The sequence below is a fragment of the Providencia sp. AGC89 genome, assembly GCF_053543535.1.
Genome location: NZ_JBIXLP010000067.1, coordinates 1 through 57,671, shown reverse-complemented (window position 1 = coordinate 57,671; position 57,671 = coordinate 1). Strand labels below are relative to the sequence as shown.

38 protein-coding genes and 2 pseudogenes are annotated in these 57,671 nt (G+C 37.5%); 13 read left to right on the top strand and 27 right to left on the bottom strand.

The window, feature by feature from the left end:
• Nucleotides 1-23: 23 nt before the first annotated feature.
• From ACIPUA_RS13335 to ACIPUA_RS13295, 9 genes and pseudogenes are all read right to left on the bottom strand, one after another.
• A pseudogene (locus ACIPUA_RS13335) lies at nucleotides 24-1,630 on the bottom strand (GMC family oxidoreductase).
• A 379-nt stretch (nucleotides 1,631-2,009) separates the two neighbouring features.
• A complete protein-coding gene (locus tag ACIPUA_RS13330) occupies nucleotides 2,010-3,041 on the bottom strand; it encodes a methionine synthase (RefSeq protein ID WP_042843827.1) in 1,032 nt (343 codons plus the stop codon).
• Between the two features lie 28 nt (nucleotides 3,042-3,069).
• Nucleotides 3,070-4,047, bottom strand: coding sequence for a DUF1852 domain-containing protein (locus ACIPUA_RS13325; RefSeq protein WP_048607165.1), 978 nt, complete (start codon nucleotides 4,045-4,047; stop codon nucleotides 3,070-3,072).
• 794 nt (nucleotides 4,048-4,841) lie between these two features.
• Entirely contained in the window at nucleotides 4,842-6,416 is a 1,575-nt protein-coding gene (ahpF, locus tag ACIPUA_RS13320) for an alkyl hydroperoxide reductase subunit F (RefSeq protein ID WP_071548062.1), read from the bottom strand.
• Between the two features lie 113 nt (nucleotides 6,417-6,529).
• A complete protein-coding gene (ahpC, locus tag ACIPUA_RS13315) occupies nucleotides 6,530-7,093 on the bottom strand; it encodes an alkyl hydroperoxide reductase subunit C (RefSeq protein ID WP_042843832.1) in 564 nt (187 codons plus the stop codon).
• A 185-nt stretch (nucleotides 7,094-7,278) separates the two neighbouring features.
• On the bottom strand, nucleotides 7,279-8,403 hold the full coding sequence (locus ACIPUA_RS13310; RefSeq protein ID WP_162493717.1) for an ABC transporter permease: 1,125 nt from the start codon (nucleotides 8,401-8,403) through the stop codon (nucleotides 7,279-7,281).
• A gap of 4 nt (nucleotides 8,404-8,407) precedes the next feature.
• The gene (gene rbbA / locus ACIPUA_RS13305) at nucleotides 8,408-11,164 is read right to left on the bottom strand and encodes a ribosome-associated ATPase/putative transporter RbbA (protein WP_048607162.1); all 2,757 of its coding nucleotides are present in this window, start codon (nucleotides 11,162-11,164) and stop codon (nucleotides 8,408-8,410) included.
• The gene (locus ACIPUA_RS13300; protein ID WP_042843835.1) at nucleotides 11,161-12,231 is read right to left on the bottom strand and encodes an HlyD family secretion protein; all 1,071 of its coding nucleotides are present in this window, start codon (nucleotides 12,229-12,231) and stop codon (nucleotides 11,161-11,163) included. Before ACIPUA_RS13300 ends, rbbA begins: the two co-directional genes overlap by 4 nt.
• 399 nt (nucleotides 12,232-12,630) lie before the next feature.
• Nucleotides 12,631-13,107 (bottom strand): GNAT family N-acetyltransferase, encoded by a 477-nt coding sequence (locus ACIPUA_RS13295; protein ID WP_042843836.1) that lies wholly within the window; start codon nucleotides 13,105-13,107, stop codon nucleotides 12,631-12,633.
• A 414-nt stretch (nucleotides 13,108-13,521) separates the two neighbouring features.
• Between ACIPUA_RS13295 and ACIPUA_RS13290 the strand changes: the two genes are divergently transcribed.
• The 3 genes from ACIPUA_RS13290 (at nucleotide 13,522) to ACIPUA_RS13280 (ending at nucleotide 22,219) form a co-directional block, all read left to right on the top strand.
• Nucleotides 13,522-15,264 carry an ABC-F family ATP-binding cassette domain-containing protein gene (locus tag ACIPUA_RS13290; protein WP_042843837.1) on the top strand — a complete coding sequence of 581 codons (1,743 nt, stop codon included), beginning with the start codon at nucleotides 13,522-13,524 and terminating at the stop codon, nucleotides 15,262-15,264.
• Nucleotides 15,265-15,511: 247 nt separating this feature from the next.
• On the top strand, nucleotides 15,512-17,206 hold the full coding sequence (locus ACIPUA_RS13285; protein WP_449059771.1) for a hypothetical protein: 1,695 nt from the start codon (nucleotides 15,512-15,514) through the stop codon (nucleotides 17,204-17,206).
• Nucleotides 17,207-17,329: 123 nt separating this feature from the next.
• Nucleotides 17,330-22,219 (top strand): RHS repeat-associated core domain-containing protein, encoded by a 4,890-nt coding sequence (locus ACIPUA_RS13280; protein ID WP_449059770.1) that lies wholly within the window; start codon nucleotides 17,330-17,332, stop codon nucleotides 22,217-22,219.
• 188 nt (nucleotides 22,220-22,407) lie between these two features.
• Here the strand turns inward: ACIPUA_RS13280 and ACIPUA_RS13275 are convergent, their stop codons facing one another.
• From ACIPUA_RS13275 to ACIPUA_RS13255, 5 genes are all read right to left on the bottom strand, one after another.
• On the bottom strand, nucleotides 22,408-22,620 hold the full coding sequence (locus ACIPUA_RS13275; RefSeq protein WP_042843838.1) for a hypothetical protein: 213 nt from the start codon (nucleotides 22,618-22,620) through the stop codon (nucleotides 22,408-22,410).
• Nucleotides 22,613-23,164: a PadR family transcriptional regulator gene (locus ACIPUA_RS13270; protein ID WP_042843839.1), complete on the bottom strand. Its 552-nt coding sequence runs from the start codon at nucleotides 23,162-23,164 to the stop codon at nucleotides 22,613-22,615. The genes ACIPUA_RS13275 and ACIPUA_RS13270 overlap by 8 nt, the downstream gene beginning before the upstream one ends.
• Before the next feature lie 231 nt (nucleotides 23,165-23,395).
• Complete coding sequence (gene tyrP, locus ACIPUA_RS13265; protein WP_230232918.1) at nucleotides 23,396-24,544, bottom strand: tyrosine transporter TyrP; 1,149 nt, start codon at nucleotides 24,542-24,544, stop codon at nucleotides 23,396-23,398.
• Between the two features lie 81 nt (nucleotides 24,545-24,625).
• A complete protein-coding gene (locus ACIPUA_RS13260; RefSeq protein ID WP_042843841.1) occupies nucleotides 24,626-26,566 on the bottom strand; it encodes a pyridoxal phosphate-dependent decarboxylase family protein in 1,941 nt (646 codons plus the stop codon).
• 405 nt (nucleotides 26,567-26,971) lie between these two features.
• Nucleotides 26,972-27,982: an NAD(P)H-quinone oxidoreductase gene (locus tag ACIPUA_RS13255; protein WP_449059789.1), complete on the bottom strand. Its 1,011-nt coding sequence runs from the start codon at nucleotides 27,980-27,982 to the stop codon at nucleotides 26,972-26,974.
• Between the two features lie 365 nt (nucleotides 27,983-28,347).
• On the opposite strand from ACIPUA_RS13255, the gene ACIPUA_RS13250 reads away from it, so the two are divergent.
• Both ACIPUA_RS13250 and uspE read left to right on the top strand, forming a co-directional pair.
• Entirely contained in the window at nucleotides 28,348-29,103 is a 756-nt protein-coding gene (locus ACIPUA_RS13250; RefSeq protein WP_042843842.1) for an FNR family transcription factor, read from the top strand.
• Nucleotides 29,104-29,228: 125 nt separating this feature from the next.
• A complete protein-coding gene (gene uspE, locus ACIPUA_RS13245) occupies nucleotides 29,229-30,176 on the top strand; it encodes a universal stress protein UspE (RefSeq protein WP_042843843.1) in 948 nt (315 codons plus the stop codon).
• Nucleotides 30,177-30,461: 285 nt separating this feature from the next.
• Here the strand turns inward: uspE and ACIPUA_RS13240 are convergent, their stop codons facing one another.
• The 3 genes from ACIPUA_RS13240 to pntA form a co-directional block, all read right to left on the bottom strand.
• Nucleotides 30,462-31,475: a hypothetical protein gene (locus tag ACIPUA_RS13240; protein ID WP_042843844.1), complete on the bottom strand. Its 1,014-nt coding sequence runs from the start codon at nucleotides 31,473-31,475 to the stop codon at nucleotides 30,462-30,464.
• A 354-nt stretch (nucleotides 31,476-31,829) separates the two neighbouring features.
• Entirely contained in the window at nucleotides 31,830-33,218 is a 1,389-nt protein-coding gene (gene pntB, locus ACIPUA_RS13235) for a Re/Si-specific NAD(P)(+) transhydrogenase subunit beta (protein ID WP_042844348.1), read from the bottom strand.
• Between the two features lie 13 nt (nucleotides 33,219-33,231).
• Nucleotides 33,232-34,761 (bottom strand): Re/Si-specific NAD(P)(+) transhydrogenase subunit alpha, encoded by a 1,530-nt coding sequence (gene pntA, locus ACIPUA_RS13230; protein ID WP_048607149.1) that lies wholly within the window; start codon nucleotides 34,759-34,761, stop codon nucleotides 33,232-33,234.
• A gap of 385 nt (nucleotides 34,762-35,146) precedes the next feature.
• On the opposite strand from pntA, the gene ydgH reads away from it, so the two are divergent.
• Complete coding sequence (ydgH, locus tag ACIPUA_RS13225) at nucleotides 35,147-36,097, top strand: DUF1471 family protein YdgH (protein WP_042843846.1); 951 nt, start codon at nucleotides 35,147-35,149, stop codon at nucleotides 36,095-36,097.
• A 363-nt stretch (nucleotides 36,098-36,460) separates the two neighbouring features.
• The gene (locus ACIPUA_RS13220; RefSeq protein ID WP_395346592.1) at nucleotides 36,461-37,801 is read left to right on the top strand and encodes an amino acid permease; all 1,341 of its coding nucleotides are present in this window, start codon (nucleotides 36,461-36,463) and stop codon (nucleotides 37,799-37,801) included.
• A gap of 294 nt (nucleotides 37,802-38,095) precedes the next feature.
• On the opposite strand, the gene hrpA is transcribed toward ACIPUA_RS13220, so the two are convergent.
• Nucleotides 38,096-41,998 carry an ATP-dependent RNA helicase HrpA gene (gene hrpA / locus ACIPUA_RS13215; RefSeq protein WP_048607147.1) on the bottom strand — a complete coding sequence of 1,301 codons (3,903 nt, stop codon included), beginning with the start codon at nucleotides 41,996-41,998 and terminating at the stop codon, nucleotides 38,096-38,098.
• A 206-nt stretch (nucleotides 41,999-42,204) separates the two neighbouring features.
• On the opposite strand from hrpA, the gene ACIPUA_RS13210 reads away from it, so the two are divergent.
• Nucleotides 42,205-42,804 (top strand): FMN-dependent NADH-azoreductase, encoded by a 600-nt coding sequence (locus ACIPUA_RS13210; protein WP_042843850.1) that lies wholly within the window; start codon nucleotides 42,205-42,207, stop codon nucleotides 42,802-42,804.
• A gap of 64 nt (nucleotides 42,805-42,868) precedes the next feature.
• Here ACIPUA_RS13210 and ACIPUA_RS13205 read toward each other — a convergent pair whose 3' ends face one another.
• From ACIPUA_RS13205 to ACIPUA_RS13195, 3 genes are read right to left on the bottom strand one after another with little or no spacing between them, the layout of a single operon-like run.
• Entirely contained in the window at nucleotides 42,869-43,198 is a 330-nt protein-coding gene (locus ACIPUA_RS13205; RefSeq protein ID WP_042843851.1) for a YdbL family protein, read from the bottom strand.
• Nucleotides 43,195-43,407, bottom strand: coding sequence for a YnbE family lipoprotein (locus ACIPUA_RS13200; RefSeq protein WP_042843852.1), 213 nt, complete (start codon nucleotides 43,405-43,407; stop codon nucleotides 43,195-43,197). The genes ACIPUA_RS13205 and ACIPUA_RS13200 overlap by 4 nt, the downstream gene beginning before the upstream one ends.
• A gap of 11 nt (nucleotides 43,408-43,418) precedes the next feature.
• On the bottom strand, nucleotides 43,419-46,016 hold the full coding sequence (locus tag ACIPUA_RS13195; RefSeq protein WP_048607145.1) for a YdbH family protein: 2,598 nt from the start codon (nucleotides 46,014-46,016) through the stop codon (nucleotides 43,419-43,421).
• A gap of 233 nt (nucleotides 46,017-46,249) precedes the next feature.
• Between ACIPUA_RS13195 and ACIPUA_RS13190 the strand changes: the two genes are divergently transcribed.
• The gene (locus tag ACIPUA_RS13190) at nucleotides 46,250-47,248 is read left to right on the top strand and encodes a 2-hydroxyacid dehydrogenase (RefSeq protein WP_042843854.1); all 999 of its coding nucleotides are present in this window, start codon (nucleotides 46,250-46,252) and stop codon (nucleotides 47,246-47,248) included.
• A 15-nt stretch (nucleotides 47,249-47,263) separates the two neighbouring features.
• On the top strand, nucleotides 47,264-47,701 hold the full coding sequence (locus ACIPUA_RS13185; protein ID WP_042843855.1) for an META domain-containing protein: 438 nt from the start codon (nucleotides 47,264-47,266) through the stop codon (nucleotides 47,699-47,701).
• Nucleotides 47,702-47,784: 83 nt separating this feature from the next.
• Here ACIPUA_RS13185 and grxB read toward each other — a convergent pair whose 3' ends face one another.
• Nucleotides 47,785-48,423 carry a glutaredoxin 2 gene (grxB, locus tag ACIPUA_RS13180; protein WP_449059769.1) on the bottom strand — a complete coding sequence of 213 codons (639 nt, stop codon included), beginning with the start codon at nucleotides 48,421-48,423 and terminating at the stop codon, nucleotides 47,785-47,787.
• Nucleotides 48,424-48,612: 189 nt separating this feature from the next.
• On the opposite strand from grxB, the gene ACIPUA_RS13175 reads away from it, so the two are divergent.
• The gene (locus tag ACIPUA_RS13175) at nucleotides 48,613-49,212 is read left to right on the top strand and encodes a DJ-1/PfpI family protein (RefSeq protein ID WP_449059768.1); all 600 of its coding nucleotides are present in this window, start codon (nucleotides 48,613-48,615) and stop codon (nucleotides 49,210-49,212) included.
• 517 nt (nucleotides 49,213-49,729) lie between these two features.
• Complete coding sequence (locus ACIPUA_RS13170; protein WP_042843858.1) at nucleotides 49,730-50,041, top strand: helix-turn-helix domain-containing protein; 312 nt, start codon at nucleotides 49,730-49,732, stop codon at nucleotides 50,039-50,041.
• A 224-nt stretch (nucleotides 50,042-50,265) separates the two neighbouring features.
• Here the strand turns inward: ACIPUA_RS13170 and ACIPUA_RS13165 are convergent, their stop codons facing one another.
• From ACIPUA_RS13165 to ACIPUA_RS13145, 5 genes are all read right to left on the bottom strand, one after another.
• Nucleotides 50,266-51,261, bottom strand: coding sequence for a fimbrial protein (locus ACIPUA_RS13165; RefSeq protein WP_042843859.1), 996 nt, complete (start codon nucleotides 51,259-51,261; stop codon nucleotides 50,266-50,268).
• On the bottom strand, nucleotides 51,252-53,735 hold the full coding sequence (locus ACIPUA_RS13160) for a fimbria/pilus outer membrane usher protein (RefSeq protein WP_181469257.1): 2,484 nt from the start codon (nucleotides 53,733-53,735) through the stop codon (nucleotides 51,252-51,254). Before ACIPUA_RS13160 ends, ACIPUA_RS13165 begins: the two co-directional genes overlap by 10 nt.
• A gap of 9 nt (nucleotides 53,736-53,744) precedes the next feature.
• Nucleotides 53,745-54,446, bottom strand: a complete 702-nt coding sequence (locus ACIPUA_RS13155) for a fimbrial biogenesis chaperone (protein WP_048607139.1) — start codon at nucleotides 54,444-54,446, stop codon at nucleotides 53,745-53,747.
• Nucleotides 54,447-54,565: 119 nt separating this feature from the next.
• Nucleotides 54,566-55,186: a fimbrial protein gene (locus tag ACIPUA_RS13150; RefSeq protein WP_036957782.1), complete on the bottom strand. Its 621-nt coding sequence runs from the start codon at nucleotides 55,184-55,186 to the stop codon at nucleotides 54,566-54,568.
• Between the two features lie 1,587 nt (nucleotides 55,187-56,773).
• Nucleotides 56,774-57,013, bottom strand: coding sequence for a putative hemolysin (locus tag ACIPUA_RS13145; RefSeq protein WP_042843863.1), 240 nt, complete (start codon nucleotides 57,011-57,013; stop codon nucleotides 56,774-56,776).
• Between the two features lie 258 nt (nucleotides 57,014-57,271).
• On the opposite strand from ACIPUA_RS13145, the pseudogene ACIPUA_RS13140 reads away from it, so the two are divergent.
• Nucleotides 57,272-57,671: pseudogene (locus ACIPUA_RS13140) on the top strand (transposase); the annotation flags it as partial.

The following is a 57,671-nucleotide window of genomic DNA, read 5'->3' as shown; positions in this document are numbered from 1 at the left end:
AGCAGACATAACAATAATAAAATTTATTTTCTATCCTCAATAATCATTGCTGCTGCACGCTCTGCAATCATTATCGTTGGCGCATTCGTATTACCACTTGGGATCTCTGGTATGACAGAGCAATCCACCACCCGTAAATTCTTAATACCATGAACCCTTAAACGTAAATCTGTTACCGAATTTGTTGTTTCTGTTCCCATGCGGCAAGTTCCCACGGGGTGATAAACCGTTTTACAAAAATTACGGACAAACTCTTCTAACTGCCGTTCATCATCATATACCGCCGCAGGAGGCATCAAAATATCTTTGCTTACCGCTTGCAATGACGGTGAATTGAGCACTTCTAAACCAAATTTAACTGCTCGTTTGCAACCTTCCATATCTTCAGGCGAAGCAAGATAGTTTGCATGAATTTTTAACGGGCGAGAGGGTCACGACTACGCAGTAAAACTTCACCACGGGATTTGGGTTGAAGATACCCCACTTTCAATGTAAAACCGTGAGTCGCTGGTAATGGCTCACCAGGAACATCATCCCAGCTATCCAATATAGGAAGAAAATGGATTTGTACATCAGGGCGCCCTTGGTTACAACTGTCTTTAAACGCAGCACCTTCTAATACATTAGAGGCTAATAGCCCACTACGAAAAACCATCCATTCCAGTCCATGTTTAATCGCATTTAGCCCTTGGTCCGCACCAAATAAGCTAATTGGTTGTTTGGTTGTCACGTTAATTGACATATGCAAATGGTCATGAAAATTTTTGCCAACAGGCAGATTTGCAACGGTATCAATACCCAGACTGGAAAGATGTTCTTCTGGCCCAATGCCTGACAACATCAATAGTTTTGCTGACCCCATCGCGCCTGAACAAATAAGAACTTCATTTGTTGCAAACGCTTCTATTTCATGTCCACTTTTCCCTTGATAAGCAACACCAACAGCACAGCCATTACGGATAATAATGCGGTTAACTTGTGCATTCAGTTTTAGCGTGAGTTTTTCGCTATTTTCCACCGATTTTAAATATGTTTTTGAAGTGCTTGCTCTTTCACCATTGTGGGTTGTAGTTTGGTAAAAACCAGTACCCTGCTGGCTTTCCCCATTGAGGTCATTAACATAAGGTAATCCGTGTTCTTGTGACGCACGAATAAATGCCATCGATAGTGGGTGCCGGTACCTGTTCTCACTCACAGGGAGAGGCCCTTCGGTTCCATGATACTCACCTGTCAGGCTTTCGTTACGTTCCGCTTTTTTAAACCACGGGAGCACATCATCGTAACCCCAACCTTCGCAACCATAATTTTGAGCCCAATTATCGTAATCTTGTTTTTGGCCGCGGATATAAATCATGCCATTTACAGAGCTACTTCCCCCAAGAACTTTCCCTTGAGCAATCTGCATTTTACGGTTGTTCGCATGAGCTTCCGGTTCGGTTTCGTAAGGCCAGCTTTTTTGTGCAATAATTTTAGCCACGCCTGCTGGCATACGAATAAACATGTGGTTATCACTTCCTCCAGCTTCGAGAAGTAATACCCTAGCTTGAATGTTCTGAATCAATCGGGCAGCAAGAACACATCCCGCAGAGCCCGCACCGACAATAATATAGTCATATTTTTCTGTATTCATTTCCGATCCACCACCCAAAAGATTAACAATGCATTCCCATTAATTTAACAATAGCGCTTTTGATTTGTTAATGTATGAATAATATTTAGTTAATGTGATTTAAATCAAAAATAATTTCCTACTTTAACTATTTAAAGGGATATTAATTAGTGGCTATATATGGTGTTTTTTACGGATGAATTGACGGTAAATTGACGATAACCAAAACGTCATTAACCCTTTATTAATAGGTTAACATTTAATTAGTCATCCAACGGTGATAGGGAAGAAATGTCATTTAACTCTAATTGTATTAAAGAAGCTTCTTATAGGTAAGAAGCTTCTTTAACATGTGATGATAAGAAATAAACCTATTACAAAACTAGGGGATTTAGCGCAACTACTTCGTTGAAAGCTCTCTACGGATGATTTCTGCTCCGGCACTTAACGCATTGAGTTTACCGCTAGCCACTTGACGAGATAATGGAGCCATACCACAGTTTGTCGAAGGGTAAAGTTTATCTGCATCAACAAACTCAAGGGCTTTACGTAATGTGTTCGCAACCTCTTCAGGGGTTTCTATCGTATTTGTTGCCACATCAATGGCCCCTACCATCACTTTTTTACCACGGATCAGTTCGATCAAATCCATAGGAACACGTGAGTTATGACACTCTAAAGAAATGATGTCGATATTCGAAGTTTGCAGTTTAGGAAATGCTTCTTCATACTGCCGCCACTCTGTTCCCAACGATTTTTTCCAATCTGTGTTGGCTTTAATGCCATAGCCATAGCAGATATGAACAGCAGTTTCACATTTTAGCCCTTCAATAGCTCTTTCTAATGCCGCTATTCCCCAATCATTAACTTCATCAAAGAAAACATTAAAAGCGGGTTCATCAAACTGGATAATATCAACCCCTGCCGCCTCAAGCTCTTTTGCTTCTTGATTGAGGATTTTAGCAAATTCCCAAGCCAGTTTTTCACGACTTTTATAGTGGTTATCGTACAGCGTGTCGATCATCGTCATCGGGCCTGGCAGAGCCCATTTAATCGGTTGGTTAGTTAACTGACGTAAAAATTTGGCATCTTCCACAAAGACAGGTTTTTGGCGCGCAACGGCACCAACAACGGTAGGAACACTTGCCTCATAACGGTCACGAATTTTAACCACCTGACGTTTCTCAAAATCAACGCCGCTAAGGTGTTCAATAAATGTCGTCACAAAATGCTGGCGTGTTTGCTCACCATCGCTAACAATATCAATCCCTGCCCGTAGCTGATCGTCCAAAGATAAACGAAGCGCGTCTTGTTTTCCCTCAATTAATTCATCATTCTGTAATTTCCAAGGAGACCAAAGTTTCTCCGGTTCAGCAAGCCATGAAGGTTTCGGTAAGCTACCTGCAGTGGATGTTGGTAATAATATTTTCATAATAATTGACCTTAAATTTTTAAATTAATCAAAGCACGCAGTTAGCAGACCATTGCTCTAGAATATGTTTGTAGGGTTCAATAAAGTGTTCTTCGGTATATTTCCCCTGCTCAATAGCCAGTCGGCTACGTTCTTCGCGGTCATAAACAATTTTTGTTAATGAATAATCTTGGTTCGTCAAACTCGGTTGATAGCATTGCCCTGCGACAGAGTTCGCATTATAAATTTCAGGGCGATAAATTTTCTGGAATGTTTCCATCGTGCTGATTGTGCCAATCAACTCAATATTGCTGTAATCATTCAGCAAATCCCCCGTAAAATAAAAGGCCAACGGTGCAACACTATTTTTCGGCATGAAATAGCGAACCTGTAATCCCATTTTTTTAAAATATTTATCCGTTAATGAGCTACCATTTTGCTGATATTCTATCCCTAATACCGGGTGTTGATTTCCTGTACGGTGGTAAATGTCTTTATTTGATACACTTAAACATATCACTGGCGCCTTGTTAAAGCGCGCTTTATACTCATTTGAATTTACAAAATATTTAAAGATGTTCCCATGCAAATCACCAAAATTTTCGGGAAGGCTAAAGTTTGTTTGGTTTTTATTATGGTCTAGCAATAGAACACTGAAATCATAGTCACGGACATAAGACGAAAAGTTATTTCCGACAAGTCCTTCTATCTTTTTACCCGTTTTTTTATCGATAATATTAGTTCTTAGTATTTCAATAACAGGAAAAGTATTGGCACTTTTTTCAACGCTCATCTCTACCGAAATAATTTCAATTTCGATTGAATAACGGTCACTTTTTGGGTTATCCCAATACGCTAGTGTATTAAAACGATTATTCATCATCACCAGCGTGTTACGTAAATTTTCTTGACGGTTTTCCCCTCTCGCTAAATTAGCAAAGTTGGTCGTAATGCGAGTATTTTCCGAAGGGTTATAATTCTCGTCGAAAACACTGCTTTTAATCTTAAAGGTAAAATCTTTATTCATCGTGTTTGTTGCATCCTAAGCGCCAAGATGGAAACGGAGCCTCGCTTTTAAAATCACGTTTCCATTTATCAATATTTATGTTGCCAATAAGTTAATGATTTTGAATAACCTAATTTATGCCAGAGCCGATGAATGAGTTAAAGCGACTTAATTTCATTTGGAACATGAGTTATCTTCATGATCAAAAGATCAGCATATAAAGACTGGAATATAAAGTGTTAATCGTGGTATCCAGAAAATGATTAGCTTTTGATTTTGTTGATAATTAATATCTAAGAACTGCTCCACATTTATAACATTTATTTTGATAAGAAACTTTATAATGTCGGAAGATAACCCCTTTTCCAGCGAGGTAATATCAAATTTTGCCATACCTCTTTGTAATTTTAACCATCACGACACCTTTAGTAGAACGCTCGCCTTTGAAGATTTATCTACCTCTACGTGATGATAATGATGATGGGTCACAATTCTCTGGTGTGATCTACTGCTGAAATGACGAAAACTTCGATGTGTGTGATGAAGCTATAAAATATCATCATCAATAATTTTCTCGGTGCTGTTGTTCGAAACTCTATCTTTTGTTGAAAATACCTCATTTGTTAAGCAAATATAAATTTAGTTAAACAATTGATTTAAATGGATTTAGTCAATGGTTGATGTCCACAAGTTGTCCACACTTGAACACTTTTAGGCACTTTTGAGCCTTTTTTGTACAGATTATGCACAAAAAAAAGGCACTCGCCCCCGAGTGCCTTTTGACTACAACTCACTGAATATAAAGTAAATTACACCTATTCAGCGGTTCTGGTACTTGTGCGGATTAGGTAATCAAATGCGCTAAGTGCGGCTTTTGCCCCTTCTCCGGCTGAAATAATAATTTGCTTATAAGGTACTGTTGTACAGTCCCCCGCGGCAAAAATACCTTTAACACTCGTTTCGTTACGTGCGTCGATTTCAATTTCACCCATACGGTTTCTTGCGATGGTATCTCCCAACCAATTGGTGTTGGGTAATAAACCGATTTGTACGAATGCCCCTGCAACCTCAAGTAAATGAACGCTATCATCTGTACGGTCTTTATACTCAAGACCCGTCATTTTGCTACCATCACCTTTAACCTCTAAGGTTTGTGCATTCAAAATAATATCGACATTACTTAAACTGCGGGCTTTTTCTTGTAACACAGAATCCGCTTTCAGTTCTGGTGCAAATTCAAGCACAGTAACATGGTCAACGACTCCCGCTAAATCGATAGCCGCTTCAATTCCTGAATTACCACCACCAATTACCGCTACACGTTTACCTTTAAACAATGGACCATCGCAATGTGGGCAGAATGTAACGCCTTTAGTGCGGTACTCTTGTTCCCCAGGAACGCCCATGTTTCTCCAGCGAGCCCCCGTAGAAATAATGATGCTGCGTGATTTTAAGATACCACCTGATGCTGTTTCAATTTGGTGTAAACCACCTTCCTCTGCTGCGGGTATCAATTTCGCTACCGATTGACCATCAATGACATCAACATCATAACTATCGACATGATTTTTTAACGCGCCCGCAAAAATTGCCCCTTCGGTTTTAATCACTGAAATATAGTTTTCAATATCAACGGTATCCATTACTTGGCCGCCAAAACGCTCGCCAATCACCCCAGTACGGATCCCTTTACGAGCAGTATAAATTGCAGCTGAAGCACCCGCAGGGCCACTGCCAATTACCAGTACTTCAAATGGCTTACGTTCTGTCAGTGATTTTGCTGCGCGTGCATCCGAGTTGGTATCAACCTTGCTAACAATCTCACTTAATGTCATACGCCCTTGGCCAAACTCTTTTCCATTAAGGAAAACCGCAGGAACGCCCATTACATTACGCTCGTCAATTTCGTTTTGAAAAAGCGCACCGTCAATCGCGGTATGGCTAACATTGGGGTTCAATACAGCCATTAAATTCAGTGCTTGAACAACATCAGGGCAGTTATGGCATGATAACGAGTAATAAGTCTCAAAATGGAACTCACCTTCTAGGCCTTTAACTTGTTCCAATAACTCTTGTGCTTCTTTCGATGGATGACCACCAATTTGCAATAATGCCAGCACAAGAGAGGTAAATTCATGTCCCAGTGGCGAACCTGCAAAACGCAAGCCACTATCTATTCCTGGGTTAGTAATTAAAAAAGAAGGTGTTCTTATCGCGTCGTTGCGTTCTTCACGCACACTGACTTTATCTGATAGTGATGCGATTTGTTCTAACAGCTGTTTGATTTCATTTGATTTTTGGCTGTCATCTATATTAGCAACTAATTCAACGGGTTTAGTTAAACGTTCTAAGTAGGCTTTTAATTGTGCCTGTAAATTATTGTCGAGCATGTAATCCCCTTTAATTTTAATCATAAAATCGGGTACATATACCCGTCCATGCTTCAAGTTGCAGGCCTAAACACCTGCAACTTGAATAGTTTTTTTATTAATCTAGAAACTAATTAGATTTTGCCAACTAAGTCTAAAGACGGAGACAGTGTCGCATCACCTTCTTTCCATTTCGCTGGGCAAACTTCACCTGGATGGCTAGCTACGTATTGCGCAGCTTTAACTTTACGCAGTAAATCTGAAGCATCACGGCCAATACCTTCAGCAGTGATTTCAATTGCTTGAATGATACCTTGTGGGTCAACAACAAACGTACCACGGTCTGCTAGACCTTCATTCTCACGCATATTTTCAAAGTTACGAGTTAATGCGCCAGTTGGGTCACCGATCATGGCATATTTAATTTTGCCAATAGTGTCTGAGCTTGCATGCCATGCTTTATGTGTAAAGTGGGTATCAGTAGATACAGAGAAAATCTCAACACCTAATTTTTGGAATTCTTCGTAATGGTCAGCAATATCGCCTAATTCCGTTGGGCAAACGAAAGTAAAGTCAGCTGGATAGAAGAAGAAAACACTCCATTTACCTTCAACGTCTTTTTCAGAAACTTCGATAAATTGACCGTCTTTGAATGCTTGGTTAGTAAAAGGTTTGATTTGAGTATTAATTAATGACATATGATGTTCTCCTGTTTGGTTGCCTATTAAGTTACTGTTTTACAGCAATTAAATCCAATCAGTACCCACTATCGATTTGATAGGTATAACCTAATCATTGTCATACAATTAATAGGTGCGACATTAAAACGCTTACTGAACTCTTCAGCAAGCGTTTTGTTGTTAGGAAGGTATTTTTTCTATGATTATGCCATCGTGGCAATAGTTTTGCGGAAGCGGAACAATGCAAGTGTAAAGAAAACACTCCCAATGACGATTAAAATAACAAATTGCGGCCAAACTATTTGGAAACCTGCACCACGATACAAAATAGCTTGCGCAAGGCTAACAAAGTGAGTTGTCGGCATAGTTTGCATAATATCTTGCACTAATTGAGGCATACTCTCACGTGCCGTCATTCCCCCAGAAAGCATATTTAAAGGTAATAAAACTAAAATCATCAATAGACCGAACTGAGGCATGGACCTTGCGATAGTTCCCATAAAAATCCCGATTGAAGTCGTCGCAAATAAACTCAGCGCAACCCCTCCCATAAAGAGCAATATAGACCCCTCAATAGGGACTTGCAGCAAGGTTTTAACCACCAGCAACAATGAAACACCCGATGCAATCAGTACCACCAGCCCCATGGACCATATTTTCGACATCATGATTTCAAATGGCGTCAACGGCATCACCATCAAGTGCTCTACTGTGCCATGCTCCCGTTCACGGATTAACGCAGCCCCAGTCAAGACAATAGACAACATCGTGATATTGTTGATAATCGCCATTACGGAACCGAACCACGATTGCGTCAAATTAGGGTTAAAACGCATCCTCACTTCTAAGTCTACTGGCAAGCTTGCATTACTTCGATACTTTGCTAAAAACTCGTTGACCTCTCCTAATGTAATATTTTGGATATAGCTATTTCCTAAAAAAGCTTGGCTCATCCGTGTTGCATCAATATTAACTTGGATTTCAGGTTGTCGCCCTGCAAGAACATCTTTTTGAAAATTAGGCGGAATATCGAGTGCGAAGGTGTATGAACCTCTATTTAATAAACCGTCAATTTGGTCAGGTGTAATATCTGCCGGGGGTAAAAAATACGGGGCATAAAAGCTGTTAATGATCCGATTCGATAACTGTGAGCGGTCTTGATCGGCTATCGCAATAGGCGCGTTATGTAACGAACCCGGCGTAACCGTTGCCGATGAATAAATCGAAACGGTAAACGCAAAGACGATCAATGCAAGCATCGCTTTATCTCGGCCTAAGCTGCGTAACTCTTTAACCCCTAGGTTGATGATATTTTGTATTTTACGCATCATACTAAACCTCCTGCTTTTTCAAAAACAATACGCTTAAGCCAATAACAAGCGGTACCGTGATAAGTAGCGGGATAAATGATGCCTGTAAATCAAATAAATTCAGCCCCTTAGAGAATGTCCCCCGAGTGATGGTTAAGAAATGTGATGTCGGGTAGACCATACCAACCCACCGACCTATTCCTTCTAATGAAGATACGGGGTCAATCATTCCTGAAAATTGAGTCGCAGGAATTAAAGTAATGATTGATGTACCAAAAATAGCAGCGATTTGGCTTTTCATAAAACAAGAAATGAGTAAACCAATCCCCGTTGCAATACTGACATACAAGAAAGCCGCTAACGTCAACGTTAGGAAGCTCCCCTTAAATTCCACACCAAATATATATACCGATAAAATGCACAGTAATAAAAAGTTAAACATGCCTAATAAAATATAAGGCAATTGTTTACCAAGCAAAAACTCTAATTTGGTGATCGGGGTGACATAAAGATTGATTATCGAACCTAATTCTTTTTCGCGTACCACACTAAGAGCACTTAACATGGCTGGGATCATCATTAATAACAATGGGATAACCGCAGGTACAATAGCGGGTAAGCTGCGAACATCAGGGTTATAACGATAGCGAGTTTCGATATCGATAGCCGGCATCCCTGCAACCCCGACAGGTTGACGAGCAGCCATTGTACTTAGCCAAGCAAGGTGCATAGCTTGCACGTAGCCACGTACCGTTTCTGCTCGGTTTGGCATTGCGCCATCAATCCATACCCCAATTTTGACATTATTTCCTCGAGCAACATCCCTCGCAAAATTAGGTGGAATTTCTATAGCAACGGTAATCTTACCGCTACGCATTCCAGCCTCTAAATCATCATAATCTTTGATAGGCGGCTGCTCGATAAAATAACGAGAACCTGCGAGGTTTAGAGTATATCCTTGACTTAACCCCGTTTGGTCACGATCTAGTACTGAAAAGCGTAAGTTTTCGACGTCCATGCTAATCCCATAACCCATAATAAACATTAGGATCACTGTTCCAAGTAACGCTAATGTTGAACGAACCGGGTCGCGGCGAAGCTCCATGCCTTCACGAATGGAATAGCTGAATAACCGACGTAAGCTAAAACGCTTTTTAAGTGCATCTGTTGCTTGCTCTTTTAATGCAGGGTCAACATGGAATTCAGGGGCTGTTTCTTGCTCAGCTCCCGCTTCCCCTACAGCATCTTGCAAATAGGCGATAAAGGTTTCTTCAAGAGTGCCTAAACCTCTTTTTTTGGTTAAATTAACTGGCGTATCACAATCCAGTACTTTCCCTGCATGCATCAACGAAATTCGGTCACAACGCTCAGCTTCATTCATAAAGTGGGTCGAAATAAAAATTGTGACACCGTCACGTCTTGATAGGTCTACCATCAAATTCCAGAACATATCCCTCGCGACAGGATCGACCCCTGAGGTAGGTTCATCTAGGATTAACATCTCTGGTTCATGTATCACCGCAACGGCCAACGATAAGCGCTGGCGGATGCCTAGAGGTAAATCATCTGGCATGGTTTCTCTAACATCTTCCAACTCAAAGCGTTGGCACATGTCATTAATACGCTGTGCAATATTATCTTCTGGAATATGAAAGAGTTTCGCATGCAGTTCAAGGTTTTGCTCTACACTCAGTTCGCTATACAGGGAGAAGGCTTGTGACATATAGCCCACACGCTTACGCGTTTCAATATCTTTAGGGTCAATTTCTTGCCCAAATAACCAAGCTTGTCCTTCACTCGCTTGTAATAGCCCGGTTAGCATTTTCATGGTGGTCGATTTACCACAACCGTTAGAACCTAAAAAACCAAATATCTCCCCTTTAGGGATTTTTAAGTTCACATGGTCAACCGCCACAAAATTACCAAAGCGCATCGTCAAGCCTTGCGCCTCAATCGCAATCACATCATCTTTTGATTTATCACGCGGGGGAATAATGACTTTTTTGTGGCCACTGCGTTTTTCTTCAGGTAACAATTGAATAAACGCAGCTTCAAGATCATCACAATGGGTTTGTTTTTTTAGCTCCGATGCGTGACCGGTGGCTAAAACTTTACCGTCGTCCATCGCAACCAACCAATCGAACCGTTCCGCTTCTTCCATATACGCGGTTGCCACTAATACACTCATGTTTGTTTGACGTAAACGAATTCGGTCAATCAGGTCCCAGAACTGCGCACGAGATAATGGGTCTACCCCTGTCGTCGGTTCATCTAAAATAAGTAAATCCGGGTCATGAATCAACGCACAACATAGGCCTAATTTTTGTTTCATCCCTCCCGATAGCTTACCAGCGGGTCGGTCTTTAAACGGAGCGAGCCCTGTGCTTTCAAGTAAGTCTTGAATCCGGTACTCACGTTCAGCTTTTGATTGGCCAAACAGCCGGCCAAAAAAATCCACATTCTCATATACGGATAGTGTGTGGTACAGGTTCTTTCCTAGCCCTTGCGGCATGTAAGCAATTCGTGGGCATACTGCCCTGCGATGCAAAGCGCTGTTCATATCCCCATCAAGTACCCTTACGTGGCCTTGCTGAATCGCCCTAGCCCCTGCAATTAGTGAAATTAGACTCGATTTACCCACTCCATCAGGCCCTATTAGCCCAACCATTTTCCTCGCAGGGATAGAAAGAACAATGTCATCCAACGCACAATTTTCACCATAATGCTGGCTGACATGCTGTAAATCGATTATCACATCATCCATCAATTTGTTGGTCATTGCGGTAATCTCACCTCAAGTTCAGCAGGCCAAGGTTCATTTGGGTCTAAACGCACATAAGCCTTTCCTGGTAACCCCGTTTTGACGTATTCAAGGTGTTGCTCTAATAATTCAGGTGATATGCGTGCCCTAACCCGGAACATTAGCTTTAAGCGTTCATTTTGGGTTTCCACCGTTTTTGGGGTGAATTGAGCCACGCTGGCAACAAAGGTTGTTTTTGCCGGAATAACAATATTAGGCGCAGCATCAAGGATAATATGGACATCGCTACCTATCGCAACTTTCCCTGCATCTTCTGTCGGCAAGAAAAATGTCATATAAACATCGCTTAAATCAACCATATTTAAGACCCGCCCACCGGCTCCAAGTACCTCTCCTGGCTCAGCTACACGGTATTGAACGCGTCCATTTCTTGGGGCTTTTAAAATACTATCGTCTAAATCTGCTAAAATCCTGCGCTCTGTAGCCGTCGCGGCTTCAACACGGTTTTTAGCTTGTACAATCCCTGCAGAAGCAGAATCAATGGCAGAAGTCGATGCGGCAACTTGTGCTTTAGAAGCTTCTAAAGCGGCTCTAGCCCCTTGCATCTGCGCGGTATCATCATCAACTTGCTGCTGTGAAACGGCGTTTGTTCTGACTAATGCTCTAGAACGATTAAGCCGTTTTTGTGCGGCATTCAACTCAGCTTCACGTTGGCGAACGACTGCTTGAGCGGCTAATTTTTCGCTCTTACGTTGTGCTAAGGCAGATTCAGCCGTAGTGACGGCACTAATCGCTTGACGCAATTGTGCTTGTACTTCATGCAGTTGCTCTTGAAGAGCACGAGTATCCATCCGTGCGAGCTCTTGACCTGCTTTAACAAAGGCCCCTTCTTTTACGTTGATTGTTTCAATTCTACCTGCTGTTTTAGTCGCAATATCAATCTCAGTAGCTTCAATACGGCCGTTACTCTGCGCAAAGCCCGCAGGTAGCCCCCCAGAGTTCACACTCCAGTAATAATAGCCGCCCACGGCAATAATGATTATTAAAATGAGATACAACGATACTTTTCGCTTATTTATTTTCATACCATCCCTTTTCCATTAAATGAGAAAACAATGAACAACAATTATTTTGATTATTAACCTGGTGAAATTAATAAAGCCGTATAACTGTTTATATACGAAATAAATACGATTAAGACTGAAGTTGTGATGCTTTCTTTTTTTTAATCGAGCTACATTTTTCCAAATACAGTTCGATTATTAGCTATCTATCTAATTTAACGACATTTTATCAGGATTTATCTTAAGTATAGTTGCCGTACATCACAAAAAAATAGAATAGATTAGAAAAAGTGATAATAAGGCATTTATTGTATATATTTATACAAAAATAAAGCCAGTATTTAATTTACTGGCTTACTTGAATAAACTTTAAAAACATCTTTAATATTACATTTACAAGTTGTTTATTTTCTACAAAAATTAACTAGCAAATATTGCAATTGTTTTTTCATCCATCCGATAACGAACCCACTCATCTTGTGGCTGTGCACCGATACTTTTATAAAAATCGATTGCGGGCTGATTCCAGTCTAAAACGCTCCATTCAAGGCGCTGACATTTGCGCTCTACAGCAAGCGTTGCAATGTATTTCAATAATTTTTTCCCTGCACCAGCGCCTCTGTAATCAGGAGAAACGTATAAATCCTCTAAATATATTCCATTATTCCCTAGCCAAGTTGAATAACTTGTAAAAAATACGGCATATCCTGCAGGTTGCCCGTCAATGTAACAAATTAAAGCTTCAGTATTTGAATCTGAACCGAATAACGAATTTTCAATGTCAGTAACGGAGGCTTTTACTTCATGACGAGCCTTTTCATAATCAGCCAACTCGATGATCATGTCTAAAATTAATGCAGCATCTTGGCGTGTTGCGGGTTTTATTTCTACGTTCATTAGTCATTCCCTTATAATTTGAGCATCAATTTTATGTATTACTCGCTAAAATCCCAACCATCAGAAATTTTATTCATCTCATCATTAGCTGTATAAGTTTTGTTTATACCAATAACTTACTTCTGAGTAGATAAATTAAACAGCGCATTTTAGGACATTGCTCCTTAAACAGTCTATTTGCTATGATACCGACATTGTTCAACTTAACTAAATAATAAGGAGGCTAATCTATGTTGTTGTGTGATTTAATTGAATATTCACACTTCTTTGGTAATCGCCAAAGCTCAGGCTTTCACAGTTTTATACTGCGATAACCCTGCCTGAGCGAAATTACCAATTGGGTGTTCCCTCAGCTTACTGGGTTGTCGTTCTGACAATTCCTTGGCATTTTTATGCCTAAAAATTGAGTAAGCTATGAGTACTTTATTATCTGTAAAATCATTAAACTACGATACACCAACAACGTCTTTATTAAATGATGTTTCTTTTACCTTACAACAAGGTGAACGTATAGGCTTAATAGGCCATAACGGCAGTGGGAAAAGTACATTATTAAAACTGATAACCCACCAGTTATCTCCAAATAGTGGCACTATCACTTATGCAAACCATTGCGTCACCGCTTATATCGAACAGCATTTACCTGCAGATGTTGCTAATCTGTCACTCATTGATGCTATTGTTGAGAAGCTTCCTGAGCAAGATAAAATAACAGACCGCTGGCGGGCTGAAGTTTTATTATCTGAGTTAGGCTTTACGACACAACAATGGGAACAAAAAGCAAACACAATAAGTGGTGGTCAACATACTCGTTTATTATTAGGCCGTGCTTTAATTGAACAACCTGATTTATTACTGTTAGATGAACCGAGTAACCACTTAGATCTGCCTACCCTTATTTGGTTAGGTGATTTTCTGCAATCATGGAAAGGCAGCTTTATACTTGTTTCCCATGACCAAGCGTTACTTGATAAAGTGACCAACTGCACATGGATTTTGCGGGATAAATCGCTCCATTTTTTTCGGTTAGCTTGTAGCGCCGCTCGTCAAGCGCTAATTGAAAAAGATATTGCAGACGAACATCGGTTTCAGGCAGAGCAAAAGGAAATTGACCGCATAACCTCAAGTGCTAAGCGCTTAGCCATATGGGGACACGTGTACGATAACGAAGCACTTTCTCGTAAAGCAAAGCAGATGGAAAAGCATATTGATCGTCTTAAGGATGACCAAACAGAAGTCACAGAGGGTTACCAATGGACATTATCTTTAAATGGCAAATCCATCCCTGCAAACCGCGTACTTGAGTTAGAGAATACCGTCATTTCAACACCTAATGGCTCGCATTTATTTACTAGTGCATTTCATCAAGTTAAAAGTGGCGATCGTATTGCTATTATCGGTGCAAATGGTTGTGGTAAATCAACATTATTGCGTCTACTTTGGCAGCACTATCAGCAAGATTTACGCTATAGTTCGCAGCTAAAGTTTCATCCTGCAATTAGCACTGGTTATTATGATCAGCAACTTGCGCAGCTAAATGATAATGACACTCTACTGGATGCATTACGCCCTTTTGCACCGTTAACAGATGAACAACGCAAAATGGCCTTAATCAGTGCAGGTTTTGCTTATACTCGTCACTCACAAAAAGTAGCAACACTGAGTGGCGGGGAACGCTCTAGACTGTTGTTTATTGGTTTAAGTTTGGCTCAATATGAATTATTGTTACTGGATGAGCCAACAAATCACCTTGATCTTGAAGGGAAAGAAGCACTAAGCGAGCAAATCCGCCAATTTTCAGGGGCATTACTGGTCGTCAGCCATGATAGGTGGCTGATTGAAAATAGCTGCCAACGTTTTTGGTTTATTAATGATAATCGTTTGGAAGAATACCTCAATGTAGATGATATCTATCATAAAATTGAGCAGCAATCCCAACTGTTGTTAGTCAATAATCCCCCGCTTATTAATGCAAGTGCGGAGCTTGATGTTTACCCTAGCAAAGCAACTCAGGAAGATGAATTGCTAGAAAAATTGTTAGTGTTAGAGGAAAAGTTACAAGCTGACCAAAAACGCAAACTGAATCATCAAAAACCACAATTACAGCAGCAATGGATTGAAGAAATTGCCTATATACAATCTCAATTAGGTTTATAACCTATTCCCCTGATAATTCAATATTATCAGGGGAATTTATACCATTCATGTTTCTATGATAAATTTAATTTATTATAATTTTAAATAAGAATACTCTTTTTTTAGCATTCTAATTATTTATTTTTTCATTAACATTAACAATCTTTGAATGTTAATAATATTTTTATATTTTATATATCCCATTAAAAATAAACATATAGACCAAAATTTAGTATACCTACAAACCCAATAAACAAGGTTAATTATTATGCAGAAATATAGGATCACCGATATTGAAAAAAATCATGATGGCATCACACTATATAAAATAGAAAACCTAATAACCAAAGAATATGGTGGATGGGTTAGTAGTGAAAGTAATTTAAGTCAGGAAGGTAATTGTTTTATTTTAGATGATGCGATGGTATATGGTAACGCTCATATTTCTGGTGATGCACAAATATCTGGTAATGCCTGCATATGTGACGATGCAAAAGTATATGACAATGCTATGGTTTATGGTAACGCTCTAATATCCGATAATGCAAATATTTATGGAAATGCAAAGGTATCTGATAATGCTAGTGTTTCTGGTAATTCTAAAGTATTAGATAAATCCGATGTTTTCGATAATGCTAAAGTTTCAGGCAATGCTGAATTAAGAGGAAGATGCCTTATTATGAATTCAGCTGAAATAAGCGAATTTGCTAAAATCACAGGAAAAGATTATACCGCAGTAATAATAAAAGACTCTGCTAAAGTTTATGGTAATGCCATAGTGACTAATAATTCTATTATTAGTGGCCATGCTGAGGTTTATGACAATGCGAAAATACTTATTAGTTGTCAGGTAACTAATTATGCAAAAGTCTATGAAAATGCCACTGTAGAAGGCAGTCCACTCATTAGTGAAAATGCTCAAGTTTATGGTAATGCCCTTATCAGGAATAATGCAATAATAAGAGGTAATGCGAGGGTTTATGGCAATGCGTCAATAAATTTAGGCACCGTGATAGAGGGAAATGATTATATATCGGGTATTTGCTACTGGGAGGATATTCACTCTCTATCCGCCTTAAAAATATTCATTCCTGGTGGAGGTAAAGCTGCATCTATTTATGCTAATGGCAACCACCAAGTTCAGGTTGAAATTAATATCGAAGCGAAAAACAATCACAACCAACCACTTGACATATCGCCAAAAGATATATTTAAAAACATTCAACTAGTAGATTATAAGAATGAACCGTTTTCTAATGTACTTCACTATACTGATATATGCGGAAACTATGCCCCAAACAATGGTACGTCTAATAAACAGGTTAACATTTCATCATGTATTGTCTATGTCTCTCTTAACCATCTAATTGAAGCATTTAAACTCTGTGTAAGATGTCAAATTAATCAAGATGAATATACTACAGCCCTAGAATATAATGGGAAAAATAAAATGCCTGATTATGTCCTATTGAATGTACTACCCAAACGTATTTTTTCAGAGTCCGATCTTGATAAGTACTCTCTTGAACACCCCATTATCGAGAAAGGCGTGGGTGGTTACTCAAATAGCATTTTGACTAAATACTACGTAAGATTTAATAATACAAATGGCACAATTACTCATGACGCATCATGCCAAGAGCATCTATGGTTCCACTATAAACAAACAGGTAATTACAAAGGTTGTAGCACATCAACGGACTCTTCAGTCAAACAAAATCACGATGCCGCATATACAACAACATTTCATTTCACACAAAAATGGTCCATCACTGTTACATCAAAAAACCATGAAAAATCAGGGTTATGCTTTTGGAGTTACCGTGTTTGGTATGGTGCTTTATGGAATTATAGTGAATGGGGAGAAAAAATGGCGTTTATTTTGCGTGACCAATATGGAAATGAAGCCACAATTATAGCCAAGGTAGGTAATGATGAACATATTAAATTTTATGTTAGCTAACCAACCGCATTATTATATTTATTAATTTCTCAGCATTATAAATTATAACGCTTATTATTTTAATAATGTCATAATCAAAAACATCCAACAAAAATCAATAATAAATTAAATGGATAACATTCTATGAATAAATTTTTTTCACAAAGCCAAAATTTCATAAGTGCATTAAAAACAGGAATAGACCCTAGAACCGGTATTTTCTCCTTAAATATCCCTATCGTTAATATTAATTGTAACTATGGCATGGGCCCCGAAATTAACTTATCATTATGCAGTAGTTCATTACAAAATAATAATAGTGGCTTTGGTATGGGCTTCTCATTACCATTAACCACCTATGACAGTAAGAACAAACTACTTCACTTATCATCTGGTGAAAAATATCTTATTAATGATACTGTTGCCAATTTTGAAGTAAAACAAAAAAAGTTAAATAATTTTATTTTTGAACGTTTTGATGATTTTTATAAAATCACCTATAAATCAGGTGTAGTTGAAATATTAGAAGGACCATCTTCGGGAAGTGATATCAAAAATACATTAAAAATCGAAAGTTATGATGGCCATTTTGTTATCCTAAAATGGGCGTTTTTTGGCTTCCCTCACCTTTTAGAAATAAAAGATGAAAATAATGTTTTATTATCGATAGACTACGAAAATTATAATCAGCCTATAATATCAATATATCCCCTATCACTAGAGTGCTATAAAATAAAATTAAAAATATTCAATGGACATTTACAGCAACTTATAAAAACAACAGAAAATTATATTTGGCATTTCAGTTATAATGAATATGGTTACATAGAAAAAATAATACATCCTACTGGGTTGGTTGAATCTATTTATTATCAAAGAGACCTCATTAGATTCCCTGAGGATATATACCCTGCACTAATTGCCGCAACTCGCCATACGTTATCTTTCCAAGGAGAACAACCTGATATTGTCACCTCCTATACTTATACAAACACAAATTATTTAGGCTTTGCTAGCGGATTAAATTTCAAATCGGATACTGATAATTTATATTCGCTTTTAACTAATTATACTTATGGGTCTACAGAAATACAGAGAAGTGATGAGCTAATTATAGAAACTACACGGCTCTATAATAACTATCATTTACTGACAAATGAAATTACAACATATCAATCACATAATGGTTCTATTAATATTAATCGTACAGACTATGATTATTACGCCGTTATCGGTCTTCCTTTTGATAAGCAACCCCCTCAATTTCAATTCGTTAACAAAAAAACTATCACATGGGAAAATCAACACGGTCAAAAACGACAAGATGTTTATCAATCCGAATTTGACGAACATGGCAACCCTACATTAGAAATACATCCCGATGGTACGCGAACCATTATGCAATGGTATTCAGCAGAAGAAAGTAGCGATACCAATAATAATTTATTGTGCCCTCGCGAAAAAAATGGATTTGTCCGCTTCATGAAATCCAAAATAGTAATACCTAACCAAACTGATTATCAAACACCGACTACATCAACATATTATTCCTACAGCTACCTAGAAAATACCGAGATAATTATTTTACACCAAGAACAATATTATGCAGATAATCGTTTATTGCAAAAACGTATTTTTGAATTTTGTAGCCAGAGAAATGGTATAGAATATGGTAGAATAACAGCTAGTTATAATATTTTTTATCAAGATGGGGAAAACTCAACCCACTTCGATTCAAAACAATCTATTAGCACTTCTATACAAAACCAGCAAATAGTTCAAAAAAATCAATTTCAAGGGCATGATGGTTGCCAATTAGCAACAATGAAAAAACTATCAATGCTGAGTTTATGTTTGCTGAGTGAAATAAATAGGTTAGGCATTCAAACTAATTATACTTATGACCAGATTGGCCGGATATTGAGCCAAACTGAAGCTGTGGGTTCCGCCTATGAGCGAACAATATATTGGCATTATAAAATCACTCATTTAGGCCCTATTACTTATGAAAAAGACTCATATGGTAATCAAGCAAAAATACTCTTCAATAGTTTAGGTTACCCTATAAAACAATATCAATTTGATAATGATGGAACCCAAGAATGGTACGAGGTAAAGCATCAGAAATATGGGCCATTAGGTAACCTACAAGCAACAACAGAACAAGATACCCAATTTTCTGATAGAAAACAGCAGTGCTATACCATAAATACAACCTATAAAAGAGACTCATGGGGTGAAATTACCACGACAAGGCTTAATAATAATTTTGAAACACATCGAATAGTTGACCCAATCTTATTAACCGAAACACATACTCAGCAAGGTTGGTTAAACGGCCAACATCTACAAAGTGGCCAGTGGATGACTATTCTTAATAAGAAAAATCAATTGCCCAAACTCACACTACGTATTGATTCGAATAGTGAAATTATTGCCTCTCAACAACACTTTTGGGACGGTTCAGGGCGTTTACGTAAACAAATTGATGAGTTAGGCAATCCTATTGAATGGACCTATGATGTGTATGGTCGTGTTCTTAGCCAAACATTACCTGATGGCACAGTAATTGAACAAACATATGTCCCATATTTAATGGGAAAAGAAGTTTCATCCATTCAAGTAACTGATATCAATGGCCATTGCTGGGTTCTAGGAAGCCAAGAATTTGACAGTTTAGGCCGTTTAACCCTACAAGAAAGCGGCAAACGAGTCACAACCTACCAATATGATAACGCATCCCCCTCGCCTTCATTCATCACATTACCTTCAGGAGAAACCGTACATTATGAGTATATCCCTGAATTAAATAATGCCATAAATAAGGTCAATGTATGTGGCGTCACTCAGGAGTTTGAATATGATTTAGCCACCGCAGAACTGTTACATTCTACAGAAAAAGACACAAAAGTGAGCAATCAATGGAATAATTCAGGCACATTGAAACGAGAAACAATGATTTTATCGGGTGTAACTAAGCAGACTGAATATCAATGGACATTGCAAGGAAAGCCCGTGTCATACCATGATATTACAGGGGCAAAAACAGACTATCAACGAGATAAATATGGTCGATTAAGTCGAATTTTTGATAGTGCTCTGATAACTGATTTTACCTATGATGCGCTGGGTCGTTTAATTACGCAAATAGTAACTGATAATTCTACCCATGCTTTTATACTCACCACATTCACTTACAATGAGTTTAATCAGGAAATTAGACGGAGTATCACCGATAACCAAGGTTCTCAATTGGTTATTCAAAGTATATGGCTAAAAAATGGCTTACTATCATCCAAACATACGACATTGGATAATAAGCCCGTAAAAAATGAAAAATATCGCTATGATAAACGTAATCGTTTAATAGGTTACTCTTTTGAAGGTAATGAGCACCCTATAGACTGCTATGGGCAATCAGTTAGACAGCAATTTTATGATTACGACCCATTAAATAACCTTATTCAGGTACGCACCGTACTAAAAAACCACGAAGTGGATATTGCCCAGTACCATTACAATAATAAAGATGACCCTACACAATTAACCGCCATATCTCATTCACACCGTAATTACCCTGCGAATATTCCACTTGAGTATGATAAATGTGGTCGTCTGATACTAGATAATGCAGGTAGGACATTACACTATGACCCTCTAGGGCGGCTTATTCGCGTTAATGGGCTGGAAAATAGCAAATATGGCTACAATGCTCTAAATCAAATTGTGAGCCAAACCGTCAAAAATAATCAAAATCATCAACTCTATTACCGCGCCGACGAGCTAGTTAATGAAATCACCACAGAAAAAAACAACAAAATTCGTTTAATAAAAGCAGGTCATACTTGCTTAGCTGTTGGATGTAATACTGAACTAACCTTAATGGCGAATGAATATAATGACAATTTAATATGGTCTTTAAATACAAACAATAAGCTTAGCCAGTCCCACTCTAGGTTGCCATATGGCGAAGATAAAACAACAGAACATTTTCTTGGCTTAAATGGTGAGCGAATTGACCCAATTACAGGTGTTTATCACCTAGGCAATGGTTATCGTGCATATAACCCATGCCTAATGCGCTTTCATTGCCCTGATAGTTTGAGCCCTTTTGGCAAAGGGGGGATAAATCCCTATGCCTATTGTGCCGGAGACCCGATAAACCGGATTGACCCATCAGGGCACTTTAGCCTTAAAGCAATGAGTGGGTTAGCGATTGGGGCATTAGGGATAATTTTCTCTGGTGTAACATTTGGTGCATCATTAGCAGCCTCTGGCGCCATCATGGCAAGTATTACACTAATATTAAGTGTTGCCTCAGATGCTACGGGGATCGCTAGCATGTTAACTCGGAAAAGTGACCCCCAAGCTTCAAGTATCTTAGGCTGGGCATCTCTTGCACTGGGTATTGCCAGCATAGGTACTAGTGTAAGTAGCCTTAAGCTCAATTCCAATAGGCTATTTTCTATACTAACAAACAAAAATAGCTCACCTCTCAGTACAAAATTAACAACCTTTGGTGGCAAAATGGAAGGGATGGTCCCTATGGGGAAAGATTTTTATTTTTTTGAAGATATCTATCATAATGAAAAGCGACTAAATATTGTTGCACATGGAATAAAACAACAAAACGGTACCGCACTACTCTACAGAAGCGCTCAAAATCATATGACCCCAAATGAATTGTATGAAATATTATCAAAAAGAAAAGACTTATCTAATTATACCAATATACGCACAATTATGTGCCACTCAGGAAATGGAGGAGAGCAGTCATTTGCAAAACTGTTAGCTAGATTAACCAATAAACCCGTAAAAGCGTACTTAGGGCCCGTAACTGGAAATTTTGAAACCGAGGAAGTCAATAAAATTTTGCTGGGTGCGACGCGGCGTTATGGAGACGAGGGGCTCGAATATATGGTTAATCTATTTTCCCAAAAATATGAATTTCAAATAAGAAAAACCAATCCTTATTCGATTTTTTCATCGGAATATTTTTCCTATAAATATGACCCAATAAAATTTAACCCATAAAGGTAACAACATCATTATACTGATGGCACAAGCTCAATACCTTTTTCATTAGCAGGACAGTACCCATCTTTGTTATACAACCGCTGTCCTCTGGAGTTTTTTTATTGGTTTATCAATAAAATAAGTTAACCTATCAATAATTATTTATAAAATACTTTTTTTAATAGCCTAAATACTAAACAAGCTTTTTAGTATTTTAATTTTTGTTTTTTATTTTTTGCACGTTTAAAATAAGAAGTTGGCACACTAGGGCAAACGACTTCTTTGAATTTTACGTCTTTATTTGAAGGTTGTATTGCTTCACCGTCAGCGGGTGTTGAGGCTTTATTCTTCTGTGTTTTGTTAGTATCTTTCATATATGATTGCTCATTCACTTGTATAATATCATTTGTTTTAGCCATTTGATTTTCCTTCCGTCACTAATACTGCATTCACTTGTTCTATTCTTTCTACTGCTCGATTGATGATCTCAACCACTTTAGTCGATTCATCCTTCGTCAATTGTTGAAGAACAATTTTATGCCTTAACAATGATTTAAATTTATCTACTGCACATTCAATTTCATTAGCAAACTGATTTCCGGCTTTCAATTCCTGTGCATATTTTAATTTTAGCTGAACTTCAGCTAAAATCTCGGCTTTGAGCAATAAAAAACACCGGCCTTCAGGTGTGATCACATAGCATTTACGGCCTTTCCCGTTATCTTTACCCTCTGTGATAAAACCTAATTCTTCTAACAAAGTCAAAGTTGGATATATCACCCCTGGGCTTGGGCAATAAAAACCAGCGGTTTCTTCCCCAATTTTTTTAATTAGGTCATAACCATAGTTTATTCCCCCTGTCAGTAAATGTAAGATATATATCCTCAACTGTTTTGGGTTGAACATGCGACTGACACTTTTGCCATTACATAAGCATGACCCTGACTGCGGTTCCCTTATCATTAAAACTCTCAGTGGTTATTCGCTATCAAAACCGATATATCTAACATAATAGCCATTTTTATAGAAAATGCTAGCTTTAGATATATCGGTTTTTCTCATATCGTGCTAATGATAATCATTCGTATATAAATCATACCAGCAATGTCGAGATAATATGGTGAAAAAATGCGATAAACTGACGATGAAAAAACCAGCCATTAAAATATGACTGGTTTACAATAAGAATGGTAATTAGCCTATATTAGGTAATATATTGAAAACTATACCTAACTGAACACCTATAACGATAATACCACAAATGAATACCAGTGATAACCCTAACCCGCCACCTAAGACTTGATACTTACGTTGATTTAATGCTCTGGATTTAAACGCCATCGCACTAGGTAATAACAACGCCAATATTGAAAGTGCTATCGCGGCATAGCCTAACGCCATCACAAACCCTTTCGGATAGAACAAGGCAAAAACTAGTGGTGGAGCAAAAGTCAGTATTCCGGTTTGTAAACGCCCTGATGCGTTATCTTGCCGTTTGAACAAATCCGCTAAGAAATCAAATAACCCTAATGCAACACCGAGGAATGACGTTGCTAAAGCGAGACTCATAAACATTTGAGCAACCAGTTCGGTTCTTTCAGATTGCGCTACATTTTTAATAGCATCTAACAGCCCGTTTAACCCTGCATTTTCAGCAAGAATACCCACGAAGGTCGTTGTACCTATACTTCCAAGAGTTGCTATTTGCCATAAGATATAAGCGATTAAAGGAATAGCACTACCAATGATAAATATGATCCGTAATTTTTTTACGTCTCCTCCCATATATTTAACAATACTAGGCACACTACCATGGAAGCCAAAAGAGGTAAAAAATACCGGAATAGCAGATAATATCAGTACCTTTTCAGTCGGCGCCGACAGCAAATTTTGCTGTTCTACATGTGGTATCATTAACGCCAAAATAATCACTAAAAATACAATTTTTGCTGTAAACAATATACGGTTAATAAAATCTACCGATGACGTGCCAAAACAAACTACCCCGCCGCCGATTACTGTAAATAGTACGATCCCCATCCAATCAGCCATTTCAATGGCCAAACTGCTGTTTAAATTTGATGTGATAATTTCCCCTGCACCACTAACGTAAGCTGCTGTCAGAGCATACATCAGAAACATCATGCTAAAACCGGTAATAAACTTACCGCCTGAACCTAAATAGCGCTGAGCAACACTCCCGATCCCCGTTTCATGGGATTCATGTTGATAAACTTCAACCAATAATAATGCGGTGTAACACATCAATGCCCATAACACTAATAGCATGGCTAAACTGGCCATAAAACCATTGCCAGCGGCTGCAATTGGCATAGCCAACATACCTGCGCCAATCGTAGTACCTGCAACAATAAAAACACTACCAAGCGTGCGATTTTTCATATTGAGATCCTAGCAAGTCAATTAAACACTAATTTTATAATTGGAATGATTGAGTTTATTTTCTTCATCAACGAGTTGTTGTAGCTTGTCTGCAAAGATATTTTTTAATTCCGCCCAGTAATTATCGAAATGCCCTTTATCTCGTAAACAGTGAGTCATAATTGCCGCCCTTAATACATATACTGAACGGACCTTCTGCCACTCTTCATCTGAAAAATGTGCGTCTCGGCATAGTTTTAACGGAGTATCTCCATATTCTTCATGAGTTAACGAAGTTGAGGATGTTAGAAAATCATTAGAATAAGTGCGCCCTGAAGCATACGAACACAGCTCATATAACCGTTTATTTAATTGGTTTTGCTTTTCTAATGATGTGTTGCCTGATTCGCGGAACATAAAATTCACCATGTGGAAATCAGGTGCGGGCATTGCAGCAATTGAAAATTGACGGTCGCCAATAATAAATGGCTCACATTGGTTAATTTCCTGAATTATCCAATGAGCCGTCGTTACTCCTGCCGCGATCACCTTCCCATAGCCTAAAAGATTTAGCGGCACTAAACGATGTGCCGCCCATACCGCAGCTGCGGTTGCCCCAGATTTTGAACCTTCCATAATAGAAGAACCAAGCAACACATTCTGTACTTTGTCCGTTTTACGCTGTTTTTCTTGTACTTCCTCAAATACATAAGCAGCATGATAAGAAATCAAATCGACAATGCGCTTATCTTTCATACAAATAGCGCCAGCTGAATAAGGAATGAAACCAACTTTATGCGGGTCAACAGTAATAGAGTCGGCTTGGTTTAGTGCTTTAAAACTCTCGTATACCTCAGGCTTCGGCCAAACGATCTCTTTAGGGAATATCCCTTCACTATGATAGCGTTTAATTAGTGCATCATAATCAATGAATTGATTATTTTCATCACGGAACATTGCACAAGCATACCCCGCATAAGCTGCATCAATATGCACATAAAATGAAACCCCGAAACGCTGTTCGCATTCCTCACGTAACTTAATGACTTCTTTAATGTTATCAATTGATCCTGTTTCTGTTGTACCCACAACAGCAACCACAGCAAGGATCGGTTCACCCCGCTCTATCAATGAAAAGACCGTTTCACGCATTTTTTGTACATCAGTTCGGTAACTTTCATCGACGGGTAACTGGACGATGTTCTGTTGACCTAAACCAAGAATATCCATCGCTTTCATCCATGAATAATGCTTGGATTGCGGCACTAATAATTTACCTAATTTTCCTTGCTCAATACCAACACCACGGCACGTTAAATCACGAACCTCTTCAAAAATGTGGCGTTTTTTTAATTCATCAATTAAGTCCAATATTTTACTAACCGGCAAATTCAGTAATTCTTTTTCTGATTTACCATTCAGTAAATGTTGTGCTTCTGGGTGTTGCGCAACAGCTAATGGTAACGTTTTGATGTTTCGTGCCACCCATAACCCTTCATAATTGGCCACCGTACCACCAGAGGTAATATGCCCCCAAGCTTGTTGTACGTCATAGCCAAACATAGCGCATAAATCTAAACCAGCTTCTACTTCTAATACCGTTGTTGTAGGTGAAGATTCTTGTGCACAGTTATTGGGGTTGTACATCATCGCCATCACATAAGCGAGATTAGAGATCATCAGTGTATCGGCATTCATGTGCCCCATATAACGGGGTGAAAACCAAGGAACAGATGTTGTTTTTAGCTTTGAAGAGAGTTGGTTAAGAATACCCTCGGTACGGTATAATGTATCCCTATATTCAGGGGCATACCGGTCAACAGTAGAGATAAGGTCAGGGTCTTCAGGGTGGTATCCTGAACGCCAATGCATGTGCTCTGTGATGGAATACTCCATCATCTCTTTGAAAAACACCGCATTTTCTGATTTAGGGCCTAAGAACAAGGCATCGACATTCATTTTTGAATTTTTAAAATTATTCATTATTACTACACCTTCAAACTACAAATAACTTACGTTAATTGTCTTTAAGTTAATTAACTTAATATCATTGGAAAGTGCATAACGGGCTGTGTGTTTAAAAGACATCAATATGTTAATGATATACATTTTTTAAATATCATTTAACAAGAAAATATTGATAGACAAACCGTTAATGGCCAACTTATCTATAGATATAATCTATTCCTATTAAATTATTAATAAACTAATAAGAATTTCGTTCGAAATTGTGGGCGGGGACAAAAAATCAATAATTATTTAGCTGTAAAGAGATATTTACGGTAAAAAGACTTGATAGTGTAAATTATTTGTTATAAATGACAAGTACTTTCACTACTAGCACATGCCATCAGCCAGTAGTGAAAACGCCAAGAAAAAAACAAATAATTAACTGTTTAATAAAACTATTTTACCCAGCAAATCACCAGATTCCATATGTTGATGGGCTTCTTTTACCTGTGTCAATTGGTACACTTTGTTAATAATTGGTTTTATTTTACCTTTTTGCAACATATCCCAAACTTGTGTTTTAAGATCTGTTGCAATCAATGCTTTTTCTTCAGTTGAGCGGGAACGCATTGTTGAACCTGTATGAACTAATCGTTTTACCATTAACGGCATCATATTTAATTGTTTAGGGTTACCTTTCATCATGCCAATTTGAATAATCCGGCCAAATTTAGCGGCTACCTGATAGTTTTTCTCGACATAATCACCGCCTATAATATCCACCACCATATCAACCCCTCGTGATAAGGTGTAATTTAAAGCCGCTTCAACAAAATCATCGGTTTTATAATTAATGACACAATCAGCTCCTAGCTTTTTGGCTGCGTCAACTTTTTCTTCTGAACCAACAGTGGTGATCACTACTGCACCAAATGCTTTCGCTAACATAATCGCAACACTACCAATGCCGGATGTTCCTCCATGAATAAGTACCGATTCATCTTTTTTTAACTTACCAATTTGGAACACATTGGCCCAAACTGTGAAAAAGTTTTCTGGAATGCAGGCGCCTTCAATAAAAGATAATGAACCTAGCGGCAACGCTATGTCCTTATGTACTAAGCAATATTGCGCATACCCTCCACCTGCGACTAATGCACAAAGCTTATCGCCTAATTGCCACTCATCAACGTCATCAGCTTTAGCTACAACAGTTCCAGCAACTTCAAGCCCCATAATTGACGATGCATCTGGAGGCGGTGGATAAGCCCCTTTTCTTTGAAAAATATCCGGTCGATTAACCCCTGCGGCCTCGACTTTTACTAACATATAACCTGCAGAAATTCTTGGTAGTGGTTTTTCTATTAATTGCAATTTTTCAGGCCCACCAGGTTCTATAATGTCAACAGCGGTCATTGTCGTCGGTAAAGATGGTTGAGCGTGTATCATCATAATCTCCCTTCTTAAAGTTAAGTTGAAAAATTGATATTTATAAATTTATTTTTGTGTTAAATTAATGCTAATTAGTTTAGTATTTATAGCTTGAAAGTCATATTTCTAAGTAATTATTATCGAAGTGATAGCAATCACCTTTTTTACTGTTTAGAGGTCAAAATTTAATCTACATCAAATTTAATCTTTAATAATCTTCTTTAATTTAGCATTAACGTCTAAATACGCTAACAATTAGCTCCTCTCTAATTGGCTTTTTTATCTATTAAGTCGATTCTGCCATACATTACTACTTACCAGTCTCATTATCTTATGTTAAAATTGACGCATATCAATAATTTTAACTTGATTGAGCCTTAAATATGATCCCAGAAAAAAGAGTTGTTCGTCGCATCCAGTCTGGTGGTTGTGCTATTCATTGTCAGGACTGCAGTATTAGCCAACTTTGCATTCCTTTTACACTGAATGAACATGAACTGGATCAACTTGATAATATCATCGAGCGCAAAAAGCCTATCCAAAAAGGCCAAGCTTTATTTAAAGCTGGTGATGAGTTGCGCTCATTATATGCCATTCGCTCCGGTACAATAAAAAGCTACACAATAACTGAGGAAGGCGATGAGCAAATTACCGGTTTCCACTTAGCTGGTGACCTTGTTGGTTTTGATGCCATTATTCATACACAGCACCCAAGTTTTGCACAAGCACTTGAAACCTCAATGGTTTGTGAAATCCCATTTGAAACATTAGATGACTTATCAGGCAAAATGCCTAATTTACGTCAACAAATTATGCGATTAATGAGCGGTGAAATTAAAGGCGATCAGGAAATGATCCTTTTACTGTCCAAGAAAAATGCTGAAGAACGATTAGCTGCATTTATTCTTAATTTATCTCATCGTTTTGCAGAGCGTGGTTTTTCACCAAGAGAATTTAGGCTAACCATGACTCGTGGTGATATTGGTAATTATCTCGGTCTAACCGTTGAAACTATTAGCCGTCTTTTAGGTCGTTTTCAAAAAAGTGGTATGCTTAGCGTCAAAGGCAAGTACATTACTATTGAAGATATGACGAAGCTAACTGATATTGCAGGTAAAGTTACAGCTATTACATGCTAACCATCCTAAACGGATCACATTCTTAGTGGTCCGTTTTCGTTTTTTTTCCCAGATTTCTTGCCTATTTAATGCCAATATCATAGTTTATCTATGTGGAAGTATCCGTATATCGAGAGGATTTCAATATGGCAAACTATAAAAACCTGCTAGTTGCAATTGACCCAAATCAGGATGATCAACCTGCATTAAGACGTGCTGTCTACATCGTGCAGCGTAATGGTGGACGGATAAAAGCGTTTCTTCCTATCTATGATCTTTCCTATGATATGACAACATTACTCTCCCCTGAAGAGCGTAATGCAATGCGTAAAGGGGTCATTAGCCAAAAAGCGGCTTGGATTAAACAACAAGCCCATTTTTACCTTGAAGCTGGGATTGATATTGAAATTAAAGTTATTTGGCATAACAAGCCATATGAGGCCATTATCCAAGAGGTTATTAGTGGAGAACACGACCTGCTACTGAAAATGGCACATCAAACCGACAATTTTGAATCAATAATTTTTACCCCACTCGACTGGCATCTACTTCGTAAATGCCCTGCGCCAGTTTGGATGGTAAAAGATAAAGTTTGGCCTGATCATGGCTCAGTTGTAGTGGCCGTAAACTTATCAAATGAAGAATCCTACCACGACGATCTCAATATTAAACTGGTTGAAAAAACTCGGGATTTAGCAACCCGTATCATTAAAGAACAAGAGATTCATTTAGTGAGCGCGTACCCTGTTGCACCGATGAATATCGCCATCGAGCTGCCGGATTTCGATCCTAGCCTATACAATAACGCTCTTCGAGGCCAACACCTAATCGCGATGAAGGAATTACGCCAAAAGTTTGCTATCGATGAAAAATACACTCATGTCCGTGAAGGGCTACCTGAAAAAATAATTCCCGATATGTGTGAAGAACTACACGCCGGTGTAGTTGTATTGGGGATTTTAGGCCGTACAGGGATTTCTGCTGCCTTTTTAGGTAATACAGCTGAGCATGTGATTGATAAACTCAAATGTGACTTATTAGCCATAAAACCGGATGGCTTTGTATGTCCTATCAGTGCAGTTGATGATGATTGATTTCACTTCCCTCCATTTTTAATGGGGGGTTCCTATTAACACTTATTTCTACATTAAATAGCGGCCAAGGTTTCATCGGGTTGTAAATGACTTGATTAAACCTATCAAGCTCTACCTCATCTCAGGCTTATATTGTAAAACCATCTTTCAATATTTTGTCGTCATCAGTAGTAAATTATCCCCCTGTAAAACAGGGGGATAATAAAGATGTAAAAGCAATTTAAATAAGCTAAAACCATCATAAAAAATACAATTTGCTCAAAGTTGAGCAGATTTGGAAATATTTCACATAGAAATTTTCACAAATAAAGGAGCGGATTTTATAGTATTATTGATTTCCTCTGTTTTAGCATAAGCCGCATCAGCATCAGTTGTATTAAAAATCACAACACAATCAATTAATTTATTCTCTAAAAAACCAATGAAATCATTTTTATTCACTACGCCAAACGTGATGTTATTATCCAAACCTGAAATAACTTTATTGCTATTTTCATAATTATCTATATCCTTAACAACCTTATTAGCCAAATTAATATATGATGTTTTCAGATTAAATACTTTTTTTCTGGTATCTAAAGTTCGATTATGCTCTACTCGCTCAAACTCAGTCATTTCTTTACTATTTAATTCTTCATTTAATCTACTAATATTAGCATTTAATTCCACCATATCTCTTTCAAAATTACTTACATGTCTAAGATGATTTGGCCCAGTATATTCCCCATTTTTTTCATAGTTATTTATCGCGGAATAATTTTTGTTAGCCTTATACAATAATTCCCCATGCTTACGGTAAAGAAGTGTAGCTTCAAGCTCCACATTGATTAAATACCTTTGAACATCATGAGGTAGGTCAGGCAATATTTTTCGTAATTCACTCCCTATTGCAGGGATATTATCGAACTTATCGAACATCCCTTTTAGCTTTGTAGAACGTTCCAAAATTGAAGTAGCAGCCTTTTTTCGAGAGCCTGGATTATCAATATAACCTCTTATTTCAGATATTAATTTATTATGAGTATCTATGCTACCATTTAATTCATTATAATGATTATCAATCTGTTCAAGATACTCCTTAACTAATCTATATTCTTCAGGCTTAAGTATTTTACTCTTTCCTTGGAGGTCTACCTTCAAGATACGTTGGCGTTCTGGCTCATTTTTTGCCATATATTTTTCATATAGCTCAGTTATTTCTCGCACATATGAAATATTATTATTTGTAGAAATTATGGAACATTCTAAATCAATAATATAATTAGCCTGAGTAGCTTTATCAAACATAGCATTTTTCATTTTAAAACTCCGTTTTTAAAAAATAAAAAAGTAAGGGCAGAAAAAACAATAATACATTAAATATCCAAAAACAAATTTAATATTCGTATATTACGCGCATTAAAATAACAATAAAAAAAATACCATTATCACAATGAATGATTATTTAAAATAGATAATAAGACATTTGATGATGTATGATTTTATTTTCCATCTAAACTTTAAGGTTAAATAATGTATCTAATACCTTATTTAATAAAGCCATATCCAGTTTTATGCTTAATATATTAACAAGGCTTAACACCATAAAAGTGGGGCTACTGGTATCGACCAATAGCCCCATCATATTAATTAAACGCTTTAATTATTTAGTAGTTATAGTGCACGTAAGATGGCATCAACGCTATCTTTCGCATCACCAAATAACATTTGGGTATTTTCTTTAAAGAATAATGGGTTTTGTACACCGGCATAACCTGTATTCATCGAACGCTTGAATACAATGACATTACTCGCTTTCCAAACCTCAAGCACTGGCATCCCAGCTATTGGGCTATTTGGGTCCTCTTGTGCCGCAGGGTTAACTGTATCGTTAGCACCAATAACTAGCACAGTATCGGTATCAGAAAAATCGTCATTAATTTCATCCATTTCTAATACGACATCGTAAGGAACTTTCGCTTCCGCCAATAATACGTTCATATGCCCTGGTAAGCGCCCAGCAACTGGGTGGATACCAAAACGAACTTTGACCCCACGTTCCCGCAACTTAGTGGTAATATCAGCAACAGGATATTGAGCTTGCGCCACAGCCATACCATAACCTGGAGTGATGATCACTGATGTTGAGTTTTTTAGCATTTCAGCGACTTCTTCCGCTGACGTTTCACGATACTCGCCCATCTCTTCTTCAGAGCCAGTCGATGACCCATCGGTACCAAACCCCCCCGCAATAACACTAATAAATGAGCGGTTCATTGCCTTACACATAATATAAGACAGAATTGCACCTGAGGAACCAACCAATGCACCAGTTACGATCAGTAAGTCATTACTTAACATAAAGCCTGCCGCCGCTGCTGCCCAACCTGAGTATGAGTTAAGCATCGAAACAACGACTGGCATATCAGCACCACCAATAGAGGCGACCAAGTGCCAACCAAAAGCTAATGCGATCACAGTCATGATTAACATTAAGAACACTTGTAAACCAACGCTTTGGGTCTTAACGAAAATCACTAACAAAATAAATGAAACAACCAGTGCCGCTAAGTTAAGTTTATGTCTATTTGGCAACATCATCGGTTTAGATGACATTTTGCCTGACAACTTGCCGTAAGCCACAACCGAGCCCGTAAAGGTCACCGCACCGATAAAGATACCTAAGAAAACCTCAGTTAAATGAATATTTTCCATTACGACATCAGCATGTGCTTCACTTGCGATAAAGCTATTGAAACCGACTAGTACCGCAGCTAAACCAACAAAGCTATGTAAAATAGCCACCAGTTCAGGCATTTCAGTCATTTCAACTTTTTTTGCTAAACGGACTCCAATCACGGCACCAATCACCATGGCAACGATCATCCAGCCCACATTTGCGCTATGGGGACCTAATATGGTAGCAACGAGTGCGATAGCCATCCCCACGATGCCATAAGTGTTCCCTCTTTGAGAACTTTCATGGCGCGATAGCCCCGCAAGGCTAAAAATAAATAGGATAGCAGCAACAATGTAAGCCGCTGTCACAATTCCACTTGACAACATAAGTTACCCCTTATCCTTTACGAAACATTTTTAACATGCGTTGAGTTACTGTGAACCCACCGAAAATATTGATACTTGCTATCAATATGGCAATAAAGGATAAGAAGCTTACCCAGCCACCACTCCCTATTTGGAGTAAGGCACCGACAACAATAATCCCTGAGATTGCATTCGTGACTGACATTAATGGCGTATGTAATGCATGAGTCACATTCCAAACCACGTAATAACCTACAACACAAGCAAGTGCAAATACCGTGAAGTGTGATAAAAACTCTTTTGGCGCTGAATTGGCAAACCAACCAAATAATACAATTGCTAATGCCATCAAGCCATATTTCACCACTGGCGACATCTTTTTCTCAGGCGCTTTAACCTTTTCAACTGGTTGCGGCTTCGCCTGCGGTTGAGCAGATACCTGAATTGGAGGTGCTGGCCAAGTGATTTCCCCTTGTTTGATCACCGTTACACCACGAATAACGAGGTCGTCGAAATCGATATCAATTTCACCATTTTTATCTTTACACAATAATTTCATTAAGTTAACAAGGTTAGTACCATATAACTGTGATGATTGTGTTGGTAGGCGGCTTGGTAAATCTGTGTAACCAATAATTTTCACACCATTATCGGTAACAACTAGCTTATCAGCTTGAGTTAACTCACAGTTCCCCCCCGTTTGTGCGGCTAAATCCACAACCACACTTCCCGGCTTCATTGATTCGACCATTTCTTTAGTAATCAATTTAGGAGCAGGTTTTCCAGGGATCAGAGCGGTAGTGACAATAATATCCACGTCTTTAGCTTGAGCCGCGAATAATTCCATCTCAGCCTTGATAAAGGCTTCTGACATCACTTTCGCATAACCATCACCGCTTCCAGCTTCTTCTTTAAAGTCCAATTCAAGGAACTCAGCGCCCATACTTTGGACTTGCTCTTTCACCTCTGGGCGAGTGTCGAATGCACGAACAATCGCACCAAGGCTGCCAGCCGCGCCAATAGCCGCAAGCCCAGCAACCCCAGCCCCGATGACCATGACTTTTGCTGGCGGAACCTTACCTGCTGCGGTAATTTGACCAGTAAAAAAGCGACCAAATTCATGGGCAGCTTCAACAATCGCACGATAACCGGCAATATTTGCCATTGAGCTTAGCGCATCAAGTGATTGTGCTCTTGAAATACGAGGGACTGCATCCATAGCCATCACATTAATATTACGCGCTTGTAGAGCATCCATTAGCGCAGCATTTTGAGCTGGCCAAATAAAGCTCACCAGTGTCGCTCCCTCTTTTAATAACGGTATTTCATCTTCCAGTGGAGCGTTGACTTTAAAAACAATATCAGCTGCAAATGCAGTGTCACGATCAACTATTTCTGCACCTACCTGCTCGTATGCTACATCATCAAAACTCGCTAAGTGCCCTGCGTCTTGTTCTACACAGACAGAAAAACCCAACTTTACTAGTTGAGTCACTGTTGAAGGTGTAGCAGCAACACGCGCTTCATTGGCAAGTCGTTCTCTTGGTATACCAATACGCATAATGTTCCCTTTTTAAAGCCTAAAGTAATGTTGTTGATTGAATGTTTGCTAAAATAATGACCATCATCACAGAGAAAAGTCTTATTTTGTGTATAAACAGATTTTTAATGTTCTAATAACCTACTGAAAATATGCTTCTTGATCCATAATTGATCACGATTCTTAGACAGTAAATGGAATTCGCAGTGAAAATCTTAGTTTTAGGTCAATAAAATACTGGATACTTTAAAAAATCTGGTAAATTTAACTAGTCAATAATTATTTATTTCTTATAAAAAGAAAATCATGAGACAACAGGTTCAGTTACGTGTAATAATCACGTACATGTGATACAACTAAGATTCAGCACTTTTATAATAAATTGCGCAAGGCGGAAGGATTTTGTATGAAGCTGAAAACTACGGTCATCGCAGCCGCGGTGTTATCATTAACTAGTATAACTGCTACTCAGGCGGCTGTTGAATTGACGCCAAAACAGGCTACTGAATTAAAACCTTATGAGCGTATAACAGTTACCGGGCGCTTTAATGCTATCTATGAAGCATCCGATGCAGTCTCCCGTAGGGCTGATAAAATGGGGGCGTATGCCTTTTACATTCAAAGCCTTGATGATGTAGGTGATAGCGGCAACATGCGTGTTGTTGCGGATGTCTACGCGAAAGATGCACCTAAAGTCGACGAACCAAAACGTCGTGTCTTTGGCGGTGTTGAAGAAATGACTAAAACTGACGCTGCACAGTACGAACCTTTCGATACTGTTACAGTTAGCGGTTTTTACCCTTCTCAACCTGACCTTTACGAAGCTATTGCAAAAAAAGCGCTCGAAAAGAATGCAGCATCATTCTATGTCGTACGTAATATTGCAATGAACGATGGTGGTAATACCTTAGCAACCGCGTACATCTATAAAAAAGATGCACCAAAACGGCAAGTTCTCAATGAAGATGCTGTTGTTCCCGCTGATTCAGATGCAGGTCGAGCGCTGCTCGCTGAAGGTGGTGAAGCGGCTAAAAAGGTAAGAATACCTGGTGTTGCTTCATCCGAAGAACCCACAACAGCGGTAGGTCGTTTCTTTGAAACTTCTAGCAGCCAACCTGGTCGAACAAGTGTAACACTACCAAGTGGCTATATAATTGAAGAAGTCAATAAAACAGCTGCTGCACAAATGGTTCCATTTGATTCAATCACCTTCTCTGGTTACTACACAAATACACCAGAAGTACGTTATCAAATTGCAAAACGTGCTGAAGCGAAAGGTGCCAAATATTTCCATATTACAAGAGAATGGCAATCTAACGGTGGAAGTGTCACCATTAGTGCCGATTTATTTAAGTAATAAATAACGTCTCTAAAAAACCAGTCTAATTATCTAGGCTGGTTTTTTTATTTTAATAACTCAAAATGCTTGAAACCCCATCTTTACCTCTTTCTTCTGATACTTTTTCATCATTAACATAAAAGTGAATAAATCATCCAATAAAATGCATACTTTCCCATTGCATATCGGCCATTTCATTCGTAGAATCCCACAACTTAAATTACGGCAGTCAAAGTCACTAGATTATTTAAACCTGCCAGTTAAACTCATTACTGCAATGACGTTTTAACGTCATTTTAACTTTTGATTGCTAAACACTCAGGATTTACTTTGAAAAATACATTGAGCCTTACTGCACTAACCGCCCTTGTTCTTAGTTCAATGGTTGGTGCTGGTGTATTTAGCCTTCCGCAAAATATGGCCGAAGTGGCTAGTCCACTCGCTTTAATCATTGGTTGGTCTATTACAGGTGTTGGGATCTTATTTCTCGCATTTGCTCTATTACTATTGTCTCGAATACGCCCTGATCTAGATGGCGGCATTTTTACCTATGCAAAAGTTGGCTTTGGTGAACTCATCGGGTTTTGTTCTGCGTGGGGTTATTGGCTCTGTGCCGTTGTAGCAAACGTGTCCTATCTCGTTATTGTTTTTGCGGCGATCAGCTTCTTTACTGATACCCCTGATAACATTATTTTTGGTGATGGAAATACCTGGCAGGCATTGATAGGTGAATCAATACTATTGTGGTTTGTTCATTATTTAGTTCTACGAGGCGTACAAACCGCCGCCGGCATCAATAAATTAGCAACAATGGCTAAATTAGTTCCCCTTGGCTTGTTTATTGTCTTGGCGTTTTTTGCATTTAAATTAGATATCTTTAATGCAGATTTCAGCGGAATAGACCTAAAAATGCCGGTTTGGGAACAAGTCAAAGATACTATGCTAATTACCCTTTGGGTATTTATTGGTATTGAAGGTGCTGTAGTTGTTTCTGCACGCGCAAAAAATCGCAGAGATGTTGGTTTAGCAACAGTCTTTGCGGTTAGCTCAGCACTAATCATCTATATCCTTGTTACCCTACTATCACTCGGTATTATGCCTCGCGCTGAACTTGCAGAAATCAAAAACCCATCAATGGCGGCTTTGATGGTTAATTTAATGGGCTCAAGTGGTGATATCATCATTGCTGCTGGGTTAATTATTTCGGTATGCGGTGCTTATTTAAGCTGGACAATCATGGCTGCAGAAGTACCTTATATTGCGGCTCAATACCAGTCATTCCCTAAAATTTTCAATAAATTAAATAAAAATGATGCCCCATCTTCATCATTATGGCTAACCAACGGTGCGGTACAGCTCTCACTGGTTTTAATTTGGCTCAGTGGTAGCAATTATAATACATTGCTAACAATTGCCTCTGAAATGATTTTAGTGCCTTATTTCTTGGTTGGCGCATTTTTGATGAAGGTTGCATTTGAGCGCCATAACAAAGCATTACTTGCCGTCGGATTTATTGCCAGCATCTATGGTTTATGGTTACTTTATGCATCAGGTTTAATTAACTTGCTATTATCTGTGGTGCTATATGCCCCTGGCATTCTAGTCTTTTTCTATGCTCGCCAACAACAGACCAATAAGGCCCCATTAAAAACGATAGAAATAATCATGGCTTATGCTATTGCTGTCGCAGCAATACCCGCACTCTATTATTTACTCGCATAGCGTCCATCATTTAGGTAGGCTTAGTCTAATATTATTAAGCCTACCTTCTTTGACCATATAGGCTCATCATTCTCACTGTATAAATCATCTTTTTTCGTTATCTCCCCCCTCTCTTTGTTTTCAATTTCAACCTAGTTAAATGTTTATTTTGTATGAGCACAGTGGCTAATTGGATGTAATTCTTACAGTATGTTGTAACTAAATCAGGGTGAAAATAGTTTTATTAAATACGAAGCTAAATAAAAAAGCTTCGTGCCGTTAAGTACGAAGCTTTGGTAAATCAAAAGGCGATTATTACGACAATTTTTGCGATAAGCTATCCATCGTCTGAATAATTCTTTTATCTGAAATTGGATAAGGCGTCCCTAATTGCTGAGCAAACAGACTGATACGCAATTCCTCTATCATCCAGCGAACCTCTTGTACTTCAGGCATATCTTTTTGAATTGGTGTCAGTTTTGCTAACCATTGCTGCCACATATTTTGAATGTGTTCGACTTTACTCATTTGAGCCCGGTCACGATTTGGGTCAATAGCCAACTTTTCAAGGCGACGCTCAATACCATTTAAATACCGCAACACGTCGGGCAAACGTTTCCAACCATGAGCAGTGACAAAGCCTTTAAATACCAGCCCCCCCATTTGTGCTTTTATATCAGAAAGTGCTAGAGCCATCGAAAAGTCTACTCGCCCTTTCAAACGTTTACTAATTGCAAATACTGCACTAAGAATTTGCTCAACTTGCTTTGCAATAGTGACAACGACATCGTTTAATTCAGCACGAGCAAACTCTTTAAGCTTCTCAAATTGCGCTTCATCCCACACAGCTCCACCAAAATTAGCAATTAATTGGTCTACCCCACAAGAGATACAGTCATCGATTAGGTCTAAAACTTTACCATAGGGATTAAAATACAACCCTAATTTCGATTTATTCGGTAGTTTTTCATGCAAATATTTAATGGGTGATGGAATATTTAGCAATAATAACCGGCGAATACCACACCACATTGCTTGCTGTTGCTCAAATTCTGTTTCAAATACACGAATTCCTACACTGTTTTTTTCATCAACTAAGGCCGGATAGGCTTTAACTGAATACCCTCCTCGCTTTTGCTCAAAACGTTGAGGTAATTCGCCAAAACTCCAAATATGTAAACCAGATTGTTCAATCCCATCGTCAACGACCTCAGAGAGTGTTTCTTGCACTTTTTCCTTCAGGCTATTTTTCAAAATATCGAGATCTTGGCCTTCCGCAATAGTTTTATTTTTGTCGCCAATAACACGGTAAGTCATTTTTAAATGTACAGGAAGTTGGTCAAGCTGCCACGCTTCACGTTCAACAGTCACTCCAGTCATCCGACGCAATTCTTTTTCTAGCTTGTCTAACACACTACCTTCAGGTTCTGGCACACGCTCAAGAAAGGCTGAAGCATAGTTTGGCGCAGGAACGAAGTTTCTTCTAATTGGTTTGGGTAATGACTTAATTAATGCAACAATCAATTCATGCCGTAAACCTGGCACTTGCCAGTCAAAACCCATATTCTGCACCTGATTTAAAATAGCGAGAGGAATATGTACTGTCACGCCGTCTGCATCAGTGCCTGGTTCAAATTGATAGCTTAAGCGAAATTTAAGCTCCCCTTGATACCAATAATTGGGGTAATCAAGCGCCGAAACTTTACTGGCATCTTCTTTGATTAACATGCTTTTTTCAAAACTTAGCAAGTCTGCCTGCTGTTTTGACGCAGTTTTCCACCAGTTATCGAAGTGGCGTGAAGAAATCACATCATTCGGGATCCGCTGGTCATAAAAAGCAAATAAGGTTTCATCGTCAACTAATATGTCACGTCGACGTGATTTATGTTCTAAATCCTCAACTTCAGATAACAGTTTAAGGTTTTCTTTAAAAAATGCGTGACGCGTTACCCAGTCCCCTTCTACTAAGGCGTGCCGAATAAATAACTCACGACATAATAAAGGGTCAATGTTGCCATAATTCACTTTCCGCGCTGAAACAATCGGTAAACCATATAAGGTCACTTTCTCTGATGCCATTACCGCACCTTCAGATTTTGACCAATGGGGTTCACTATAGCTATACTTCGTCAAATGCTCTGCTAATGGTTCAATCCACTCAACATCAATAGAAGCCGCAATTCTCCCCCATAGTTTTGATGTTTCAACTAACTCTGCAACCATTGCCCATTTAGGGGGCTTTTTGAATAAACCTGAGCCAGGAAAAATGGTGAACCGCGCATTCCTTGCTCCAGTATATTCTGGTTTATCAACATCCTTTTGCCCGATATGTGAAAGTAACCCAGCCAATAAAGAAATATGGATACTACGAAAATCAGCTGCTGAGCTATTAATCGCAAAACCTTGTTCTTTTACAACTTGCCTTAGTTGCGTATATAAGTCTTGCCATTCACGAATACGTAAATAATTTAAAAACTCTTGTTTGCACATTTTCCTAAATTGAGCGTTAGACAGCTGTGTTTGTTGCTCTTTCAGGTAATCCCAAAGGTTTAAAAAAGCCAAAAAGTCTGATTGTTTGTCATGGAAGCGACGATGTTTTTCATCAGAAGCTTGTTGCTTATCCAAAGGCCTTTCTCTTGGATCTTGGATTGAAAGCGCAGAAACTATGACCATCGTTTCCCTAATGGCACCATGTTTTCTCGCCTCAATAACCATACGAGCTAACCTCGGGTCAACAGGCAGTTGGGCTAATTGACGACCTGTATCTGTTAATTGGTAGCCCTTATCTGCCTGCCTATGAGGTTTAATTGCCCCGAGCTCCTCCAACAGTTTTACGCCATCTTGTATATTACGTTTATCAGGAGCCTCTACAAATGGGAATGCAGAAATATCACCAAGGCCTATAGAAGTCATTTGCAAAATAACTGAGGCTAAATTGGTCCGTAATATTTCGGGGTCAGTAAACTCCGCTCGTGAAAGAAAATCCTCTTCCGAATATAGGCGAATACAGATACCATCAGAAACACGCCCACAACGCCCTTTTCGTTGATTCGCAGAAGCTTGTGAAATGGCCTCGACAGGCAAACGTTGCACTTTTGTTCGATAACTATAACGACTGATCCGTGCATAACCTGTATCAATTACATATTTGATACCAGGTACTGTTAATGATGTTTCTGCTACGTTGGTCGCTAAAATAATTCGCCTTCCTCCATGAGGATGGAAAATACGATTTTGTTCTGTATTAGAGAGCCTTGCAAACAAAGGAAGAATTTCAGTGTGACGTAATGACAACTTTGATAAAGCATCAGCAGTATCACGTATTTCACGTTCACCACTCATGAATATCAGAATATCACCATTACCTTCTAGTGATAATTCGTTAACAGCATCAACAATCCCATCAATTTGGTCACGGTCACTGTCATTATCTCCGCCAACAATTGGGCGATAACGCACTTCTACAGGGTAAGTACGCCCAGATACCTCAACAATTGGCGCATGATTGAAGTGCTTCGAGAACCTTTCAGGATCAATAGTTGCTGAAGTAATAATAACTTTTAAATCAGGGCGTTTGGGTAATAATTGACGCAAATACCCTAAAATGAAGTCAATATTTAAGCTTCTCTCATGTGCTTCATCGATAATAATCGTATCGTATTGTAGGAGTAATTTGTCATTCTGCAGCTCTGCAAGGAGGATACCGTCCGTCATCAATTTAATTTGGGTGGTTTCACTCACTTGGTCACTAAAACGGACTTTATAACCCACATTAGTGCCCAATTCACACTCTAATTCTTGTGCTAAACGAGAAGCAACTGACCTAGCAGCAAGGCGACGCGGTTGGGTATGGCCAATATAGCCGAGTACACCTCGTCCAAGTTCAAGACAGATTTTTGGAATTTGGGTTGTTTTACCTGAGCCAGTTTCACCTGCAATAATAACCACTTGATGTTTTTTAATCGCATCAAAAATAACATCTTTTTTCTGGCTGACCGGTAAATTATCAGGGTAAACAATTTTAGGTGGATTTAACCTTTTGGCTAACACCTTCTGCTTAGCCGTTTCAATATCCGACTTAATGATATCAAGTACAGCTGAACGCGATTTTTCATCTTGAATTTTCGCGACTCCATGCACTCTTTTTTTCAGTAACCATTGGTCACGTAATGAAGTTTGTCCAATATCAGCGTTTAATGCTGTCAGTATGGATTTCACTTTTTAATCCTTATATTTTTAATTACAATTACGATAGTCATTAAACTTCGCCGTTTAGAAGTAGCATTTAGATTAGGTTTTGATTGTTGTTATTACATAAAAATACCATCATTTTTTTTGAAGTAAGCTATCTAATTTTCTGTCTATCAATCAGTTATGTATCACGTATGATTAGAGTAAAGTAATACAATAAATTTGAGGAACATATGAGTAAAATATTACTATTGAAATCAAGTATTCTTGCTGACTACTCACAAAGCAATAAAATGGCAGATTACTTTATTCAGCAATGGCAGGAAAAATACCCAGCAGACGCAGTTACTGTACGTGATTTAGTCAATCAGCCGGTCCCAGCAATTGACAGTGAAATTTTAGCAGCTTTTGGCCCTAGTGACACGAAAACAGAACAACAACAAGCACATTTAGACCTATCAAATGCATTAATTGAAGAAATCAAAGCTCATGATACGATTGTTATTGCAGCACCTATGTACAATTTCACGATTTCGTCTCATTTAAAACACTACTTTGACTTTATTGCACGTTCAGGGCATACCTTTAAATATACAGAACAAGGTTCCGTTGGTTTATTAAAAGATAAACGCGCTTATGTATTAACAAGCCGAGGCGGCATCTATAAAGATACACCTGCTGATACTATGGTGCCTTATTTAACATTATTTTTGAATTTTATTGGTATCAGCGATATTGAGTTTATTTTTGCTGAAGGGACTGCGTTAGGGCCCGATTCAGTTTTACAAGCTCATCAACAAGCTCAAGAACATATAAATAACATCATAAATTAATAAGCACCTCATATACCTAAAGCTACCATTGTTATAATTTTGCGCGCTTTCTTAGTGCGCTTTTTTAATTCTTTTGTAGCCATTGCCCATTAATTCCACGTACATACTCCCCTTCACTTGCTCGCTCAACTAATTTCTGCCCAGCAATTCTCGCTACTTCGCTAGTTTTTAGATTGTTTTTTTTAGCAATCTCACTATACTTTTTTTCGCGTTCTTGATTAATTTGGTTTGCCAACTTTACAGCATCTGGATTATTTGTATTAACAGGGGCTAAGTATCCTGATAATGTTTCCCCTAACACCCCTCGATCTTTCGCTTCATCAATTGTTAATGCCATAGATTGAAAAACACTAAACAATGAGCATAAGGCTAACACTTTAATTATCTTACTCATTTTTCACTTACCTCGCCAAATAGATCACTGTTTTCCTTAAGTAACTCCTCAACCTGCCTATCCGCTTTTATTTGGATTTCATGCTCAATTTTCACATTCATATTAATGTTAATTGGCTTATCCGGGGTGGCAACCTCAACTCGCAAACAAGCTGATAATAAAAAGGTTATTACTACTACTGTACTCAGTTTCAATATATTCACATTCATCCCTACGCCTATTATAAATTTTTTTCTAACCACTCTTCTAAAGAGCTACCAAATCGCAAACTACGCCATAGTTGAAAGATATTTTCTTCATGATGATAATTTAAATGAACTTCACGCCTTTTCTTTTCTTGCGTGTTATAACCTTCAAGGATCGTTTTCATCGTTAACATCCCTAAATTAGTTATATTTACATCTGTTCTGCTACGCTGTATTTCTAAATACTGCAACCAACTCATTGCTGAACCTGCAGATATATTATCTTCACGAATAGAATCGACAAATTGGGTATCTAACCGTAAAGTCAGCGGCCCACTGTTTTCCATCCAACCATTTTTAACTATCCATTCCGGATTATTTAAATAAAATGGCAGCTCTCCATTAACTTTACCTGAGACTGCAAACTGTGACACTTTCAGTATGGTAAATAACTGGCTAAGTTCAATTTGTCGCAATTTAATCGTTGAAGCTTGTGTCTGTGGCCAGCGTAATAAATCCATTGAAATATTCCCTCCTAATGTCTTAAAACCGACATTAGTTAGCTTCAATGGCGCACTATCTGTTGGAGGATAACTTCCAGATAAATCAGCTTTAATATCCGTAAGTTCAAATAAATTATTTAGTTGTTTAATCCGTAATTCAACAGGTGTTTTTCCACCCAAAGTCCATGTGCTTTGCTTTAACCGCCATGGTAATACAAAATTTAACCCCGATAGGTCTCCATCTTTCAGCCAAAGGCTAGTATTTTCAACTCTCCAGTGCCCACCAGCAATAAAGCCATCTTCAGGTGTAATAGAAAATGCAGCTTGAGAAAATAATTTACCCTGTTTTAATTCAATACCAAGATCTGCGGGTATTAATGTTTGAAATGCAGTCACTGATTGCTCAGGCCAACGGGCTTCACCTCTTAGCCTTTCCCCATCCCAACGACTAAAAATCACAATTGGCCCAACATCCTTAGTACTCAGGTCGCCTTTTAACTGAAAATCAGCAGGTGATTTACCATTAATATCTGCATTTACCGTGATTTTTGGTAAATAACTTTCTTTACCAAATTGCATTCGTTCACTCGTAAGTTGCAATGACCCCTTAAAGTTAGCTTTGTTGAGATCTCGTTGCCAAGATAAAGGTTTTGTTAATTGCAAACGCGGTGCACTCATCGACAGTAAACCATAGTGTATTTGGTTAAAACCTGTCGTTAAATTATTTAGTGTAATCAGTGTATCTTGCCAACTACCATTCCCTTTAATATCCCAATTAGCAGAGATTGAAGGCAATACAGCATTCCCCCAATAATTCCAAAACCATGTGCCGTTATCGAGGGTAAATTTATTGGCTTTACCATCTAAATGGATATCAAAATCCCCCCAATATTGCTCTTTAACCTTTAATATCGCTTGTAGAGGCCCGGAAATACCCTCTTCACTAAGGGAAGTGCCTGCAAGAGGTAAACGGATTTCTTTAATTAATACTGTTGGTGATGCTCTTCCATATGCTCTAAGTAATGACCCCGATAAAAATGAGATTTTTGCCGCGGTTAGTTCGCCTGATACTTGAGCTGGCAAGTTGATATCTAAAATCATATCTTCATATTTCACTCTGCCATTAAGCTGAAAATTGACCGCAGTATTTATTAAATCAATATGTGTTGGGGGCAGAGTTAATACTAAGTTTGCTTTTCCTTTTTTCCCTTGAGTCAATAGATTGATTCGCCCTGAAAAAACCATTTCACTCAATATATTATTCCAGTTATTAACCTGTAAGTTTATTCCCCCTTTTAAAGGAATATCAGCCTCATCCCACTGCCATTTACCGTCGGATATTTGAATAACTTCAGGGGTTAAAACCCAAGGAAGGTGGAGTATTTCTTGCTGTTTGTCTATATCAACGACACTTATTTTACCTTTATTATTTCCCCAACTAAATTTAGCAGTCAGGAATTTTTCAGGGTTTAATAATTTAAAATTAGCGTTTAACTCACCTTTCTCAGGTAATCGATTTGCCGTCAAAGGTAATTGGATTTCACCTGAAAGCTCTAACGTTTGTTTTTGTTCTGGGAGGTATGTAGAAAATTCTTGAATAACCAATTGATTATCCGCGGTAATTAAAGAGGTTAGCTGTAAATTATCTCCTCTAAAATCCAATTTTAAAGGATCAGTATGGCTACTTCTGAGCCATAAGCTACCTTGGTAGTCCTCCCAAGGATGAACGTCTACATTTTTTATGACAAGCGAAAACTCGGGAATACTGCCTATCAGCTGCTCAACATTTATAGCATCATCTGTGCCATGACTACTTGATTTAATAGCACTAAAACATTCAGGAGCCACAGTGAGGTTATCAACAATAAAATGCAATGGGAATATTGAAACCCGAGTATTTTTTATCTCAACTAACTTGCATTTATCGACGTTTAGATTGATCTCGCTAAGTTGTAATTGCCCTTCTATAATACGCGGCGTTGAAAATGAAAGCTTCAACGGTTCAGGAAGATAGTGAGAAGCAACCACTGGAGCCCAACGAGAAATGGTAATCCATAATAATGCTAAGAGAGCAATACTTACCCCTGAAAAACAAAGTAATATCATAAATGCTCTTTTTAATAGCTGCATTAGCTTCGTCCTTGTCTGATTTGCTCTACACTGCAAGTAATGAAGTTCATTCGACTGTCACATTAACTCATTGTCTAGCAAGCATAAACTATATCTGATTGTAAACAGATACCTATTTTCTTAATTTATAGGTGATTTACAAACTTAATTGCCTTATTCTGAGTTTATATTTTGTAGGTACACATTTTTACCTACTGTTATTTTATTGGTTCCTAAAAACTGGAGTCTCTCTGATGAAAATTGTTTCTTATAGTACCAAACTGTATGACCGTAAGCACATGGAACAAGTTAATCAAAGTTCTGGGTTTAATTTTAATATTGAGTATTTTGATTTTCCATTAACGGTTCAGACTGCAAAAAATGCGGTAGGTGCTGATGCCATTTGTATTTTTGTTAATGATGAAGCCAACCGTGCTGTTTTAGAAGAATTAGCTGCATTAAACATTCGAATTTTAGCTTTACGCTGCGCGGGTTTTAATAATGTCGATTTACAAGCGGCTAAAGAATTAGGGATTCAGGTGGTACGTGTGCCTGCTTATTCCCCAGAAGCCGTTGCTGAACATACTGTTGGCATGATGCTATGCCTAAATCGCAGGATCCACCGAGCATACCAACGGACTAGAGATGCTAACTTCTCTCTTGAAGGTTTAACCGGTTTTAACATGCACAACCGCACTGCTGGTATTATCGGAACAGGTAAAATTGGCCAAGCCACTCTACGTATTTTAAAAGGTTTTGGGATGCGACTCCTAGCCCATGACCCATATCCAAACCAAGCAGTTTTAGATCTTGGGGCTGAATATGTGGATTTAGATACCTTATATAAGCAATCAGACGTTATTTCTCTACATTGCCCATTAACCGCAGAGAATCATCACCTACTTGATGAAAGTGCGTTTAATAAAATGAAAAAAGGGGTCATGATCATTAACACCAGCCGCGGTGCACTCATAGACTCTGTTGCAGCAATCAATGCGTTAAAATCACAAAAAATTGGTTCGTTAGGTATGGATGTATATGAAAACGAACGTGATTTATTTTTTGAAGATAAGTCTAACGATGTTATACAAGATGATGTTTTCCGTCGTCTTTCATCTTGCCATAATGTGTTATTCACGGGGCATCAGGCATTTTTAACTGAAGAAGCGTTGATAAGCATTAGCCAAACAACGCTTAATAATATTCGCCAAATTAATAGTGGTGAAACTTGCCCTAATATTGTTAATGCTTAGTTGGATAATGGAACAATGAAACACCTAATTCCACTTACAATTTTAAGTGTACTATTAGCCGCTTGCCAAACACATCAAGTGAATGCCAGAAATGACGACCAAGAACTTAGAAACAAATTAATGCACCATCGTTTTATTCTGACCGAAGTTGACGGCAAAACGATTCAAAATAAACAAACAACGCCATCTATTTCTTTTGGTGAAAAAATGTTTATTTCAGCATCAATGTGCAATGATTTCAACGGGTTCGGTAATATTAACAATGCTAAAATTACCGTTAAAGATCTAAATAAAACAGAACTTGAATGTGTCGATGAAGATTTATCAAAATGGGACCCATTAATAAAACGAATGTTAACTGATGGTGCAACTGTTACGTTGAAAAATAATCAACTTGTCTTGATTCAAGGACATTACAAACTCGTGTATACCTTACGTGATTATATGAATTAACAGGCAAGATTATCTACTCACGGTTTGCATTCTATTGACTAAAATGCCTCCTGTTGGGAGGCATTTTTCATTTAACACAAAAATTATTTGGCTTGGTCAAACAGTAAATTAATCTTCGCCGCTTCTGCAATACGGGCCATATAATGACTAATATTTGTACTGAATGACAATTCGTCGACAATACTCAAACTACGTAGAATTGGGAAAATAATAAAATCATTAATATCAATAAGTTCCCCACGTGTTTCTAACCACGCATCTAATAATGACATTTGAGGTTCTAACTCTACCAATAAAGTGTGAGTTTCTTTCTTCAGTTCTCCTAAATCACCATGCGATTTGGTAGAGCGTTCAATATAAGCCTCCCTAGCTTTAGTTGTACTGATTTCAGGAAAATCAGTTTCAGTGAAGCGAGGTGTCACAAGTTTATAAACGACTGAAGATACGGCCTTAGACCAAGTTTCTATTTCAGGGAAAATCGTTCCATTAGCATATTTAGGCTCATTAAGGCTATCAATATAATGGACAATATCTAAGCTTTCCGGTAAATAACTGCCATCCTCTTTTTGCAAGATAGGTAACATTTTTTTACCTATCATACTGATCGGTGTTTCTTTATCATCATCCAGTAAAACAACCTGCTCTACCGCTAACTTCTTCAAACCAAAAATCATTCTGGCTCTGACACAAAATGGGCAATGGTCATAAACATATAGTTTCATTTTTAACCTCATTGTTCAGGGAGTAAAAAAAACCAATACATATTTACAGTATACTTTAGTGATTTTGTTTATGTGTGAATGATTTGTAAAATTTCACTTACCTTTAGTGTTAATAAAGTGCACAAAATCCCAATAATGAAGTAATAATCATGACAAAATAACCACATTACAGAAATGCCAGAGAGACTTATGACGTTAGACTCTATTGCTATCATTCTTTTTAATGAATTTGAAATCCTTGATGTCATGGGGCCTGTAGAGGTATTTGACCGCTTAGATAATTGCAAAATTAACTTTATTTCCCCATCTGGCTTACCTATGACTAGCTCACAAGGTGTCACACTTGAAACTATACGAGTAGATAAGCCTCGCTATAAACATATTTTAATCCCAGGGGGACAAGGCACTCGGCCTTTATCGCAAGACGATAGGTACATCCAATGGTTAATGAAACAATTTGAGTTTGCTGATACTGTGATTTCAGTTTGTACAGGATCTGCACTCATTGCAAAAACCCCTCTTTTAAATGGGCTTCGCGCAACCACCAATAAACTAGCCTATGACTGGGTTACATCGCTAAATAAAAAATTTTTATGGCAACCTAGTGCAAGATGGGTGCATGACGGAAAATTTTATACCTCTTCAGGTATTAGTGCCGGTATTGATATGTCGTTGCAAATTGTTAATGATTTCTATGGGTTAAATATAGCAACTGATATCGCTATTAAAATGGAGTATATATGGAACCAAAACCCAAAACATGACCCATTTGAAAAAGTCATCATATAAGATTATTTAAGCATTTATTTAAATTAATAAACACTCACATTTTATTAATATTATTAACCTATTAAAGCGTGTGTTTTATAGTTAACTTATATTTAGAGTTAATATATTAAGCATAAAATTAACAATATAACACCACATTCTTAACTTTTTCATTTGAATTTTATAGTTTGCTATTAAAGATATCGTAATTGGTTGTATTTATAGAGTTACCTATAGTACTTGCAATATAAAACATGCCCAGATTGAAAGTATTAAGCTAAATTTCCTATCTTTCACTTGTGCTAACAACCTTACTTTCAAGTAATAAAATAAAATTAATTATTTTTACTTATTAAGTGATACAATTCCCCTACTAAAAATAATGTTATTTTTTATTAATCATTAGTTGTAAATGGAGATTTTTATCATAATTATCATCATTAGAACTTTTAAAGTACTTTAGTTTTTAATATACTATATAATGTAAATCTTATTAAAAATATTAAATATAACCCTTCATATAAATTGAGGATGTCATATGGACATTCATACTCTAATAGGTATCAAGATAAAAAACCGGAGAAAAGAACTAGGTCTATCTGGAGCCAATTTAGCTAATAAACTAAATTTAAGCCAACAACAAATATCACGTTATGAAAATGGTATTAATAAAATACCAATTAATCATTTAGTTGATATCGCAGAAGCGCTAAATTGCCCTATTGAATGGTTTTTTCAAGGTTATGTAAGTAGTTCAAAATCAAACGAAAATGGACTATCTAATGAACTTAATCAAGAGTTAAGATACACCGCTGAAAGTGTTATCGCCCCTTCTAAAGATCAATATTAATACAACCAAAACATTAAGTTCATACAAATAAAGTACAAATAACATAAGCATTTTTATGCCATGTTATTTGTACTTTTATTTTTCTAATATTATTAAAATAAAATGGCTAATCTTCTACATAAAGATTAGCCATTTATTTAAAGTTGATTTTATCAACTTACAGAACAGCACCAAAAATTTAGTTTAATTATAATCACACTAAATCAAAATTTATGTATAAAACTTTAATCATAGGTAATATTAAAAACCATTTTAGAATTTACTTCCCCAGCAGAAATTGTACGGCCATATTGGTAATAACGAGCTTTATAATTTAAATCAAGATATTTTGTTTGTCGGTCAACTAAACGTCCAACTTTGTATTTTTCATTAAACATAAGTGGTTTATTAGCTTTACGTTCTAAAACTTGAATACCAACCCCTGTAGCTCCGCTACTGGATTTATTCTGATTAACCAAAACACCTTGTCGATTATTCATATTTGTTGGAATATCGCCGCTGAAAGTCATATTAACATTTGCAAAACCAGAAATGCTAACACCACCACTGCATATTAATCGAATATCAAAATCTTTTTCGCCTGCCGTCGCCCCTGTACCATTCAGTTGTGAGCGCTTAATAGGATCAAGATACACATTTTTTTCAGTTCCCCCTTCAACTTGGCAAGAAGGTGAAACTATTGTGATAGCTTCAGCATCTAACTTAGTAATTAAAAACGGGTTGTTGTTTGGAGTATATCCATAAGACGTATAAAGGCCACTCGCTATAGTTCCAGAACCGGTAACCGGAGCAGTTTTCACCAGAGTTAAAATAAATTTTGAACCCGCAAGATAATAGTTACTTGATGAAGGCGCATAAAATGTATCCGGGTACGTCATTCTCACTGCACCTTCACGGTGAAATTTCATACCAATTCCTGGCACATTTGTCTGGTAAATTTTGTTCCCTACTGGAACTAAACTTGGCATAGTTACGGAGGCTGTTATCGGTGTATTCCTCGTACAATACGCATAAATAGCACTTGAGTTTTCCCGCATATCCCATGTTTGCTCCGCAATGGTATCGCCAACATTTAAGTTAGGGTCTACCACGACTCTCCCCATCTGCATATTTAATTCATATGTCCGAGTTGAAGTCCTATTACAATACGCAGAAGCATAACTCGCGGTAAGAAACACACCAACTCCGATATACAAGCAAATTTGTTTCGTTATTGACATAAACTTTCCTTACTATTGCCAGCTTCTAAAGAAAATGAACACTGCCCGTTTTCCCATTTTATAATTGCCACTTTTGCAGTTTCGCTACTAATAAATACTGTACCACCTTGACCAACGATACCTATGGACTCACCATCTATATCAGTAACATTCGCCCCAAATGGCAATGGCTTATTTCCAGCTCTTACAACATTAAATGCGATATTCTTTTCGACTTTAGTACCAAATTTAACCTTAACGATACTCCCTTCATAAGGAACAACTTGCGTTGCTGTATTTTCAAAAACAATATCTTCAGGACTTCCTTTTGGATCAATTTCTACATTATTAATGCGATAAGCTCTGACATAAGGAGCAACAGCATAACCATTTCCGTCAATCCGTGTTCCCGGAGCTCCCATGATTGATGCACCTTCCGCACCTTTCGCTTCAATTAAAGCCAACGTTGTTGAAGTATTTGGTGTGAATGTGATGCCTTCAGAGTGCACAATCATTGAACCATTTGCACCAAGCCCAAACTGACGATACCCCTGACCTTGGCTATAGTTCGCATTCGTATTAACAAACGGTGCACGATACCCCGTATTCAAACCAATATTTTTCTGTCCACCATTTGCAACGGAAGTATTTATGCCATAAGTCCAATTATTATCTCTATCAAATGCACCACTCGCACCGATTTGGCTGGAACCAAATTTTTCATTATTGAATGCCGTATTTGAAGTTAATGTTGCGCTCTGACTCTCACCGAAATACAGTGGGTAGCTAAAGTTTAAGTTGATGCGGTCATCTTTTTTATTATTGGTATTTTCTGCATAAACTCTCATAAATGCGACGCCATAAGAAAGACGATTAAAATTATTGTTATAACTCAGTTGGTATTGCTTTTCTGTCCCTGACTTATCCCAGTAATTAGAAATACGGCCCGTAAAATAAACCCCACCATAACCATCAGGAAGGTTTTGATTTACTGTATAACTAAAGCCATTTTTCTCACGTCCTAATGTATTCTCTACACCACGCTTATCGTTATCTATCGCATATAATGCATTACTGACGTTATAGTAATCTTTCGTTGAATACCGATAAGCAGCTAATACCAAGTTAGTATCCGTTTGAGTAAACAAACGACTAAATGTTAGACGGTAACTTTGCCCATTTTCTGTTCTATATTTAAATGCGGTTCTAGACTGAGTTAAATCCACAGCAACTGCACCAAACCCAGTGTTAACACCAGTACCAACTAAGTAAGCTTGATAGTCATCAAATGCAGTGACACCACCATAAAGCGTAAACGTATTATTCAAACCATGTTGAATAGTACCTTGCATAATAAATGGACGATTTCTCAACCCATCAGCATCAGCTTTACCACCAGCAACTTGATAACGTGTAAAACCAGGACGTAATAGCTGTGCTAATGATGAATATGGCACGCTAAAGCTACTTTCACTTCCGTCAGCTTCTTTTACTGTTACAACCAAATCATTCCCGTAACCTGATGGATAAACATCCGTCAAGCTAAAAGGACCAGGTGAAACCGTTGTTTGATAAATAATAGAGTTATTTTGTGTTACTGTTACTAAGGCATTACTTTGTGCTATTCCTCTGATTTCAGGCGCGTATGTTGCCATTCCATCAGGATACATATTGTCATCTGTTGCTAGTTTTGCACCACGCAAACTAATACTGTCAAAGAGATCACCATCGGTATAAAACTGCCCTGCTGTCGCTTTTGATTTTAGTTCGGCGATTGGTTTTTGCAGATATGTTTGATTGCTATTCCAATTCGTCCCGCCATGACGCTGCCAATTAAAGTTTCCAATATGTTTGAGTAGCCACCCATCAAAACTTAAACCAGCATTCAGCCCTAAATAAGCGCTAGCGTTATTCGTTCCCTTTGAGCCACTGGTATGGTTATCATAATAGTTAGCCATATAACCGATATTTAGTGCAGGAATGCCCGTTTCCCAAAATTGAGGAGAAACATAACCACGGGAAGTTCTCTGTTCATATATTTGTGGAACAGAAATATCCAAACGCAATGTAGAAGAATGAAATGTATCTACAACGTCTTTTTGATCATTCCAATCCATTAAAGGTAAACAAGTATTACTATCTTTACTAACCGTAGGATTTAGCTTTTCAATATTAATACCAAAGTCAGAAAGCATTTCTGGTGTATAACACACTCCTAGTTGACCGTTTTTTTGTTCTTCAAAATTAAGATCGTAGCGCCCCTTCCAATTGTTATTCGTATATACGTCAACTGAATATTTACCGGGGCTGATCCCTGAAGAATTGAAACGCGTTAAATCAACATCTTCCTTACTACCTATAATAAAACCACTATTAAATTCATAGGTTGTATCTTCTTCACCCCAAGCATTAAATGTAGGCACCATGCATGCAGTGACAAAGCAAGTCACAGAGAGCGTATTGCTATATTTATTTATTAACTCTCGCTGTTTCATTATATATTCCTATTTAACGGTGGTTTTCACCGCAATATCTGACCCATAATCATTAATATTATTAATTACGATATGACTTCCTGACCTTACGGCTTGTTTTAATTCAACTGTTGTTTGACTTTTTGGTTCTAATAAAATTGTTTTTTCATTTAACCCAGATTTACCATCTGTTGAAATTTTTGTAATGGTAATATAGTAAGGTGTCGGGTTATCTATAATAATGCTCTTGCCATTTGCTTTTATAACAAGTTGCTCTGGCGCTAATTCACGGCTACTCAGCCCTGTTGGTCGATAAAAGAATTTAAATCTAGAACGGATCGCTAATTGCAATACATTCTGACTATCCCCTTCTTTAGCTTTAGCCATAGGGGGAATATCCAAAATATTCAACCACCATAAGCTTTCGCGGTCTTGAGGAATACTTCCTTTATCCATTAATTTGATTCGTAACGTTTGCCCACCTTTAGCTTCTACACGCGAAATTGGTGGTGTAATCTGAAATGGTGTTTTTATCGTATCTGGTGTTTCTGACGCATCACCTGTGTCAAGCCACGCTTGTGCAATTGCAGGACGATCGGCAGTATTATTTAATTGCACGGTAATTTCTTTTTCATTTCCAGGATAAATAAACCGTGTACCATTAACGATAATATTATTAGCAAATGAATGCATACTGAAAATGAAGCAGAAGATAAATACTATTGCTTTCATTTGAACCTCAAAATAAAAGCGGCAGTATACCTACCGCTTATCAAAGTAATGCTGATTAAATTAATATTTAAACAATGCTTACGTAATTAAAACTAATAAGGAATTAACTTATTACTTTCTTATTGATAAGTGATTTCATAAGTTGCATAACTTTTAACTTCACCTGTTGTGACATCTTTAGGTGTAGAAGTTGCGTAACCAACGTAGTATTGGAAACGAGCTCCATTCTCAACTTTAGTTAAGTCACCTTTAACTTTTTTCTGAGATGGGTTACCAGGAATGATTTTACCTGATAAGTCAGAGCTATCATCAGTTGAAAGTGCTAATTGAATATTTTTAGCACCTGTAGTTTCAGTATTTGCTAAGTAACCTTCTGAGTTACCTGATGCACCTTGCAGTAAGTTACCACCAGTCCAGTTAACGTTTAATAACGTTTTATCGATCGCAGAATCATTAGCTACATCTTTAACATCTGCTGCAACACAATTAGTTACGTCAATAACAAAAGATTTTGGTTTTAACAATGCATCTGCACCACCATCACGAACTTCTGTTAATGAAACTGGCGCTAAGTAAACGCTAGCATCACTACCTTGTCCATCCACAGAAACAGTACAAGAAACATCGGTCACTTTACCGTGAAAATTAACTTGGCCACCACCAACGTTGGTGCTTGCAGCGTTAGCTGTTGATAAGCCAATAATAGTTGTTGCAACTGCAGTCAGTAGTACTTTCTTCATTTTCATTTCCTAATATGAGGGTATTTATTTTTTACATTAAAAAGAACTGATTAAGTTTTTTGTTTTATTGTTAGGCAAAAAATAAATGCAAGAGCCTAGTCATACATAGAGTATGACCGGTAGCTTATGCTTCATTTTGAACCATTCGTATTAATGCAAATAAATGTATTTCTTAATTAGTCCTATTTAGAATTTATAATCATATGCTCTATATGATTTCGAAGAGAGGATACATAATAACTTAAGTTTTATTAAATCGTTTTTATCATCGCTTATTTATTTTTTAATAGGCCACACCTATTAAAACTGATCTATTGATTGAATTACTTGATATGGTTATTTCACTAAACTACTCGTGTTACGCTTACATTTTAGAAAAAAATCTTAATTTTATTGATTTATAGATTTAATTATCTATTAATTCCTAATAAATTAGATTTATATGAACAACAAAAAATACATTTATCATATTTAAATGATACTAAATTACACATTTTGATACTTTTAGTCGCAAAATAACACTAACACACATCCATTAATGATCATCCTTTAAAGATAGTATCATTAATTTTATTAATGTATAATCACTAATATTAGTAATAAATTTCGATTTCAAAAAAAAATTTAATACCGAATTTTTATGCTAAAAACCTAAAAAAACACACTATGAGTGTATAATTGAGTTTTTATATCAACAGTCAGCTTTGGTCGTTATTAAAATTCTGAAATGTGTGTTTTGGAGGAATAAACATCGATTTTAATTAAAATAATAATATATATGATGAGGGGAAATTTAGAATGATAACGAAAATGACGATAAAATCGCAATATAATCCTCTTTTCATTCAACTCTAAATTATTACTAAAAACTCAATATCAACTTGTACAAGTAAGTCTATGTTAGAAAAAATTATCATTGTTTTTGATATAAAATAAAAAAACAGAATAGTTGCACAAACTATAAACTAACTTATGTCAATTTTTCTATTTTATAACCATATGAAAATACGGGTGTTTTCCTAAACCGAACAACAGCCAAAAATGTGATCTATACACTGTTTTTTATCATTAAGAATATTCCTAATTTACTCTCATAGTGTGTTAAAGTGTGATCCTAAGCTTAAAGCTATCAATAAATGATGTTTTTCTTACCCTCATTTAAGCATAAAAAGGAGAGTTTACCGTTTTTCAAACAATTCAATCCCATGAATAACACTCATTTTTTGTCGATTACATAACATAAAGTAGCTATCTCCATTTTAGTACCATAATTTAACAATTTTGAGACATTAACAGATAAAAATATTTTATATCAATAATTTGCCATATACCGACTAGCTTACCTTTACTAAATCAATATGCCTTTCTTAAAATGTCGCCTAAACTACATACGGAATAGTTGACGGATACTATCTGCAACATATCATTCCGTTATCTGCTTTATGACGAGCAAAAAACGATTGATACTCATTTAATATCGGCTAATAAATTGAAATGATTAATCACTAAAAAAGGAGAATGCCTGATGGTGGTATAGCAAAAGCCCATAAGGAGTAGAGCCTTTGCTAATAACGATGAAAAGGAAGGTTAGTTTGAATGGCCTTTACGATATAGCTCCCATTCTTCTATTCTTTCTTTTGAAGGCAAAATACAATAGCCAACCTGCCCGCTAGGAGTATCAACCGTCTCAGATTTACCACCAGATTGTACACAATATACCGATGCAGGATTAGGCATCCCTACTGCTTGTTGAGGCTCTGTTTTAGTATTTTTAGATACACAACCCGCTACTGCTATTAACGCAGTAAAAATGAATATTTTTTTCACACAACCCCCTATTTACGTTAGGCTAGCTTATTATAAATAAATAATAGCAAACTAACAACAAATTACCGTAAATATCACCTTTTAGTAGGTAAAAATACTACACGTTAGTGTTGTATATTAAAAATGTCATTATTATTTTGGATACGACAATTTGTGTCGATAAGATAAAAAAGAATCTAAGGGTTTAGACTTGTCCACTTCCCCTAAAATAAGACAGCTATAATTAGATTTTCTGCCCTAAAATTTGCAGAGGTCATGATGAAAAAAGCTCGTTTTACTGAAACTCAAATCGTTAATATTTTAAAACTCGCTGATTCTGGTATGAAAGTGGAAGATATTTGCCGCCAAAATGGGATCAGCAACGCCACTTATTATAATTGGAAATCAAAGTATGGTGGCATGGAAGCGAATGATGTTAAACGATTAAAAGAGCTTGAAGATGAAAATGCGAAACTGAAAAAGCTCTTTGCGGAAGTTAGCCTTGAAAACCACGCGATGAAGGAGCTTTTCGCAAAAAAGGGTTGGTAGTGGCTGAAAAGAGATCCTGTGCTCAATCATTAAAAGAGGCAGGCTTATCAGTCATTAAGGCTTGTAAGCTAACGTCGTTGTCACGAGCCACGTTTTACCATCAGCAAATAGATTGGCGTAAAAAAGACCA

Bases quoted from the DNA above. Each gene is read 5' to 3' on its own strand.
- ACIPUA_RS13220 (WP_395346592.1), top strand. From the start codon at position 36,461: ATGGTTGGTGCTGGTGTATTTAGCCTTCCGCAAAATATGGCCGAAGTG.
- ACIPUA_RS13175 (WP_449059768.1), top strand. From the start codon at position 48,613: ATGACGTTAGACTCTATTGCTATCATTCTTTTTAATGAATTTGAAATC.
- ACIPUA_RS13270 (WP_042843839.1), bottom strand. From the start codon at position 23,164: ATGATAAGGGAACCGCAGTCAGGGTCATGCTTATGTAATGGCAAAAGT.
- ACIPUA_RS13295 (WP_042843836.1), bottom strand. From the start codon at position 13,107: ATGAACGTAGAAATAAAACCCGCAACACGCCAAGATGCTGCATTAATT.
- ACIPUA_RS13310 (WP_162493717.1), bottom strand. From the start codon at position 8,403: ATGCGTAAAATACAAAATATCATCAACCTAGGGGTTAAAGAGTTACGC.
- ACIPUA_RS13190 (WP_042843854.1), top strand. From the start codon at position 46,250: ATGAAAATTGTTTCTTATAGTACCAAACTGTATGACCGTAAGCACATG.
- ACIPUA_RS13170 (WP_042843858.1), top strand. From the start codon at position 49,730: ATGGACATTCATACTCTAATAGGTATCAAGATAAAAAACCGGAGAAAA.
- ACIPUA_RS13325 (WP_048607165.1), bottom strand. From the start codon at position 4,047: ATGAATAAAGATTTTACCTTTAAGATTAAAAGCAGTGTTTTCGACGAG.
- ACIPUA_RS13290 (WP_042843837.1), top strand. From the start codon at position 13,522: ATGAGTACTTTATTATCTGTAAAATCATTAAACTACGATACACCAACA.
- pntA (WP_048607149.1), bottom strand. From the start codon at position 34,761: ATGCGTATTGGTATACCAAGAGAACGACTTGCCAATGAAGCGCGTGTT.
- ACIPUA_RS13260 (WP_042843841.1), bottom strand. From the start codon at position 26,566: ATGAATAATTTTAAAAATTCAAAAATGAATGTCGATGCCTTGTTCTTA.
- tyrP (WP_230232918.1), bottom strand. From the start codon at position 24,544: ATGTTGGCTATGCCAATTGCAGCCGCTGGCAATGGTTTTATGGCCAGT.
- ACIPUA_RS13210 (WP_042843850.1), top strand. From the start codon at position 42,205: ATGAGTAAAATATTACTATTGAAATCAAGTATTCTTGCTGACTACTCA.
- ahpF (WP_071548062.1), bottom strand. From the start codon at position 6,416: ATGCTCGACAATAATTTACAGGCACAATTAAAAGCCTACTTAGAACGT.
- rbbA (WP_048607162.1), bottom strand. From the start codon at position 11,164: ATGACCAACAAATTGATGGATGATGTGATAATCGATTTACAGCATGTC.
- ACIPUA_RS13165 (WP_042843859.1), bottom strand. From the start codon at position 51,261: ATGTCAATAACGAAACAAATTTGCTTGTATATCGGAGTTGGTGTGTTT.
- ACIPUA_RS13280 (WP_449059770.1), top strand. From the start codon at position 17,330: ATGAATAAATTTTTTTCACAAAGCCAAAATTTCATAAGTGCATTAAAA.
- ACIPUA_RS13160 (WP_181469257.1), bottom strand. From the start codon at position 53,735: ATGAAACAGCGAGAGTTAATAAATAAATATAGCAATACGCTCTCTGTG.
- uspE (WP_042843843.1), top strand. From the start codon at position 29,229: ATGGCAAACTATAAAAACCTGCTAGTTGCAATTGACCCAAATCAGGAT.
- ahpC (WP_042843832.1), bottom strand. From the start codon at position 7,093: ATGTCATTAATTAATACTCAAATCAAACCTTTTACTAACCAAGCATTC.
- ACIPUA_RS13200 (WP_042843852.1), bottom strand. From the start codon at position 43,407: ATGAATGTGAATATATTGAAACTGAGTACAGTAGTAGTAATAACCTTT.
- ACIPUA_RS13330 (WP_042843827.1), bottom strand. From the start codon at position 3,041: ATGAAAATATTATTACCAACATCCACTGCAGGTAGCTTACCGAAACCT.
- ACIPUA_RS13285 (WP_449059771.1), top strand. From the start codon at position 15,512: ATGCAGAAATATAGGATCACCGATATTGAAAAAAATCATGATGGCATC.
- grxB (WP_449059769.1), bottom strand. From the start codon at position 48,423: ATGAAACTATATGTTTATGACCATTGCCCATTTTGTGTCAGAGCCAGA.
- ACIPUA_RS13195 (WP_048607145.1), bottom strand. From the start codon at position 46,016: ATGCAGCTATTAAAAAGAGCATTTATGATATTACTTTGTTTTTCAGGG.
- ACIPUA_RS13150 (WP_036957782.1), bottom strand. From the start codon at position 55,186: ATGAAGAAAGTACTACTGACTGCAGTTGCAACAACTATTATTGGCTTA.
- ACIPUA_RS13155 (WP_048607139.1), bottom strand. From the start codon at position 54,446: ATGAAAGCAATAGTATTTATCTTCTGCTTCATTTTCAGTATGCATTCA.
- ACIPUA_RS13205 (WP_042843851.1), bottom strand. From the start codon at position 43,198: ATGAGTAAGATAATTAAAGTGTTAGCCTTATGCTCATTGTTTAGTGTT.
- ACIPUA_RS13250 (WP_042843842.1), top strand. From the start codon at position 28,348: ATGATCCCAGAAAAAAGAGTTGTTCGTCGCATCCAGTCTGGTGGTTGT.
- ACIPUA_RS13300 (WP_042843835.1), bottom strand. From the start codon at position 12,231: ATGAAAATAAATAAGCGAAAAGTATCGTTGTATCTCATTTTAATAATC.
- ACIPUA_RS13275 (WP_042843838.1), bottom strand. From the start codon at position 22,620: ATGGCTAAAACAAATGATATTATACAAGTGAATGAGCAATCATATATG.
- ydgH (WP_042843846.1), top strand. From the start codon at position 35,147: ATGAAGCTGAAAACTACGGTCATCGCAGCCGCGGTGTTATCATTAACT.
- ACIPUA_RS13240 (WP_042843844.1), bottom strand. From the start codon at position 31,475: ATGAAAAATGCTATGTTTGATAAAGCTACTCAGGCTAATTATATTATT.
- ACIPUA_RS13255 (WP_449059789.1), bottom strand. From the start codon at position 27,982: ATGATACACGCTCAACCATCTTTACCGACGACAATGACCGCTGTTGAC.
- ACIPUA_RS13185 (WP_042843855.1), top strand. From the start codon at position 47,264: ATGAAACACCTAATTCCACTTACAATTTTAAGTGTACTATTAGCCGCT.